Origin of the sequence: Candidatus Competibacter phosphatis (assembly GCF_012939995.1) — a bacterium.
In the GTDB taxonomy this organism is placed as follows: domain Bacteria; phylum Pseudomonadota; class Gammaproteobacteria; order Competibacterales; family Competibacteraceae; genus Competibacter; species Competibacter phosphatis.
Genome location: NZ_SPMZ01000076.1, coordinates 1 through 45,226 on the forward strand (window position 1 = coordinate 1; position 45,226 = coordinate 45,226).

Annotated in this window: 42 protein-coding genes and 4 pseudogenes; 23 read left to right on the plus strand and 23 right to left on the minus strand. The window is 63.1% G+C overall.

Annotated features, from left to right (window positions below; all coding sequences use genetic code 11):
- Positions 1 to 89: 89 nt before the first annotated feature.
- The 4 genes and pseudogenes from E4P82_RS19075 to E4P82_RS22490 form a co-directional block, all read right to left on the minus strand.
- Positions 90 to 968, minus strand: a complete 879-nt coding sequence (locus E4P82_RS19075; protein ID WP_169250364.1) for a transposase — start codon at positions 966 to 968, stop codon at positions 90 to 92.
- Between the two features lie 75 nt (positions 969 to 1,043).
- Positions 1,044 to 1,248: pseudogene (locus E4P82_RS19080) on the minus strand (DDE-type integrase/transposase/recombinase); the annotation flags it as partial.
- A 3-nt stretch (positions 1,249 to 1,251) separates the two neighbouring features.
- Positions 1,252 to 1,770, minus strand: coding sequence for an IS630 family transposase (locus E4P82_RS19085; protein WP_246327727.1), 519 nt, complete (start codon positions 1,768 to 1,770; stop codon positions 1,252 to 1,254).
- A gap of 35 nt (positions 1,771 to 1,805) precedes the next feature.
- A complete protein-coding gene (locus tag E4P82_RS22490; protein WP_169250365.1) occupies positions 1,806 to 2,489 on the minus strand; it encodes a winged helix-turn-helix domain-containing protein in 684 nt (227 codons plus the stop codon).
- Between the two features lie 802 nt (positions 2,490 to 3,291).
- Here E4P82_RS22490 and E4P82_RS19095 point away from each other — a divergent pair.
- From E4P82_RS19095 to E4P82_RS19120, 6 genes are all read left to right on the plus strand, one after another.
- The gene (locus tag E4P82_RS19095; RefSeq protein ID WP_169250366.1) at positions 3,292 to 3,705 is read left to right on the plus strand and encodes a hypothetical protein; all 414 of its coding nucleotides are present in this window, start codon (positions 3,292 to 3,294) and stop codon (positions 3,703 to 3,705) included.
- Positions 3,692 to 4,090 (plus strand): hypothetical protein, encoded by a 399-nt coding sequence (locus tag E4P82_RS19100; RefSeq protein WP_169250367.1) that lies wholly within the window; start codon positions 3,692 to 3,694, stop codon positions 4,088 to 4,090. Before E4P82_RS19095 ends, E4P82_RS19100 begins: the two co-directional genes overlap by 14 nt.
- Entirely contained in the window at positions 4,087 to 5,382 is a 1,296-nt protein-coding gene (locus E4P82_RS19105) for a hypothetical protein (RefSeq protein WP_169250368.1), read from the plus strand. Before E4P82_RS19100 ends, E4P82_RS19105 begins: the two co-directional genes overlap by 4 nt.
- Positions 5,382 to 6,173 (plus strand): ATP-binding protein, encoded by a 792-nt coding sequence (locus E4P82_RS19110; RefSeq protein WP_169250369.1) that lies wholly within the window; start codon positions 5,382 to 5,384, stop codon positions 6,171 to 6,173. Before E4P82_RS19105 ends, E4P82_RS19110 begins: the two co-directional genes overlap by 1 nt.
- A 64-nt stretch (positions 6,174 to 6,237) precedes the next feature.
- Positions 6,238 to 6,507: a ribbon-helix-helix protein, CopG family gene (locus E4P82_RS19115; RefSeq protein WP_169250370.1), complete on the plus strand. Its 270-nt coding sequence runs from the start codon at positions 6,238 to 6,240 to the stop codon at positions 6,505 to 6,507.
- Positions 6,504 to 6,899: a type II toxin-antitoxin system VapC family toxin gene (locus tag E4P82_RS19120; protein ID WP_246327728.1), complete on the plus strand. Its 396-nt coding sequence runs from the start codon at positions 6,504 to 6,506 to the stop codon at positions 6,897 to 6,899. The genes E4P82_RS19115 and E4P82_RS19120 overlap by 4 nt, the downstream gene beginning before the upstream one ends.
- Here E4P82_RS19120 and E4P82_RS19125 read toward each other — a convergent pair.
- Positions 6,896 to 7,318: a hypothetical protein gene (locus E4P82_RS19125; protein ID WP_169250371.1), complete on the minus strand. Its 423-nt coding sequence runs from the start codon at positions 7,316 to 7,318 to the stop codon at positions 6,896 to 6,898. The two genes, E4P82_RS19120 and E4P82_RS19125, sit on opposite strands and share 4 nt — an antisense overlap.
- Before the next feature lie 82 nt (positions 7,319 to 7,400).
- Between E4P82_RS19125 and E4P82_RS19130 the strand changes: the two genes are divergently transcribed.
- Complete coding sequence (locus E4P82_RS19130) at positions 7,401 to 7,670, plus strand: hypothetical protein (protein ID WP_169250372.1); 270 nt, start codon at positions 7,401 to 7,403, stop codon at positions 7,668 to 7,670.
- Positions 7,671 to 7,675: 5 nt separating this feature from the next.
- Here E4P82_RS19130 and E4P82_RS19135 read toward each other — a convergent pair whose 3' ends face one another.
- A complete protein-coding gene (locus tag E4P82_RS19135; RefSeq protein ID WP_169250373.1) occupies positions 7,676 to 9,994 on the minus strand; it encodes a DotA/TraY family protein in 2,319 nt (772 codons plus the stop codon).
- Positions 9,995 to 10,012: 18 nt separating this feature from the next.
- Positions 10,013 to 10,558, minus strand: a complete 546-nt coding sequence (locus tag E4P82_RS19140; RefSeq protein ID WP_169250374.1) for a hypothetical protein — start codon at positions 10,556 to 10,558, stop codon at positions 10,013 to 10,015.
- A 68-nt stretch (positions 10,559 to 10,626) separates the two neighbouring features.
- Here E4P82_RS19140 and E4P82_RS19145 point away from each other — a divergent pair, with 68 nt between their 5' ends.
- The 6 genes from E4P82_RS19145 to E4P82_RS19170 all read left to right on the plus strand — a co-directional run bounded on the left by E4P82_RS19145 (position 10,627) and on the right by E4P82_RS19170 (position 16,279).
- A complete protein-coding gene (locus E4P82_RS19145; RefSeq protein WP_169250375.1) occupies positions 10,627 to 11,856 on the plus strand; it encodes a hypothetical protein in 1,230 nt (409 codons plus the stop codon).
- A gap of 81 nt (positions 11,857 to 11,937) precedes the next feature.
- The gene (locus E4P82_RS19150; RefSeq protein ID WP_169250376.1) at positions 11,938 to 12,528 is read left to right on the plus strand and encodes a hypothetical protein; all 591 of its coding nucleotides are present in this window, start codon (positions 11,938 to 11,940) and stop codon (positions 12,526 to 12,528) included.
- Complete coding sequence (locus tag E4P82_RS19155; protein WP_211203224.1) at positions 12,489 to 12,995, plus strand: hypothetical protein; 507 nt, start codon at positions 12,489 to 12,491, stop codon at positions 12,993 to 12,995. The genes E4P82_RS19150 and E4P82_RS19155 overlap by 40 nt, the downstream gene beginning before the upstream one ends.
- A gap of 36 nt (positions 12,996 to 13,031) precedes the next feature.
- Positions 13,032 to 13,388, plus strand: a complete 357-nt coding sequence (locus E4P82_RS19160; RefSeq protein WP_169250378.1) for a hypothetical protein — start codon at positions 13,032 to 13,034, stop codon at positions 13,386 to 13,388.
- A complete protein-coding gene (locus E4P82_RS19165; RefSeq protein ID WP_169250379.1) occupies positions 13,381 to 15,690 on the plus strand; it encodes a zincin-like metallopeptidase domain-containing protein in 2,310 nt (769 codons plus the stop codon). The genes E4P82_RS19160 and E4P82_RS19165 overlap by 8 nt, the downstream gene beginning before the upstream one ends.
- Before the next feature lie 13 nt (positions 15,691 to 15,703).
- On the plus strand, positions 15,704 to 16,279 hold the full coding sequence (locus E4P82_RS19170; protein WP_169250380.1) for a YcbK family protein: 576 nt from the start codon (positions 15,704 to 15,706) through the stop codon (positions 16,277 to 16,279).
- Positions 16,280 to 16,417: 138 nt separating this feature from the next.
- Here E4P82_RS19170 and E4P82_RS19175 read toward each other — a convergent pair whose 3' ends face one another.
- Entirely contained in the window at positions 16,418 to 17,356 is a 939-nt protein-coding gene (locus tag E4P82_RS19175; protein WP_169250381.1) for a LysR family transcriptional regulator, read from the minus strand.
- A 117-nt stretch (positions 17,357 to 17,473) separates the two neighbouring features.
- Between E4P82_RS19175 and E4P82_RS19180 the strand changes: the two genes are divergently transcribed.
- The 7 genes and pseudogenes from E4P82_RS19180 to E4P82_RS19210 all read left to right on the plus strand — a co-directional run bounded on the left by E4P82_RS19180 (position 17,474) and on the right by E4P82_RS19210 (position 24,059).
- On the plus strand, positions 17,474 to 18,544 hold the full coding sequence (locus E4P82_RS19180; RefSeq protein ID WP_169250403.1) for a tartrate dehydrogenase: 1,071 nt from the start codon (positions 17,474 to 17,476) through the stop codon (positions 18,542 to 18,544).
- 159 nt (positions 18,545 to 18,703) lie between these two features.
- On the plus strand, positions 18,704 to 19,981 hold the full coding sequence (locus E4P82_RS19185; protein WP_169250382.1) for an SLC13 family permease: 1,278 nt from the start codon (positions 18,704 to 18,706) through the stop codon (positions 19,979 to 19,981).
- A gap of 123 nt (positions 19,982 to 20,104) precedes the next feature.
- Complete coding sequence (locus tag E4P82_RS19190) at positions 20,105 to 20,326, plus strand: hypothetical protein (RefSeq protein ID WP_169250383.1); 222 nt, start codon at positions 20,105 to 20,107, stop codon at positions 20,324 to 20,326.
- A 175-nt stretch (positions 20,327 to 20,501) separates the two neighbouring features.
- On the plus strand, positions 20,502 to 21,869 hold the full coding sequence (locus tag E4P82_RS19195) for a glycerate kinase type-2 family protein (RefSeq protein ID WP_169250404.1): 1,368 nt from the start codon (positions 20,502 to 20,504) through the stop codon (positions 21,867 to 21,869).
- A 447-nt stretch (positions 21,870 to 22,316) separates the two neighbouring features.
- Positions 22,317 to 22,568 (plus strand): YcbK family protein, encoded by a 252-nt coding sequence (locus E4P82_RS19200; protein ID WP_169250384.1) that lies wholly within the window; start codon positions 22,317 to 22,319, stop codon positions 22,566 to 22,568.
- 91 nt (positions 22,569 to 22,659) lie between these two features.
- Positions 22,660 to 22,824 carry a hypothetical protein gene (locus E4P82_RS19205; protein WP_169250385.1) on the plus strand — a complete coding sequence of 55 codons (165 nt, stop codon included), beginning with the start codon at positions 22,660 to 22,662 and terminating at the stop codon, positions 22,822 to 22,824.
- A gap of 220 nt (positions 22,825 to 23,044) precedes the next feature.
- Positions 23,045 to 24,059, plus strand: a pseudogene (locus E4P82_RS19210) (transposase).
- A 243-nt stretch (positions 24,060 to 24,302) separates the two neighbouring features.
- Here E4P82_RS19210 and E4P82_RS19215 read toward each other — a convergent pair.
- From E4P82_RS19215 to E4P82_RS19280, 14 genes and pseudogenes are all read right to left on the minus strand, one after another.
- Positions 24,303 to 25,127, minus strand: coding sequence for a ParB/RepB/Spo0J family partition protein (locus E4P82_RS19215; RefSeq protein ID WP_169250386.1), 825 nt, complete (start codon positions 25,125 to 25,127; stop codon positions 24,303 to 24,305).
- Positions 25,128 to 25,291: 164 nt separating this feature from the next.
- Positions 25,292 to 26,081, minus strand: a pseudogene (locus E4P82_RS19220) (ParA family protein).
- A 153-nt stretch (positions 26,082 to 26,234) separates the two neighbouring features.
- Entirely contained in the window at positions 26,235 to 26,396 is a 162-nt protein-coding gene (locus E4P82_RS19225) for a ribbon-helix-helix domain-containing protein (protein WP_246327734.1), read from the minus strand.
- Positions 26,397 to 27,182: 786 nt separating this feature from the next.
- Complete coding sequence (locus tag E4P82_RS19230; protein WP_169250388.1) at positions 27,183 to 27,986, minus strand: ParB/RepB/Spo0J family partition protein; 804 nt, start codon at positions 27,984 to 27,986, stop codon at positions 27,183 to 27,185.
- Positions 27,987 to 27,999: 13 nt separating this feature from the next.
- Positions 28,000 to 30,633 carry a TniB family NTP-binding protein gene (locus E4P82_RS19235; protein ID WP_169250389.1) on the minus strand — a complete coding sequence of 878 codons (2,634 nt, stop codon included), beginning with the start codon at positions 30,631 to 30,633 and terminating at the stop codon, positions 28,000 to 28,002.
- Complete coding sequence (locus tag E4P82_RS19240) at positions 30,620 to 31,357, minus strand: TnsA endonuclease N-terminal domain-containing protein (RefSeq protein WP_169250390.1); 738 nt, start codon at positions 31,355 to 31,357, stop codon at positions 30,620 to 30,622. Before E4P82_RS19240 ends, E4P82_RS19235 begins: the two co-directional genes overlap by 14 nt.
- 789 nt (positions 31,358 to 32,146) lie before the next feature.
- The gene (locus E4P82_RS19245) at positions 32,147 to 32,980 is read right to left on the minus strand and encodes a hypothetical protein (protein WP_169250391.1); all 834 of its coding nucleotides are present in this window, start codon (positions 32,978 to 32,980) and stop codon (positions 32,147 to 32,149) included.
- Positions 32,981 to 33,364: 384 nt separating this feature from the next.
- Positions 33,365 to 33,886 carry a hypothetical protein gene (locus tag E4P82_RS19250; protein WP_169250392.1) on the minus strand — a complete coding sequence of 174 codons (522 nt, stop codon included), beginning with the start codon at positions 33,884 to 33,886 and terminating at the stop codon, positions 33,365 to 33,367.
- Positions 33,887 to 34,806: 920 nt separating this feature from the next.
- Positions 34,807 to 35,319: a response regulator gene (locus E4P82_RS19255; RefSeq protein WP_169250393.1), complete on the minus strand. Its 513-nt coding sequence runs from the start codon at positions 35,317 to 35,319 to the stop codon at positions 34,807 to 34,809.
- 169 nt (positions 35,320 to 35,488) lie between these two features.
- On the minus strand, positions 35,489 to 37,924 hold the full coding sequence (locus tag E4P82_RS19260; protein WP_169250394.1) for an ATP-binding protein: 2,436 nt from the start codon (positions 37,922 to 37,924) through the stop codon (positions 35,489 to 35,491).
- A gap of 22 nt (positions 37,925 to 37,946) precedes the next feature.
- Entirely contained in the window at positions 37,947 to 38,924 is a 978-nt protein-coding gene (locus tag E4P82_RS19265; RefSeq protein WP_169250395.1) for a type 1 periplasmic-binding domain-containing protein, read from the minus strand.
- 9 nt (positions 38,925 to 38,933) lie between these two features.
- The gene (locus E4P82_RS22510; protein ID WP_312915781.1) at positions 38,934 to 40,271 is read right to left on the minus strand and encodes a TonB-dependent receptor plug domain-containing protein; all 1,338 of its coding nucleotides are present in this window, start codon (positions 40,269 to 40,271) and stop codon (positions 38,934 to 38,936) included.
- 160 nt (positions 40,272 to 40,431) lie between these two features.
- Positions 40,432 to 40,860, minus strand: a pseudogene (locus E4P82_RS22515) (TonB-dependent receptor plug domain-containing protein); the annotation flags it as partial.
- A 218-nt stretch (positions 40,861 to 41,078) separates the two neighbouring features.
- A complete protein-coding gene (locus tag E4P82_RS19280; RefSeq protein ID WP_169250397.1) occupies positions 41,079 to 41,480 on the minus strand; it encodes an Hpt domain-containing protein in 402 nt (133 codons plus the stop codon).
- A gap of 770 nt (positions 41,481 to 42,250) precedes the next feature.
- Here E4P82_RS19280 and E4P82_RS23865 point away from each other — a divergent pair.
- Together E4P82_RS23865 and E4P82_RS23870 are read left to right on the plus strand one after the other, a co-directional pair.
- Positions 42,251 to 42,496, plus strand: coding sequence for a CPBP family intramembrane glutamic endopeptidase (locus E4P82_RS23865; RefSeq protein ID WP_420887144.1), 246 nt, complete (start codon positions 42,251 to 42,253; stop codon positions 42,494 to 42,496).
- A gap of 77 nt (positions 42,497 to 42,573) precedes the next feature.
- Positions 42,574 to 43,125: a ProQ/FINO family protein gene (locus E4P82_RS23870; protein WP_478219236.1), complete on the plus strand. Its 552-nt coding sequence runs from the start codon at positions 42,574 to 42,576 to the stop codon at positions 43,123 to 43,125.
- A 264-nt stretch (positions 43,126 to 43,389) separates the two neighbouring features.
- Here the strand turns inward: E4P82_RS23870 and E4P82_RS19295 are convergent, their stop codons facing one another.
- Positions 43,390 to 44,238, minus strand: a complete 849-nt coding sequence (locus E4P82_RS19295) for a hypothetical protein (protein ID WP_169250400.1) — start codon at positions 44,236 to 44,238, stop codon at positions 43,390 to 43,392.
- Between the two features lie 302 nt (positions 44,239 to 44,540).
- Here E4P82_RS19295 and E4P82_RS19300 point away from each other — a divergent pair, with 302 nt between their 5' ends.
- Positions 44,541 to 45,029 carry a hypothetical protein gene (locus E4P82_RS19300; protein ID WP_169250401.1) on the plus strand — a complete coding sequence of 163 codons (489 nt, stop codon included), beginning with the start codon at positions 44,541 to 44,543 and terminating at the stop codon, positions 45,027 to 45,029.
- Positions 45,030 to 45,226 lie beyond the last annotated feature (197 nt).

Genomic DNA, 45,226 nt, shown 5'->3' on the forward strand with positions numbered 1-45,226 from the left:
CGGCTGGCGTGCAGACTTTGCATCGGTAATCCAAGAACCAAAAGGATTAGCCAGCGAAAGGACATGACGATTCCATCCTTCAATGCGAATTAAGCGCTTTGNGGCAAGACANTCCGCACAAACATNGCGGCNGCCAGGCGCCCGAAGACATGGACGAGAAGACCCTGGGAAGAACGTACCTTGCTGGCCATCTCGATGCCGGTTTTCTCCTCGATCCAATTGAAGAGGGACTCGATGGGTTGACGCACCCGCGAGACGGCGCGNGACAGCCANGCNTCGGCGGCNTCGAGATGAGTCTGGCCCTTCGGCTTCTTGACCGGCGTCATCACGGTGAACGGCAGCCCGTGCATCCGCTTGAGGTATTCATACGCCTTGTCGGCGTAGAGTTCCTGATAGGGCAGCAGGTGGGCGACTTGCTTCAGCGCCGGGCCATCGTTCAGCCCCGCCGGCGCGAGGCCGATGAAGCGCGGACTCGGCAGCGTGCCGGACTGAACGTCGCCGACCACATGGACCTTCACGCCGTGGTCATACAGGCGCTTGGTCGGGCAGTACCCGCTGCTGGCCAGTTCGGGGGCGACCTTGGCGTTGAAGCGGCGCCCCTGCCGGGCGAGGATCACCGGCATGGAGTCGACCAGCCCGGCGAACGACACCGTCTCCCCTGTCTCGCAGAACCGCTCCAACAGGGCCGGAAAACAATCCGCAAGCCGGTTCAAGCGCTGCACATAGGCTCCGTAGCCGGGCAGCCGGGGAAACCAGTCCCGCCCATAGCGCCCAGCATGCCGGTGAATATCCTTGATCTGACGCTTTTGTTCCAGGGCGACGGCGAACAGGTCAATCGTGACAACCTCCTCGTCGGTGAAGTCCAGGTCAGCATAAGGCGCGTGGCGCTGGGCCTGCGCCCAACCTCCCTCTTGCCAATGGTGACAAACCGCAAGGTAAAGTGTGATCAACGGTGCATGCCAGTCCATCGTCGTACTCAGTCAGATTGTTGTGGATCAGTTCTCCATGATACGACTTCGAGTGAACCCTCAAATTGCTCTGAATTCGCATTTGAGTGATTCGATAGCCGCCGTATTGGCCCCGCTGTTATCGATCGTGACCGTATCGGGAAGACCATGCTGTCGTACCGCTTTCTTGAAAAAAGCGCAGTGCGGCCTTCTTATCACGCTGGGCGGTGAGCAAGAAGTCAATGGTCTGCCCCGCCTTATCGACGGCGCCATAAAGATATTTCCACTGGCCCTTGAGCTTATTCTAATTCGCGGTCAAAATGAGACTAACGATCCATGGCCAAGCCGTCAGGCTTCGCAACCTCTCGCGGTCAGCGCTCAAGCGCGGTAGGCCCTGTTGCAACTGCCTGATCACGGTGGCGAGATCGTTGAAGACCCGGTTCGGGAATTCCTTTTCTCGAAGCTCATCCCACAGATGCTCCTGGGGGTTGAGTTCAGGGGCATAGGGGGGCAAGGCGAGGAACCGGATGTTGTCAGGCCTCCGAAGATCCTTGGCTTTGTGTGAACTGGCGCCGTCCAGCACCATGACGATGAAGTCTTCCGGGTGAGCGGCGCTCACTTGCGACAGAAAGAGCGTCATTTGCTCGGCATTCATCTTCTGGCTGATCATCCAGTCCATGTCTCCCTCGATCGGGCTGACGGCGCCGTAGACATACACGAATTCGCGTTCGTAGCCGTTCGAGACCGAGGGGCGGTGAGGCGCTGGTGACCAGCAACGGCGCATGCGAACCATCCGACCAAACCGAGCTTCATCTTGAAACATCAACCGAACTCGACGCCCTCTGACCTCTTCTGGTGTCAGCAAGGCAGCCAGCGTCTCGGGGAGTTTTTTTTCCAGTCCTCTTGCGCCGCCGGGTTGCTTTTGGGGTGATGCGTGTCAGGGGCCACCTTCCTCCAACCATGGCGTTCGAGAAGCCGATAGACGACGGAGGGCTTCACAGGGCGGCCCAGCCGTTGCGCCAAGGCCACCCTGATCACGGAGACAACCCATATGCCGCCGGCCTTGGCTTGTTCCGCCCACGGCGCCAAGAACGCTTGCTCCTCGTCGAAGGTCATCAGTGACCGACGGCGTCCTCCCCAACGAGGTGGTGATGCTCCGGCTTGCACGCTCTCCCGAAATCGCGCCTGCAATCGGGGCACGGAAGCCCTGGAGACGCCAAGCAGCGCAGCGGTTTGCTCAAGGGTTGCCCCCATGACGGCAGGCAAGAGAACCGCTTGTGCCCTCCGAAGCGCCACCAGGCTCTCAGCGCACGCGATGGCGTCACCGGCTTTCCCAACCAACACTTCGTCGATTCGTCGTGGTCTGGCCATGGCACATGATGTACCATGGTTCGTCTCATCTTGAAAGCGAATTGGAATGAGTACCGCGCACAGCACAATCATCAAAATGTCATGCAGTTTATGGAGCTTGTTTTGGGTCTCGCGGCGCGGATCGGGCAGGTCGACCAAATACGGGCGCGGGTCCAGCAATTGAGGCAGCATCGGTTTTCTCCCTACAAGCGTTGCCTTCCCATATCCGGGCAACGTACCGCTTGTCAATCCCCTACATAGCGCGATTGCCCTGCTCGGCGCGTGAGGAAGGTTGACAGCCTTTCGATGAGGCGCTAGCTTGAAAATAGCGGCCTGGGGAGCAGGTGGGAGGCCGCCGCCCTTGAAACGTTCCGTTTCGATGACGCCCGCGACTACAGATGTCCCGCCACCGGCGCGAGCCGGACCGGCATTGCGTCACCCACGCTGTTTGAAGCAGAGGGGAAACAGCCCGCGCGACTGCCCAGCCCGAATCGGGTGGCCAGTTGCCTGCCCCAGAGGCCAATAGCCCGTTCGCCACCGTTTCCACGGACCAGCGGGTGAGGCCGGTCGTCCCGGAAAGCGGCACGGCTGATTTACCTGGAAAAAGACGTTTTTTTCGAGTCCGCGCCAAGTCTGGCCTCAACTTTCGAGGCCGCTTGGGGCAACGGGTAAGTTATCGCTGCTTTCGGGTGAAATCATGCTTTCGATTGCATTCCGTTTTTTCTTCGCGCCCGCCGAACGGCGACCCTTCGCGTTCCTTCCCTCATTCACGCGCGCCCTCGTGCTTCGCGCCGTGGCGCCGCCCCCCGCCGACTTCAGGGCCGTTCGCTTCCCCATTTTTCTTCTCAAGCCGGTTTCGGCGGCGCATCGCTCGTCTTTATCCGCCGCGCAAGTAGTGCTACAGTTGATTCATTCAACGCGAAAAAGCGGTTCTGGCGGAGAATTCAATCCCCCCCAGAACCTGACCAGACCAGACCTACAATGGAGGTCAGCCATGGCTAGCACGCCGGATTGCCGCGTTGCGTCGGCATCCCTCTCCGTTCCCGCCGGATTCACCGGCCATCCCCTCTCGTCCAACTCCTCGCTATTTCTTGCGGCGGACGAACTCCTTCAACGGCAACTCGACGAATTGGTGGCGATCCATCGCCAGCTACGCGGGCTCCTGGCGCCGTCGCGGAGCGTCGCCGACCCTGAACGGCCGCCTGGCCCGAGAAACGGGGATTTTCTGCTGATCCCCGAACTGTGGCGACTCCAGCGCGCCGTGGCGTCGCTGGAAGCCGAATGCGGCGCGCTCGTCGGGACGGCCCAAGCACGGCTGAACCGCGCGCGGATCGCCCTCGGCGCGTTGCAAAAAGGCGCGCATGACACCGGCCAACGACCGGGGGAGGTGGATCATGTGCGCCATTGAACCGCTGAGCTGGGCGCCCGCGCCCTATTTCGACGATCCCTCGACCGATCCCCGTCTGGACGCGATCCCGGATTCTATCAGAAACCAAATCGTGAACGTGGCGGAGGCCACGCTCACCACCGGCCACCGGCCTACCCCCCGGTTAGTCGCTCGTGTCCTGGAACGGCTGCACATTCAGGCGGAACCCGAATGGGTGACCGTTACGCTCATGGCGCACTGGCGCTATCGGCTCGACGAACTCGACCCGACCGACGGCGAGGCGCTGCGTGGCCATCTCGCACTCGCCCCGGTGAGCGATCATCCGTGGTGTTTTTATCTAGAAGGTCTGGCGACGGGTTTGGAACTGCCCGGCCGTCGCACCGAACCCAGGGGGGTAGTGGCATGAACGCGCAAGACATCCGCCTGTCCGTCGGCTTTCCCCACCACCCGAAGACCATCAAGCTGGAGCGTCGCCTGGGTTTTCAGGGGATCCGCTCCCTGCTGTCGCTCTGGACCTGGGCGGCGCAAAACCGCCCGGAGGGCAACCTCGGCGGCGCGAACGATCGTTCCACGACCGTTCAACGCCCCCTGGACGAGGAAGACATCGAGATCGTCGCCCAATGGCCCGGCGAACCGGGCGCGTTCGTCGCAACGCTCGTGGCGCTCGGTTGGCTGGATCAAACCGCCCACGGTTACTGCTTGCATGAGTGGCAACAGCACAACCCCTGGGTGGCCACCGCGACGAATCGCGGCGACAAGGCCCGCTTTTCACGGATGGCCAAGACCCACCCGGACCTCTATAAGTCTCTGTGTGAACAGGGTATTCGAGAAGTCAGCGCTGACGAGTTCGCGCGATTGAAAGCTGGTTGGCCTCTCAAGGGTCGTTCGACGGACGTTGGGGAATCGTTGAACCATCGTTCAACGTCCGTTGAACATCCGTTGAACGACCGTTCAACGAACGTTGAGGCGTCGTTAACTCCTTCTCCTTCTCCTTTTCCTTCTCCTTCTCCAATCGAACTCAAAGAGCAGGAGACGCGCGAACCAGCGCGCGTGGAGACCGGCTTGATTGCGTCCAGCGAGGAAGCGCCAGCCCTCGTGCCCGAGACCCCGCCCAGCGCGCCAACCACACCGACCAAGCCGGCCATAACGAACACACCGGCCATAACGAACACACCGGCCATAACGAACACACCGGCCATAACGAACACGCCGGCCACGCCGACCACGCCAATCACGTCCGAGTCGCCCGAAACGAATCGGCCGGAAGCCAACGGCGAACCCGACGCTGGAGCGGTTCATTCCGAAGGCGCGGCAGCGAAACGGAAACCGACGCGCGGTGGTGTCCCACCCACGATGCCCACCGCGCCCGACTGGTTGCCGGCGGAGCTATGGGAACGCTGGCGGGCGCACCGGCGCGCGCTCAAGAAACCGCTCTCCGCCGATGGTTCAACCCTCCTGTTCGCCCAACTGGCGAAAGCGAAAAGCTTCGGCCACGATCCGGTCGAGCTTCTGGAAACGGCTATCGTCAACGGCTGGCAAGGGTGCGTGTTTCCCGATAAGCACTACCAGCCGGCGGTCCGATCCGACCGGGACGGCGGCCCGCGCCATGGCGCCCGGCGGCCCTGGCCGACCCCGCCCACCGATCCGGCCGCGTACCGGCAAACCGCCGGGTTCGCCACCGAGCTGGAGGCCGCCTAATGGACGCGAAACGGCTCACCGACCTGTTGCATCCCACCGTCGAACCCTGCGTCCTGCATTGTCCAACCCACGGCGATTATCCGGGCGAGCTCCGCCGGTTTTTGAATCAGGAAATCAAGACCACCTGCCCACGCTGCGCCGCCGAACAAGCCGAGGCGGCGCAGCGGGACGCCGAGGCCCGCGCCGCCGAGGAGCACCGCCGCGCCCGGGCGCGACGCTATCGCGAGGCCGGCTTGCCGCTGCGGTTTTGGGAGCGGGATTTCGACAGTTACCGAACGCGAACGGCGGAGCAGCGCAAAGCGCTGGCGACCGTCCGCCGCTACGCCCAGCAGTTCGCCACCTTCGCCGAACGCGGCACCTGCCTGCTGCTGTGCGGGCGACCGGGCACGGGGAAAACCCACCTCGCGGTGACCCTGGCGAAAACCTTGCTGGACGAAGGCCATCAGGTCCGTTTCAGCGGTGTCCGGCCCCTGCTGCGGGAAATCCGCGAGACGTGGGGAAGCCGCGAGGAACGCGAAAGCGCAATGATCCACCGCCTGATCCACCTTGACCTGCTGATCCTGGACGAGGTCGGGATGCAGTTCGGGAGCGACGCCGAACGGTTGTTGTTGTTCGACGTGCTGAACGGTCGTTACGAGGAACTGAAACCGACCGTGCTGATCGGCAACCTCGCGGTGGACGCACTGCCGGACTATCTGGACATCCGCCTCCTGGATCGGTTGCGGGAGAATGGCGGGGTGGTGGTACCTTTCACCTGGTCCAGCGAACGGGGGTTGAAGGCGGTGGCTTGAAGGGTTCTGGTGAAGCCGTCGCCTTGCGTGTATTATTTGCTGTAATACACGCTGGAGATCATCGATGCGTACCGTCTCCATTCGACTGGACGAGGCCACCGATGCGCGGCTGCGCCAAATCCGTGCCCGGACCGGGCAATCGCAAACCGAGGTTATCAAAGCCGCCATCGCGGCTTTCGCCGAGCGCGAGGAACCCGCGCCCGCCCAAAGCGCCGCCGCGCTGGACTTGATCGGCTGTTTCGACAGCGGCGTGGGCGATCTCGGCCGGAACCACGCCCGGCATCTGCGCGCCCAGTTGGCGGCGAAACACCGTCGTGTCCAGGCTGCTGATTGATACCGGCCCCCTGGTGGCGTGGTTGGATCGCGGCGACCGGGATCACGCCCGCGTCGGCGCGTTTTTTGGCTGGATTTCGAGGTCGGTTACTGACGACGTGGCCGGTGCTGACCGAGGTGTGTCATCTGATTCCCGGCTACATCGTGCCCCGCTTCCTCCGCTGGGTGGAGGCAAGCGTGGAGTTGCACGAGCTGCCGACCGCCGCCGTCTCCGACCTCGCCGCGCGGATCGAGAAGTACCACGACTTGCCCATGGATTTGGCGGATGCCTCGTTGGTCTGGCTGGCCGACCAGATCGGGGTATTGGAGATACTGACGCTGGACGAACGTGATTTCGGCGTGTACCGGCTGGCGGGTGGCCAGCGGTTTCGCAACGTGTTGGCGGACGGTTAGGCATTCCGACCTGTTTCGGCGCGATCCCGGTGATGCGTGGGCGATTCAGGGGAGGCCATCCGGCGGTCGGCCAGCAACCGCCACCCACCACCGAGCGGGGTCCGACCCAACAGGTCCATCCGTAATCGTTCGACCCGGCGGCGGTCGGCGGCCGGCAAGGTGGAGGGCCAGACCGGTAACCAGCCCGGATCGACGTCCCGAAACCGTTGACCGCGCAGCCAGCGGGCTTTCTGGGCTTCCATGCCGTCACCTTCCTCGGTGATGGCCGCCCGCAACACCTGGCGGAACCGCTCCGGCCAGTCCGACCAGGGCGTGGCGGTCTTCAGTAAGTCGGCGACCCGCGCCGCGTCGCGGCTCTCGGCGGCCAGGGCGGCCTCGACAGTGGCGCGTTGGGCCGCTAAGGCGCTGGGTTCGAGCATGGGCGATCTTTCCTAAAAGCCTTGACAATCTGGAAACGGCGTGATCTGAATCATTCAACGCTCTCTTGGAGGAGTAATCGCGATGCCACTGGACGCCCTCGACCATTTGATTCTCGACCGTCGGCTGAACGCCGCCCTGGGCGCGGCGGCCAATACGCGGGAATTGCAACAAACCCTGGCTGAGCAGGCTGGAGCTCATCAAGGATACCGGGCAATTGTCCGCACTCTTTTGAATGCTTATGGGACCGGTGATTGGGTAACCATTGAAGCTATCCTTGGCAACCATAACACTCGAAATGGCATTTATCATTCGGCTTTCGACCCAACCTATAACAGCCTGAAACCGTTCTAATTGATCTAATCGGAATCTTTGACATCCCCCATCGGCTTCACCTTGGCCAGGGGTTTTTGGGACTTAATCTCCTTGCTGGCTTCCAAGGCGGTTCTCACCCCCGTGCGGTTGGCGGCGTCGATGGTGTGTTGCAAGGGCATGGTTTCCACCCCCTCCTCCGCGTGACCGCCCACCCAGCGCAAGGCGGCGTCCGGCAGCCGGTGAATCAGCGAGAACGACCGCAGGGTCAGATCGGTCGCCCACCCAAAGAAGACGATCAACAGGCCGGCCAGGATAATGGGGCCGGTCACGTTGCCACTCATCGCATTGACCGCGACGGTCAGGAAGGTGCCGGTCATGACGCTGAGCAGGGCGTAGCTGATCACGGTGGCCGCCAGCAGGCCGATCACCATCAGCGACGGCATCAGCAGCAGCGAGAACAGCATCATCCAGCCGGTCATCGCCTCGCCGGTGAGTCCACGGCCATTCTTGATGAACCACAGCGCCCACACCGGCGCGGCGATCAGGGCCTCGAACACACGAATGAGCCATTTCAAGCCCGTGATCGTCCAGATGATGAAAGGCACCAGGGGGATATAAATCGCCGCCATGAGGGCAAAACCCAGCAGGGCTAGCAACATCATCCCCAGGACCAGGCTCAGCATGGTGAAACCGCCACCGGTTTGACCACCGCCGGTCAGGGTGTCGGCCAAACCGCCCAGGGCGCTCGCCACGCGGCCCGCGCCGGATTTGGTCGCGATGTACTTGGCCGCGCCGATGGCGCCGGCGGCCGCGAGCGCGCCGAGGATCGTCGCCAGCAGGGCATGACCCAGCCAGGCGATGGCGAACAGCGGATGGGTTTTCCCCACCAGCGTCTGGAGGATCCACTCCAGGGTGGACCGCAACAGATGGTGCGAGACATCGTCGAGCACGCTGTTTTCGGGATCGCCGCTGGAGCGGAGCACCCCCGCGCCGGTCTCGGTTTCGGCCTCCAGCACCACCGCCTCCAGCCGCTTGAACAAGTGGGCATAGGTTTCCACGTCCTCCTTGGGCAACTTCTCCCACACCCGGATCGGATACGGCTGGGGGACGTTGAGCGCGAGCTTGTTCATGTAATCGGTCAAGGCCATGAACCGGTAGAACCAACTCCCGGCGGTCATCCAGCCCTCGGCCTTGGCCTTCGCGGTGAACTCGGTAAACGCCCGCTGGCCGGTCAGGTCGATCACGCCCTTGATCAGGCTTTTCAGCCGCGTGGCGTAGTGTTCGGCGGCGACGTCCAACAGACTGAGGCAGCGCCCGCCGGCGAGCGGACCGGTGGCGACGGTCACGCACTCGCCCAGGTCGGCCTGACTGTCGAAGATGGCCTTCGCCAAGGGCTGCAGTTCCTTGCGCATCGCCAGCGCGGCGATCTCATGGGCGGCCAGCAGCTCCTGACCAAAGGCTTCCCGCGTGGCCTGGCCGTAGCCGACCAGTTCTTGTATCCACAGGGTGAAACGATCCAGCCAGTCGATGCCGGCCACGCTCTGGCGAAAGTCGATCCCCTCGGCCGGTTCGCGCACCGCGAACCCCCCGCAGACCGCCTCGCCCAAATCATCGCTCGACCAGCGCGCGGCGCGTTCGGTGACCGTTCCCACCGAGGTAGTCTCGGCCTGGAAGGTGACCCGGTACCGCGTCGGTCCCCGCGCGGGGATATCGTTCACGATCAGCTCGCACACGTTGGACGCCAGCATCGCCACGGCCAGTTGACGGGCCTGGGCCGGCGGCGGCTCGGTGTAGAGCGCGGCCTTGGAAAACTGATCGACCGCCTGGTCCCACACCGCATTGGCCAGGCTCACGCCGCCGAGGGTGATCCACAGCACCAACACCTGCGCCAGGGCCATGCCGTTGATCATCGGCACCAGCAGAACCACGCCACTCACGATCCGCAACGGCGTCCACACCGTCGAGCGCTCCGCGCCGAGGGCTTCCCCCTCGTGCGCGGTGTCCAGCACCGCCAGGACGGCCTTGACGAAGAGCAAGAGGCCCAGCACCAGCAACAGAAAGCCGTTGAGCAACTGGAACAAGTCGCCGAACGGGCCGTTGTCGGCGCCCGTCAGCGCATCGGCCAAGCGGATCTTGTCGATGGCGCTACCGAGCAGGCCGTTCAGCAGACGGACGCTGATGTCCGTCTCGGCCGGTCGCAGTTGCTCCGGCGCGAACGGTTGATCCTGGGCCAGCGCGAGATAGGGCAGACCGAGTGCCACGAAGCCGAGTAGCCGCCCCTTGCGGCGCCCCATCGATACCGTGGAGCAGCGATTCAGGAAACGATTCAGGAAACGATTCAGGAAGCTCAGGAAGCGATTCATAAGGCACCTGCTTGACGGTTACGGTGGCTCATCGGGTGGCAGCGGATTGGGCCACCACGCGGCGGGATGCCGCAGGAACGCGCGGGCGGGACCGGGAGCGCGGGTGCGAAGGCGCCAGCAGTGGTAGGCCGACCCCAGCGCGACACCGGCCAGGACGAACGCCAGGCCCAGACTGGTGAGCACGCTGGAAAAGTGCCCATGAACAAGGTGATCCCCCGCGATCAACCCACTACCGATCGCGCCGGCGAGAAAGACCCGTGCCGGGACGGCATGGGCTTGGTACTCCTGGCGGCATCGCGCGGCGGACCCCCAAGGGCGAGCCACCGCCGCGTCCCCCAGGGGCGACGAGGGATTCGAACCCGCGCGCGGCGCCATCCCGATCACCGCCTCCATCCCCAACCTCAGCCGCTTCCAGTCCCGCGGCGGGGCGTGGGATCGGCCCCACAAATCGCCCCATCGAGCGCGGACATAGCGCCCCACCCCACGGCGCAACGCCGCGCGGCGAGACGGGACGGGGGCCGGTGGTGGGACCTCGGGACGGGAGGGGGGCAAGACCGTCGGCATGGGGCGCTCCTCTATCGCATTCGTATATTGTGTTATATTATTTTATATTAAACTAGAGGAGGAAACACATGGCGGGGCGAAATGCGTATTCCGGGCGTCGGGTGGGGATGCTGATGGCGAGTCTCGCGCTCGGTCTCGCCTCGCCGGCGGTTCACGCCCTCTGCGACGCGTGCGTGGTCGCGGCCATCCGCGAGCACAAATTCGAAATGATGTCGCAATTCAAACAATTAAAGGAAGAGATTGCGTCGGGGCTCAAGACCGTGCGGCAGTCCATCGCCCAAGTGGAAAAGGATTCCTTGCGGGCGCAAGCGGATATCGGCCACCGCCTGCCGGCACGAGGCTGCGAGACGGCGACCGCCGGAGCGGCGGCCGGGCCGGCTCGGGATCGCGCCGAGTCCTATCACCGGGCGTTCAACCACCTCCGGCGCGCGGAACGGACCGGCGCGGCGGCCAGCGCCGCGATGGTCAAGGCCCAGGTGGCGTCCTACTGCAATGCGGAAGATGTCGGCTCGCACGGCTGCACGCAAGCCAGCTCGCGACCCGACGCCCCGTTTCAAACCGAGACCCTGCTGTCCGGATCGGGCTTGGGCGATCACGCCGAGGCCACCCAACCCGGCACCTTTCTGCCGGAAGTGCTCTCCTTCGACGACGAGCGGATCACCGATGCCCGGCGGTTCATCGACAACGCGGTCGATCCCTATCCCCTCGACGATTTGCCCCAGGCCCTGCGGGAAACCCCGCAGGGCCAGACCTACTGGATCCGCCGCAAATTGTACGAGGGGCGGCTGGCGGCGGCCCGCTACAGCCTGAATCACGCCCTGGCCTGGCGGATGCCGGCGGCGGCGCTGAAAGGTTGGCTGCTCCAAATCTGGCCAGAGTCCAAGGCCACGGACCACCGCGACGCACTGATCGCGGCGCTGCCGGAGCACATCTCGTACCTGGAGATGCTGAAAACGCTGGTGGACAGCCGCTTTGCCCAGCCGACCTGGTATGCGGGCATCGCCGGCAACAACGAAGCGGCCAATTTGCGCGAACTGGCCACCATGCAAGCCCTGGCGTTGCATTTTCAATACCTGCAACTGCGCCAGGGCGAGCGCATCGAGTACCTGCTGGCGCGGGCCACCCTCAGCGACGTCCAGCCGGCACGGCACGCCCTGCAAGAGGAACGCGCCGCCGCCATCAATCTGGTGAAAGCCCACACGACGAGCACCACCGGCACGGTCGACCCCGGCACGACCGCCGGCGGTACCACCGACCCCGGCACGGCCGACCCTACTCCAGAAGGAACGCCCCCGTGAACGCCACCGTCCTCATCCCCGAACAATTCGGTCCCTATCTTCAGCAACAGCCCGCCCCCCCCGAATCCGCGCCTGGCGGACTTGCGCCAGTCATCCCACGGGTCCGAGGGGATACGACCCGCCGACGCGCTGAGCGCCGACGCGCTCGGCGTCACCGAACACGACCCGCGCCAGGCGGTTCGTCAATCCCTGAAGATCCTCCTGGCGGGTCACAAACTGCACGCGGGCCTGGTCGTGGCGGCCCTGAACCGGCCGGTCGGCGAGGCGGAGCCCTCCCCACCGCCACCGGCCGCCGTGGCGGCGTGGGTCGAGCGGACCGCCGCCTGGATCGCCGCGACGACCGAGGCCCTGGCCCAGCGCTGGGGGTCGCCCGCCTCCGGTGGCGCGGTGGCGGAACCGCTGGTGTTGTCGGACTATCACCGCTACGACCTCGCTCGCACCTTGGTCGAGGTCCTGGAGCGCCATCCCGGCACCGCCGAGCAGGTGACGGCGGCACAAATGGCTGCGTATCTCGCCGCCGCCGAATCGGGTTTGCCCCAAGAACCGCCCGCGCCCGCCTGGATCTCGGCGGCGCGGAAATGGATCGATCGCTGGCCTGGTCGCGCGCTTTGGCGCGGATTCTGGAAACGGCGGTGGACACCCCGTTCAATCGGCCGCTGGAGACGGTATTGACCGACGCGCGCGCGGCGCTGACCGAGGCGGTGCCGCGCGCGCTCCACTCCGTCCGGGACGCGCTGGCCTTGCCGGAGGACGCCCAGCGGGTGGTGGAACAGCACCTGCTTCAAACCACCAGCCGCCTCTACGCGGCGACCCTGCGCCATGTTCATCAGGAGTCCACGCGGATGATCGAACGCTATCAGGCGCTCCAGGAAGCCGGCGACCTCGCGGGGGCGGACGAACTGGCCCACGCCTATCAAGACCAGCGGCTCGGCTACGCGGGGGTTGCGCATCATTTCCAAACCCTGTGGGCGGTCCACGCCGCCCAACAGGACGCCGCGCTCGTCGCGCTGACCGTCGAGCCGTCGCCCAATTCCCCGTCACCGCTGCAACCGCCCACCGATCCATCCGCCGAGGCTCCCGCCGATCCTGTGGGTCGGCGACCCGACGTGGCCGTTCGCGCCACGGTGCCGGCCGGTTGATCCGTTTTTCAAATTAACTTTGCAATGTATTTATATATGAATAGCACAACTAATCCCGATAACCTGCAACACCTCACAGCGGCCCTGCTCGCGCCCCTGCTCAGCTTGATCACCGCTCTTGACGAGGCCGATCTTCATCACGAGGACCTCCCGCTGGCGATGCCGGGACTGCTGAAGTCCTTCCTCGACCCCGAGGTGCAAGCCGCGCTGCCGGCGGGGCTCCGCGCGGTGGCGGATGTTTATCTGGAGGGCCTGCCCGGTTATCGGGACGGCGATCTCCGCCGAGCCGCTCTCCAGCATGAACTGCGCTTGGCGCTGTGGGATGGAGAGGCATGCCCCATCGAGGACACGGATATCGAGGCGATGGGGTGGGAGGAACAAGACGATGGCTAACACCCGCTTCGATCTTCACCACGCGGTCCTGGACGCGATGGCGGCGGCGGGCTGTGCGCCCATGAAGCCCGAGGCGATTGTCTTCGATGGGCGCTTGCACCGCTACGACGTGGCGGGGGACCGGCGAGGCCGCCAGAACGGCTGGTTCGTGCTGCATGACACAATCATTCCTTTCGGTGCGTTCGGTTCCTGGAAAACCGGGGTCACCCAAGGATGGAGCGGCGGTGATGTCGAGGCGCTACCCCCCGAGCAGCGCGAGCGGCAACGGCGGCAAATGGCCGAGATCGCGGCCCAACGCGCGGCGGAAGAACGAAGGCGCCAAGCCCAGGCACGGGAACGGGCGGAACGCCTGTGGGCGCGAGCCAACCCCACCGTTTCGGATCGGCATCCTTATCTGCGCAACAAGCAGGTTCCCGCCCTGGGCCTGCGTCAACTGCGCGAGCTATTGCTGGTCCCGGTGCATGATGGCGACGGCACGCTGCGGTCGCTGGAGTTCCTGAATCCCGAGGGGGGCAAGAAGTTTTTGAAGGGGGGCGCCGTTACGGAGGGTCGCCATTGGCTGGGTGACCCGCGTGGCGCCCGGACCCTGCTGATTTGCGAGGGCTACGCCACCGGCGCCAGCCTTCACCAGGCGTGTGGATTGCCGGTGGCGGTGGCGTTCAGTCGCGGCAATGTGTTTCCGGTCGCGAAGGACCTCCATCACCGGTTCCCCGGCGTGGCGTTGGTGATCGCCGGCGACGACGACCGTTATACGCCGGGCAATCCCGGCCGACGCGACGCCGAGGAAGCCGCGCGGTGGGTGGCGGGCACGGCGATCTTCCCGGATTTCACCGGCCTGGAAACCGCCCGCCAGCCGACCGATTTCAACGATGTCCACCTCCTGGGTGGGCTGGACCACTTGAAGCGCCAGCTCGAAACCCTGCTCGCGGCCGTCCCGCTGGCCGAGGTCCCACGCGCGGAACCGTCCACCCGACCCGCCGACCTTGGACGGCGGGCCGAGGCGCGCGCCGTCCCTGTTCTGGAGATGGCCGCGCCCCGGCGGCGCCAGAAACCGCGCGGCGACGGCGGACGGCCGAATCCGTACCAGGAAGTGACCGACCGGATCATCGAGATGATCGAGACCGGTACCGCGCCCTGGCAACGGCCCTGGGACCGGCCGCGCCATCTTGGCGTTCCGGCGTTTCCAGTCAACGCCGCGACCGGGAACGCCTATCGCGGCATCAACGTCCTGCTGCTGGGTGGCGATCCGCGCCTGGCCGACGATCCGCGCTGGTGCGGCTACCAACAGGCCCAGGCGCGCGGCTGGCACGTCCAAGCCGGCGCTCGGGGCACCCCGATCTATTTTTTCAAGCGGATTGAAGTGGCTGATGGGTCCGAGGCGGACGAGGAATTGCGGGTCGATGCGGACGACTCGTCCTTACGGCGGACGATTCCGTTGTTGTGCCGACACACGGTATTCCATGCCTCTCAAATCGAGGGCATCCCGTCCCTGGAGGCCGTGTACGGGTCGATGGCGGGGTTGCTCGATCACGTCTGGGACACGGAGGAGCGGCTGGAGCGCCTGTTGCGGGGCAGCGGCGCGCGCTTCGTCCATGCCGGCACCCGCGCCTATTATGATCCCCTGGAGGACACCATCACGTTGCCGCCGCGCGCGCGGTTTCGGGACGCCGCCGCCTTCTTCGGCGTGGCTTTCCACGAGCTGGGTCATTGGACCGGCCATGCAACCCGCCTGAACCGGCCGCTCACCGGGCAGCGGGATTCGCCGGCGTATGCCCGCGAGGAGCTGCGGGCGGAATTGGCGAGCGCCTTCCTCGGCGCGGAACTCGGCATCGCCCACGATCTGGAACCCCACGCGGCTTACCTCGATGGCTATTTGGAGTTGTTGCGGAACGACAACCGGGAAATCTTCCGCGCGGCGCGGGACGCCCAGGGCATCGCCGAGTTGATCCTGGATCGGCATCCCACCTGGCGGCTCCAGGATGGGGTTTGCGTGGCCCGGACCGAGCCGGTGCCCGACGACGAAGCGGACGCCCACCGCCACCCGGTCATCGCGGCGCCGACCGCGACCGACACCCCGACGGCACCCTCCCTTGCGGCGCCTTACCGGTGGGCCTTCGCCGCCGTCCGCGACAGTGATGCGATCCCAGCGGACAGTCCGCTCGGTCGGCTCTCCCGTCGCGTCGATGACGCGCTGCCGCTGTCCGCCCCACTCCGCGCCGCCGCTGTCCCGGTCCTCGCCCCCACATCCGCACCCTCGCGCCGGCCCGACGAGCCGTCGATGGGCGCGGGTCCTCGACCTTGATGAGGTGTGCGTCATGCTCTCCCGCCGCCATCTTCTGCAAACCGCCGCTGGTCTGTTGTTCGGAAGCGGTCTTCCGCTGGGCATGGATCGCGCTGGCGTGGCCGCTGGCGCCACCCTTCCACCCGGTGACCCGGCGTCGGCCTCGTTCCCCGACCGGACCCTGTGGCTGCATCGGGTGCAAACCCAGGAAGAGGGTCAAATCCTCTACTTCCAGGACCAGACCCTGATCCCGGATGGCTATTCCCTGCTGTGCTACCTGCTGCGGGACGTCCGCGCCGAACAGGTCGCCCGCATGGATGTGAAGCTCATCCACCTGCTGTTTGGGATGCAAGCCTGGATGCGGTCTTGCGGTATCCGCCAGCCGCTGCGGATCAACAGCGGCTATCGGACGCTGGACACGAACGCGAATACCGAAGGGGCGGCGGTCCATTCCCGGCATCTCAACGGTCAGGCGGTGGACTTCACCGTGGCGGGGATTCCGAGTCCGGTCTTGGCGAAGCTGGCCTTGAAATTCAACGGTGGCGGCGTGGGTGTGTATCCGACCTTCGTCCACGTCGATACTGGACCGGTGCGGATGTGGCGGGGGTGACCCATCCGATGTTTTTCAAATGGGTATCGGAGCGGGATCGTTTATCCACCGGAACGGCGGATGACTCGCCGGCCGACGTGGACGGATTTCAACGTCGTGTAACAAGCTTACCGTAAGCGAACGGTTTAAGTTGTTCGCCTACGTTCTTTCCGACGCCGACTCTGTCCTGAAACGCACCAGGAAATCCGCCAAAAAATCGATGAAGGTGCGGATGCGCGTTGACATTCGGCGCTGTTGCGGATAGACCGCGTACACATCGGCGTCGGGCGTCTGATAGTCAGGCAATACTTGCACCAATTGACCGCTGCGCAGATAGCGCTCAATGTCCCACTCGGCCCGCATCAAGATGCCGTGACCGTCGAGCGTCCACCGCACCGCGATCTCGCCGTCGTTGGTGGTCAGGTTGCCTCTGACCTTGACGGTTTCCGACCGCTCCTTGCCCCCTTCGCCCCCGATGAGCCGCCACACGCCGTAAGGATCGTCGCCTTGCCGGATGCTGATGCAATTGTGGCGCGTCAAGTCCCGCGGTGCTATCGGTGCGCCGCGCGCCACTAGGTAGTCGGGCGCGGCGCACAGCAGCCGCCGGTTCGACAGCAACCGCCGAGCGATCACCCGCGCGTCCGGCGGTTCGCCGAAATGGATGCACACGTCGTACTGGTCGTCGGCCAGCGGCGGTGGGCTGACCGACAGCGTCAACTGCGCGTCCACTTCCGGGTAGCGCCGCACGTAGCGCGAGAGGGCGGGCGCGACGTGCAGTCGGCCAAAGCCCAGCGTGGCATTCACCCGTAGCAAGCCCTTAGGGGCGCTCTTCGACTTCGCCAATAGCTGATCGAGGTCGTCGATCTCGCGCAGGATGCGCCGTGCGTGCTCCAACACCACTTCCCCTTCCGGCGTCAGGCTCAGGCGGCGGGTGGTGCGGTTGATCAAGGCGACTTCGGCCCGTGCCTCCATCTGCGCCAGCCGTTTGCTGGCGGCGGCCGTGGTGATGCCTAACTCGCGGGCCGCCGCGCTCAAACTGCCGCGACCGATCAGGGCGACAAAAAAAGCTAATTCTCCGGGTTGGATGGCAGCACTCACGACATGGCCATTGTTAACTTCAAGTTAAGGATAGATTGAGTTTAGGCGCGATTTTGCCGTTTATCCGGGACCTACACTACCCCTGCCTTATCCCCCAACCTCCAAAGGAGAGAGATGATGAAAACGTATCGCATCGCCACGATCCCCGGTGACGGCATTGGCAAGGAAGTGGTGCCGGCAGGCCGCAAGGTACTGGAAACCCTGGCTGCTTCCAGTTCTACCTTCCGTTTCGAATTCGAGGATTTTGACTGGGGCGGCGACTATTATCGCCAGCACGGGGTGATGATGCCCGACAATGGCCTCGACGCTCTACGCGACAAGGACGCGATCCTGTTCGGGTCAGCCGGCGATCCCGACATCCCCGACCATATCACGCTGTGGGGCCTGCGGCTGAAAATTTGTCAGGGCCTCGATCAATACGCCAACGTTCGCCCGACCCGCATCTTGCCCGGCATTGACGCCCCGCTGAAGCGCTGCAAGCCGGAAGATTTGAACTGGGTGATCGTCCGCGAAAATTCCGAAGGCGAATACTCGGGCGTCGGCGGACGCGTCCATCAGGGCCATCCCATCGAAGCAGCCACCGACGTGTCGATGATGACCCGCGCTGGCGTCGAGCGCATCCTGCGCTTCGCCTTTAAGCTGGCGCAATCCCGCCCCCGCAAGCAGTTGACCGTCGTCACCAAGAGCAACGCCCAGCGCCACGCGATGGTGATGTGGGACCAGATCACCGGCGAGGTGGCCCCCGAGTTTCCCGACGTGAAGTGGGATAAGGAGCTGGTCGATGCGATGACCGCGCGCATGGTCAACAAGCCGGCCTCGCTAGACACTATCGTCGCCACCAACCTGCACGCCGATATCCTGTCCGACCTGGCCGCCGCGCTGGCCGGCAGCCTCGGCATCGCGCCCACCGGCAACATCGACCCGGAACGCCGTTACCCGTCAATGTTCGAGCCGATTCACGGCTCAGCCTTCGACATCATGGGCAAGGGGCTGGCCAACCCGGTCGGCACCTTCTGGTCGGTGGTGATGCTGCTGGAGCATCTGGGCGAAGCCGAAGCCGCCAAGCGGGTGATGGTCGCTATCGAAAGCGTCACCGCCAATCCGGCGCTGCACACCGGCGACCTCGGCGGCAAGGCCACCACGGCCCAGGTCACCCAGGCAGTGTGTCAGTTCCTCATCGGGGCATAAACCCTGACCGCTACCACAGGCACATTTCACGCCGGGCTGGGCCAAAACACATCGATAAGAAGAAGACCTACAGCGCTACTTCGACCGTGGCGTTGCGGTCTTCCCTGACCGCCGACAACCGTTGTCGGCGGTCAATACGCACGTTAGGAGGAGATTGCAATGAGTCCGATGGCCATTACGTTGCTGTTGCTGCTGTTTGCAACCGTCATGTTTGTTTGGGAAAAGATTCCGCTCGCGCTCACGTCGGTAATCGTGTGCCTAGCACTTGTATTGACCGGCGTACTGGATGCAAAGGTCGCATTCAATGGCTTTATCAACACCAATGTCATTCTGTTCGTGGCGATGTTCGTTGTCGGTGGCGCGCTGTTCGAAACGGGGATGGCCAACAAGATCGGTGGTCTTGTGACCCGCTTTGCCAAGACGGAACGCCAGCTCATCGTGGCCATCATGGTGATCGTAGGGCTACTTTCCGGGGTGCTTTCCAATACGGGGACCGCCGCCGTTCTCATCCCGGTTGTGATCGGCATCGCGGCGAAATCAGGCTTTGCACGGTCCAGGCTTCTGATGCCGCTGGTCTTTGCGGCGGCAATGGGCGGCAATCTGAGCCTGATTGGGGCACCCGGCAATTTGATTGCGCAAAGCGCGCTGCAGAAGATCGGAGAGGGGTTCAACTTCTTCGAGTACGGGAAGATCGGACTGCCCATGCTCCTGTGTGGCATCGCGTACTTCGCGTTCTTCGGGCACCGCCTCCTTCCGAGTGGCGACAAGACGGCAGATCCCTACGACTCATCCCATGGAACGAATGTGGACTACGCCGCCGTCCCGAAATGGAAGCAATACCTGTCGCTTGGAATTCTTCTCTTGACCATAGTGGGAATGATTTTCGAGCGCGGCATCGGTATCCCGCTGCACATCATTGGTTCGGTCGGCGCGGTTCTTATTGTCCTGACCGGGGTGCTGACCGAAAAGCAGGCGTATAAGGCGATCGACTCCCAGACCATTTTCATCTTCGGAGGGACGCTGTCACTCGCCACGGCTCTCGAAACCACAGGAGCAGGCGCCGCCGTCGCCACAACCATCATGGGCCTGCTCGGCGATACCCCATCACCTGCTCTGCTCCTGATCGTGATCTTCGCGATTGCTTGCGCGCTCACGAACTTCATGTCCAACACGGCAACCACCGCGCTACTCGTACCCATCGGCATCTCGATCGCCACCAGCATCGGCGCCGATCCAAGGGCGGTCATGATGGCCATCGTCATCGGGGGCTCCTGCGCGTACGCAACGCCTATCGGCATGCCGGCCAATACGATGGTGCTCGCGGCGGGTGGTTACCGATTCATGGACTATGTCCGAGCCGGTCTCCCCCTGATCATGGTGTCAGGCGCCGTCAGTATTTCCCTGCTTCTCTTGTTCTACCCGTTCTTCCCGAGCTGATCGACAGGCAGATTCACTTGACCACCCCAGCCCCAGAAATGGGGCTCCTTCACCGCATCGCCCATTCACCCCCAGGAGAACGGTATGTTTGAAGAGCGAAAACTCACGGGGTTTACACCACCCATGTCTAAATCTTTCCCCGCTTCTTCCGAAGTTCATATCCTGCGCGACCCGGTCAGAGCGATCTTCATGGCGGGAGTCGAGGCGGCCGATCCCCGCAAGACGGCGGCGCGCGTGCCGCGGGTACAGGACCGGCGCCTGGAGATTCCGCTGGAGCCCGGCTCTGAAACCTTGCCGGTGCACTCCGAGTCCTGGCGACGTATCCCCTCGGGTGGCCATCGGTAAGGCAGCTTGCGCCGCCCACGATGGTGCGGATTGGGATCATTCGGCGCTGGTATTGGCGCTGAAAATCATGGCCAACCACGAGATCGGTAATAAATCAGGCATCGGGCGCTGGCTTTCGCCCTGCCATCACCAGTTCACCTTAGAGAAATTGCGGCCCCCGCTGGAGGATGATTTCATGAACGTACCGAGTAACCTCGATCCCAAGGTGTTGTTGCGAGCGATGTTCGAAGCCGCCATCGCGGCGGCGCAACCGGCACGCTGCGTCCCGCCCTACCTGCCGCAACCGCCCCAGGGTCGCCTGGTGGTGATTGGCGCCGGCAAAGCGTCGGCGGCGATGGCCCGGGCGGTGGAACAGCACTGGCCGGGCGAGCTGTCCGGACTGGTCGTCACCCGTTACGGCTACGCCGTGCCCTGCCAGCGCATCGAGATCGTGGAGGCCGCGCATCCGGTGCCGGACGCCGCCGGGGAGACCGCCGCCCGGCGGATGCTGGAACGGGTGAGCGGCTTGAGTCCAGACGATGTGGTGCTGTGCCTGATCTCCGGCGGCGGTTCGGCCCTATTGCCGCTGCCGGGGGAAGGGCTGACCTTGGCGGATAAGCAGGCGGTGAATCGAGCGCTGCTCCACAGCGGCGCGACGATCTCGGAAATGAACTGCGTGCGCCGCCATCTATCGGCGATCAAGGGCGGCCGGCTGGCGACGGCCTGTCATCCCGCCCGCGTCATCAGCCTGCTGATCTCCGACGTGCCGGGCGACAACCCGATGGATATCGCTTCCGGACCGACGGTCGCTGATCCGACCACTTGCGCCGACGCGCTGGCCATCGCCGGCCGCCATGGCATCAAGCTGCCGGCGGCGGCGCGGCACTTACTCGAAAGCGGTGCGGGTGAAACCATCAAGCCGAGCGATCCCCGGCTGGCCCATAGCGAAATCCATCTGGTCGCCACCCCGCAACTGGCACTGGAAGCCGCCGCCGCCGTGGCGAAACCGACGGGCATCCCCGTTCATATTCTGGGTGACAGCCTGGAAGGCGAAGCCCGTGACGTGGGTACGGTGATGGCGGGCATCGCTCGGCAAGTGGCGTTGCGTGGCCAGCCGTTCGCGGCGCCCTGCGTGCTGCTCTCCGGAGGTGAGACCACCGTGACGGTGCGCGGCCAAGGGCGCGGCGGACGCAATGTCGAGTTCTTGCTGGCGCTCGGCATCGCCTTGGACGGCCATCCCGGCATTCACGCCCTGGCCGGCGACACCGACGGCGTGGACGGCCAAGAGGACATCGCCGGGGCTTACCTCGCGCCGGACACCCTGGCGCGCGCCTGGAGTCTGGGCATCAAACCCCGCGACAGCTTGGCCGACAACGACGGTCACGGTTTCTTCCAAGCCTTGGGTGATTCGGTGATCACCGGCCCGACCCTGACCAACGTCAACGACTTTCGGGCGATCCTGGTGGCCGAAGCCGCTAGGCCCGGTGCATCCGCGCCACCCTCGACCGGCGATTCGGCCCCACCAGTTCCGATTGCGGCCGATCCCCATTGCGGTGCGGAGTGAGCGATGAACGACGCCACAAAATTTCCATCGACCCCCATCGAACGGTGCCCCCACTGCGCGCGAGGCGTGACCCGATACGGGTTCACCACCGGTGACGGTGTGGTCATCGTCACCCACCACTGCGCGGAGCACGGCGACGTGATTCCCGCGCGCCATCGGGTCACGCGGTGTGATCCACCGGACCCGGCGCGAGAAACAGATGTCCGGCCAACCGCTTGCCACTTATTCGATCAGGAGAGCCAACCCTCATGTCCGCCCATCAGCACGCCCCCACAGCCGAACCCTTCTACATCAAAATTCATCCCGAGGACAACGTGGCGATCATCGCCAATACCAACGGTCTGCCCGCCGGCACCCGTTTTCCCTGCGGCTTGGTCCTGACCGAGCCCGTGCCGCAGGGCCACAAGGTGGCACTGGTCGATATCGCCGCCGGTCAACCAAGCCTGGATGCGATCCTGCGGTATCCGCCAGCCGCTGCGGATCAACAGCGGCTATCGGACGCTGGACACGAACGCGAACACCGAAGGGGCGGCGGTCCATTCCCGGCATCTCAGCGGTCAGGCGGTGGACTTCACCGTGGCGGGGATTCCGAGTCCGGTCTTGGCGAAGCTGGCCTTGAAATTCAACGGTGGCGGCGTGGGTGTGTATCCGACCTTCGTCCACGTCGATACTGGACCGGTGCGGATGTGGCGGGGATAAACCCACCTGTTTTCACCCTGATAACCGATTGTTCCGCCACCGCCGCGTTTGCTAGTAACACTTCGGCTTCGGAACCCCGCCCACTCCATCGATGAAGGAACTCGACCTCGCCCGATTGAAAACCGGACTGGCGGAACAACTTGGAATGCCGGTGACAGTCAATTGCGACGGGGACGACCGGGGCCGCTTGGTGGTCGAGTTCACCAACCTGGAAATCCTGGAGGGGGTGCTGGAGCGGATAGGGGTTCGGCCCTGATCAGTCGAATAAATCACGCACCACCCACCGGCTGTATCCAACATGTTGCCGCAGGGATGGCGTCATTCCACTCGATAAAACCGAGGCTATCGCTAGGATGATTGTAGCGCGCTTGTAGCGTTCAACTACCAAGTCGTGGAAGGTCTTGTCTTAAGGGCACTGGGCTTAAACCACTGGATTGACCCTAGTGTCGAGTCGTTGGGTGAGTTCTACTGGGGTGATGAAAACGCTGACGATGCTGGTTTGCCCGGTCTGTGGTTCCCGTGACACCACCGGCCACGGTCGCTATGAGACGGTTCACAACGGAACCCGAAGCCTCCACGCCTGTACGAGCTGTGGAGAGGTCTTTTCGGAGACGACGGGCACCCCGATGCAGGGCATCAAGACGCCGATCAGCAAGGTGGCGGCGGCACTGCGGTTGCGCGGAGAAGGGCTGGGACTGCGCGCGACGGCCCGGATTCTGGGTACCCACAAGAATACCCTCGCCGAGTGGGAACGCCGTTTTGCTGGGATGAAACCCACCTTGATGCTCTACGGGTTGTGCCATGTCTTCATCCAATTGACGTTTGAAGGGGATGAGATTTACACAGTGGTCGGCCAACGGGTTCACCCATCGGACTCGACCGGCTGGACGGCCATCATCCTGGAACGGGCCAGCCGGTTTTTGGTGGAGCAGCAGTGCGGTCGCAAAGACGCCATCTTGTTTAAAAAGGTCATGCGCTCGGTGGCCATGTACATGAAGCGGACCCAGGACACCACCTTTCTCTCCGATGGGGAGCGCCGCTATGGCAACGCCTTGTTCGAACTCTGTGCCCAGACGGTGCGGACCGGGAAGCGGGGCCGTCCCCGCAAGACGTTGCCAAAAGGCTGTCGGGTACGCCTCAAAAACAAAGGCAGTCAACGGCATCGGCGCGGTCCCAAGCGCCCGAAATATCAAGCCCCCCAACCCGAACATCCCCGACACCCCGCGCGATATTCCCAAGGCGCTCATCCACGCCAATCATCTGGAAGGCCACAACGCGGCCTTACGGCGGCGCAACAGTGCCTTTCGGCGCAGAACCAACACCTATGCCAAGAACGCCGACGCGCTGCAACGCACTCTGGACGTGCATCTGTTGCAACACAACTTCATCCGTCCACACTGGACCACCGGCGAGGTACCGGCCGTGCGATTGGGCATCATGGCGACCCCTTTGCGCCTTGAAGCGATCCTAATGATGCCAAAGGCTGCATGATACCCAAGCGACAGTAGGTCAGTCCTTCTCTTCCCTTCCCACCTTATCCAGAGATGCGGCTTACAACAGTGGTTTGAGCCCAGTGCCGTCTTAAGCAGCCACAGGGATTATAGAGCACAATCGTCAGTGAAAAAATCGGCAGGCTCTCCAAACACTTTAGCGATCAAAATCGGTGGGTTCAGATTGACGGAGTGGATTGATGTCAAAACGAGTATCGGACGTCCGATACTCGTTTTACATTTGCTAGGAGGCGCCGTGTTCCTCCGGGGGACGCAAACGGGAAAGATGCTCTCGGAGTGCCTCGCTGAGTTCGACGAGAGCCTGGTAATGCTCGTCGTCGATCACCTCAATGCGCTGTATCTTCCGTAAAAATGCCCGACCGGACCCCACAGCTTTTTCCTGGACAGGCGCACTCGGGTTCGCGGTCGTCTTCGCCCGGCGGGTCTCGCGAACCGTCCATTGGCCACGCTTCATAGATTCCCAGAATATTCGTTGTTGGTCGGCATCCTTAATACGAGTAAGTTCGATGAGAGCGGATTTGGACACCACACGACTATCGGACGTCCGATAGTCTTCCTTGATAAGAAGAGGCAGGCTATTGAGTTGCAAGGTCTCGCTCACGGTGTTCTGCGCTTTCCCAATCACCTTCCCCAATTCCTCTTGGGTGTAGTGGTAGCGCGCCATCATTCGTTCAAGGGCTTCGGCTTCCTCCAGTGGGTTCAGGTCTTCGCGCTGGATGTTTTCGATGAGGGAAATTTCATCGGGGTTGCCCTGGGTAATGATGGCGGGGATGGTAGTCTTTTCTAGAAGTTGATGCGCCCGAAACCGCCGCTCTCCGGCAACAAGGAGGTATCCCCCTTCGCTCGCGTCGCGCTTCTTCAAGGTGATCGGCTGGATCAAGCCTTGGCGTTCGATAGAATGAGCGAGTTCACGCAATTTCTCCTCGTCGAACGTTTTCCGAGGCTGGTCCGGATTGGGGTGAATCTCGCTCAAATTCACTTCCACGATTTTCGGCAAATCGGGCGAGGTACCAAAGAAGAAATCTTTTTTCGATTTGGGCGGATTCATGGAAGTGTGTTTTATGACTAATAAAGTTTGGAAGGACTATAGCTCTCCTCAATGAGTTGTGGTCGACTCAGGAGCGGAAATCCCCCCCTGACCCCCCTTTTTCAAAGAGAGGCACCGCGCCAGCGGCAAGGGGGATTTAGCTCGGCGATCCACGCTTCCACGACTCAAGGAGGGTTGCTATAAAAGGTTTCGATTAAGGCATCAGCGACGGTGTAATACACCTGCACGCCGGGGGTTGTAGGCGCGATTTCGAGGGTGGGTTTACCTTCCATGCTCGCCTTGTCGTAGGCGGTACTTCGGTTAATTGGTTCGAATATGCGAACCCGGCGTGATTTGAGTCCCGCCCGGACCCGTTCCAAGGTTTCGTTGTCGTGCAAGTTACGCGGGTTGTACTGTGTCGGCAGTACGCCGAAAATCTGCAAGGTCGGGTTCAGGCGCTGCTGGAGCTTCTCGATGGTCTGGAACAGCCGTTCCACGCCCCGAAACGAGAGGTGGTCAGTCTTAACCGGCACCAAAACCGCATCGGCCGCCGTCATGGCATTAACGGTCAACAGTCCCAAGGATGGCGTGCAGTCAATGAGCACAAAATCGTAGCAGTCTCGGATTTCCCGTAATTTGTCCCGTAATACCGTCGGGGCAGATAGAAGCACGTTGGTGATGAGTTCTGGCTCGGCGTCAGCCAGCGCGATGCTGGATGGTACGAGAGCTGGGTTTTTACCCAACACTAGCGCTTCGAGTGGCGTCTCGCCCAAAAGAGAGAAATACAGAGTTTTCTCCTGTTCTTCCAGGACGTTCGGGTCATAATCGAAGTACATGGTGAGACTGGCTTGCGGGTCGGCGTCCACCGCCAGCACACGCTTCCCCCCGGTTCGCCAGCGCGTAGGCCAAATTGATGGTGGAAGTAGTTTTGCCCACGCCCCCTTTCTGGTTAGCAATCGCAATTACGGTGCTCATAGGTGTTTTGCTATTGGATCAGATAGTCCACTGCTCCGGGCTCCTTACCACAAAAAAGATAGTTCCCGGCTGCATATAGGTACGGTTTTCCTTCACGGTCAGGTGACCGGGTAGGATACCTGGGTCTCCTCGACCACTTGGTTTATTGGGTGGTCAAAGCTTGTCCCCTCCTTTTTGCTTTTGGAGTCGGTAGTTCCGGTATACCCGGAACATCTCGCGGAACAGCTCACTCTTAGTACGCTGCTCTTCTTCAGCCATGCGCTCGAACTCATCGGCCATCGTCGGTGGGATGGAAAAACCTACCATCCGTGTCATGCGTGTCACGGATATACCTCGTTTGAGTTTAAAAATGTTTCAAGAAAGATAATCTTTATTATTGTAAGAGGTGGATAAGCTTTTTTGACATCCTCCTCGGCCTGAATGGCGGAGATTCTTACGGCGCTCAGGCGTGCCTCAATGCCGCGCCTGAGTCGCTTCGGTGGGTTCCTACTGCTAGCGGCATTACCGCATCGCTCACTTTACAGGTTAACCGGGCGTGTCTTGCCCTTAACACAGCTAAGGTGTTGTGAAACGCTTGGAATTTTACCAGAAGCGAGTATGACTGGGTTCGCGTTTGACCACTTTAATCGGACAGGAGGTACAACGGCCTGGATAGACTGTCTACAAGCCATGTGGTTTACAACCACTTTTGGAAGTAGCTGCAACGAGTTTCTGGAAATGGCTGCGTGTTTCACACCCGTCGTAACCAGATCTGTGGAAAGTTGCAACGGCTGTTGGAGGTAACCACATAAATTTCACGCCTCCCCCCGAAGACCGTGTCATGTGACACGATCTTCGGGTCATGTGAATCATTTCTCGTGTCATCTCCAGAAGTGGCTGCGACTTTTCACAGAAGGCGTTGCGACTGGCGTAAGATGGATAACTATCTCCAGAAGGCGTTGCGACTTTTCACAGAAGGCGTTGCGACTGGCGGGGAACGCGACCCCCTCATTGCGCCCTGCCCAGCTCGATGAACCCGAATCCAGCCACGTTGCCAGACCCGAAGGGTCGCGAGGTCGCCGAAGACAGGCGATGGGCGATCCCACCGAGTCCACCACGGCCTCAACCCCCCTCGTCGCGATAGCCGAGCCGTTCGAGTAAACCATCGAGTATTTCCAGATCGTCGAACGCGAGGATCAAGCGCCCGGACCCTGCCCGAGCATACTCCAGGGTGACCGGGACGCCGAGCTGCTCGGATAACCGGCCTTCGAACCGCGCGTGATCGGGATCGCGAGGGTCGGCGTCAAACGGGATCGTGGCCGGGTCGCGGGGATCGCGGCGGATCTGGCGCATCAGGGCTTCGACTTGCCGCACGGTCAGCCGCTCGCGGCGAATGCGGCGGGCCAGATCGAGCTGGCGCTTGGGTTCCAGCCCGACCAGGACTTTGGCCTGACCGACGGAAAGCGTCCCCTCGGCGATCCATCGCCGGACGGTCGGTTCCAGGCGCAGCAGGCGGAGCAGATGGGAGGCGACGGATCGGGAATACCCTCGGCTGGCGCCAGCGCGGGTGATGCTGATGCCTTGCCGCACCTGTTGTTCCAGTGCGCGCGCTTCTTGGATCGGGTTCGGCGGGACGCCTTCGGCAGACAAGCGCCGCACGCGCCGGACCTCCTCATCTTCCAGACCGTCGCGGACGAGCGCCGCGATTTTCGACAATCCGGCTTTCTGCGCGGCGAGCCACTGTTTTTCGCCGGACACGATTTCGTAGTGGGTCGGGCGCGTCTCCGGGATGGGGCGGACGGTGACCGGGTCGACGAACCCCAGCGCCCGAACGATTTCGACCTCTGCGGCGCTCGGCCAAGGCAGCGGCCGCCGCGGGCGCTGGGCGCTCAGGCGCAGGCGATCCAGGTCCAATTCGAGCCACACGAGACCATTCCCGTCAATCCGCCAACTCGCTGGCCCGTCGGCGCTGAAGGGAAGGAGGGTCCCAATCCAGCTCGCGCAGCAGCGCGCGGTCGATCCGTTCCCGGCCCGAGCGGATCGCTGCCTCGGTGGCCAGGTTCAACACCGTCGCCAAGTCCCCGATGGTACCTTCGCTGAGGGCCAGCAATTCGGCGGCCACTTCCGGCGCGTGCAGGCGCGAAGGTTGGCGCAACGGCAGCAGGCGTTCGAAGCTGGCCAGCAGCTTGCGGTACTCGTCGTTCAAGGTCCATTTGGGTAGCGCCAACGGCCGGAACCGATTGGCCAGTTGCGGATCGGTTTGAATGGCGCGCAGCGCGTCGGCGGTGCCCACGCCCACCAGGGGAATTTGCAGGTCGTTGCCGAGGAATTTCAGCGTGTTGAGCACGATCCGCTGCGGTTCGAGGCGGCTGGCCAGCAGATGGTGTAACTCATCGATGATCAGCATTTTCACCTTGAGATGACGCAGCAGCAAACGGGTCTGTACCAGTTTGTACCCGGCCGGGAGCCGCGACCGGTAGGGCGCTTGGACCTGTTCCAGCACTTCTTCGTAAAACCGGCCTTCATCGGGAACCGGCGGCATTTGCAGCGTGACGACCGGGCACAGGCGACGCTCGCCATCCTCGGCGAGAAAAGCGGGATAACGGTCGGCAAACTGCTGGACGATGCAGGTCTTGCCGTTGTTCGTGGGCCCGACCAGCAGCACGTTCGGCATGCGATGGGTGGGCGGATGGCGCATCAACGCCTCCAACCGGCTCAGTGCCGTCTGCGCTTGGGTATAGCCGATCCAGCGGGGCTGCAACAGCCACGTCAAGCGTTCGTCCGGGCTGCGGTCGAGCTGAGCGCGGGCGCTCGGGTCCAGATGCGAGCTGTCGGCGGCGGCGTTCATTCGCGCCGGCGACCGACATAACGGTCGGCAAAGGGGGGTGATGGCCTCGGGAAGATCGGCCCCGTCAACGTCGAGTCTCGCGGCGCAGCCGACCGATGGATCGAGGGGTTCGCGGTGTTGGTGGTGGTCCCGCCGCTGGGCGCGGCGGCGGTTTTGGGTGGCGTCGAGGGCCTGCGCTTCGATCTGGCGGAGACGCTCGTAACCGGCAAACAACGCCGCTTCGTCGATGCTGTGTCGGCCTTCGGCTTTGAGCCGACGCCGCACCTCGCGCAGTTCCCAGAGGCTCATGCTCGGCGCCGCCAGCCGGCGGTAAGGGATGGGAAAATACTGCTTCAGTTCGGGGTCGAAGAAAAAAACCGTGCTGATATCGCGCGGGTCCCGCCGCACGACGAAGGTGCGTGGCCGCTTCGCAGGCCCCGGCTGCGCGGCGCGTATCCACGGCTTGAGGACGTCGTGGTAATAGTAGATTTCGTCGATCCGCAGCCCGTAGGGTTGCACCGTCCGCTCCACGTAGGGAAGAAAATCGAGCCGTAGCCGTTCGGGATCGGCGGGTAGCGGCCGCAGGCCACAACCGGGCCGTTCGCCGTTCCCCAAGATGCCCTGTTGGTATTTTTTGAGTGGCGACATCCCGAGGCCCTGGTGGAGCTTCTGGTGATAGACCTGGGCGATGTAGACGGCCAACCAGCGTTCGAGCTCGTCGAGCGTCATCGCGGCCTTTTGTGCCGACGGGTAATCCCCGCGCTCGGCGAGATTGGAAAAGGTGGTGCCCGGCAAGGCATGGATGGCCTGGTTGAGCGTGCCGCACAGCCGTTCGATATGACCGCCGAAATGCGGTCGCCCGACCGGTCGCCAGTGCAGGTCGATGCCGTATTCGGCGCAGGCCCGCCGCACCATCGCACCCCGAAACTCCGGCGCGTTATCGGCGTGGACGCAATCCATCAGCCCGCCGATCGGCCAAGGGGCATCGATCCCCTGCCGGGCCAGCCAAGTCTCCTTGGGCAGGATGGCCCGCGCCAGGCAGAGTCCCACCGACAGGGCGCAGGGCGGGTCCAGGGCGAGATAAAAACCGGCGATCCCCCGGCTGAACACATCGATGGCCACGGTCAGGGTGGGCCGACCGATCGGCAACCGTTGGCGGTCGTCGACCACCAGCACGTCCGCCGGGGTGTGGTCGATTTGGATCACCGCCAGCGGCCAGTCCGCGTTCGGAAACGCGCCCACGACCGGGTCGTGGCGATCCCGGGCCGCGCGGGTCCCTTCGCGGCGGCGCAGCCGGACCGGGCCGGCGATCCGGGCGATGCGCGCGCGCAGCGTGTTGATGTGCGGGGCCGCGACTCCAGCTTGATAGCAGCGCCGCCGCAGTTCCTGGTACGTGGCTGCCGCGCTCGGCTTCTGGGCCGTCAAGTAATGGTCGTCGATCACCGCGGCGATGAGCGCTTCCACAGGGTCGCTCAACCGGCTATCCCCGCGCCCCCCCTTGGAATTGCCCGGCAACAAAGCCGAGCACTGCCCCGTCGCTTGGTAGCGGTCCAGCCAGCGATAGAGCGTGGCCCGATCCACCCCGGACTGGCGGGCACATCGCTCCACGTCCACCGCCGAGCGCCGTTCGCTTTCCAGCAGCGGGCGGATCGCGGCGTAGCGCGCCTCCGCGATCCGCCAGCTCGCCTCGGAAACCGTGCCGAGATCGGGAGGAGAGGGTGCGAGGCCGTCTTTAGCGCGGGTCATCTTCGTCCTCGCCAGCATCCACGAGACCGGGGTTCGCCGGGTGTCGGGCACCGCCGTCGCCACCGTCGGTGCGTGCTCGGAGCACGCTGTAGGGGGTCAGCAACCGATCGAGATCGACTCCAATCTGTCCGGTCGCCACCAGGTGCCACAAGGTGGCCAACGCCTCGGCGTGCCGGAGAGGGTTGAGACAGGCCAGCGCCAGCAGGGCGTCCGGTGTGGCCGTGCCGTGCGCCCGGAGCGCGGTCAACAAGGCATCGCGGTCCGTGTCGTCAACCCGCATTGGGCGGTAACGCAAAAGAAAACGGATGTTCCCGAGCCGCGGCGTGCGGATTTCCCGCTCCGTGACCACGCGGAATCGCCATCCCCGGTCGCGGGCATAGTGCCGGGCCGCCGTGAATTTAGGCCGGTACTCCGCACCGTGCTCGCGCAGATCGCCGCGATATTTGACCTCGCACAAGGCGGGCGGTCCACCGGGTTGGCCAGTCGGCTCCGGCCGATAGCGGACCAGCACGTCGGGTGTGTAGCGGCAGAGTCGACCTTCAGGGTTATGGTACGGGATCGTGACCGGCTGTTCCTCGAACGACTCGACCCGCCGGTCGAACTCCAAGAGCAGGAAAAAATCCTTTTCCAGCGTCGACTCGAACCCGATCGGGTTCCGATTCTTGACGCTGGCAAACCGGCCGGTGACGTTCCGGTAGCTCTTGGGGATCGAACGGGCCACCATAATAAAATCGCTTGAAATCAAATCCAGTCGCACCCACTCCTGTGAATTTTAATCCAGTCGCAGCCACTTCTGTGAAAAGTCGCAACGACTTTTGGAGAAAAATCACTTAACCCCTTGATCGGTGGTCATCGGAGTCGCACCCACTTCTGGAGATGACATCTCGTCCAGTGGTGCGTACTAGCGTTTCTTCTTAAACACCACTTGCAACATGGGCCAGGCGCAGATTGTGGCCTGTGGGGTCTTCGTGTTGTCTTGGCCTCGCGACTATAGAACTTGGTCTCGTGTTGTCGTCAGTGTGTTTCTTCCTATTCTGGGTGTGCCTGTACCTACGTGTCCTTGGTCTATTGACCGTGCTTCGTGGACGCCTCTAGCTGCTATCCATGAGATGGTATAAGAAATCATCAAGTGATGGAAGTCTAGTCTTTTGATCTTTTCGGTTTGTTTGTTGATGTTCTGAGAAAGCTATTGAGTAATAGCGCCACCACCTAACGGTGGGGATGTCCGACACTAATGGAGGGCTTGGGGATGGTTCCGCGTGGTGTTCGACAGTTATTTTAAAAATATTCGACACTTAATGAACGGCAATTTGATTGCGGCGAGCCGTGATGAGTCGTCAGGGGTCCGATTCGGCGCTGGAAACCGCTCGCTTGATCCGCTCGGCAGGGAATCGGCCGGCGGGAGGAGGAGGGGGAACGGTGGACGGCCGACGCGAGGCCGCGTGGGCTTGGCCCCGAGGGGATTGAAGGGGTGACGGAGGGTGAGGCGGTGGCGAGGGGGGGACGCCCCGCTTCAGTCGGGCGGTCGCCCTCGCAGCCGGCCCAATAGCGCGCCCAGCGCGGCGTGGGCGGTGTCGCGCCGCGCGGTGTCCATGACCGCCTCGGCGGGTGCCACCGGGGCGGCGGTTTCGGCACGTTGGCGAGCGGCGTCTCCATTCAGGGCGCGCCGGCCTTGCTCGGCCGCCGTGGCGGTGGCGTCTTGTCGGCGCCGATGGCGCCGATGGCGCTTGACCGCTTTGTCCCGCTCATGCTGAAGCCATTTGCTGAGACCAAAGACTTGGAAGAGGGCTTCGGGCACGCCGCGAATGGCTGGTAGACCCCGGTAGTGGTCGTCGCCGGTCGATTGGGTGCGCGGGTGGACGGTGACCAGCCCGGCGCGGCGCAGGTCGCGGCAGGCCCGCTCGGCCCGGCGTCGGCCGAGGCCGGCTCTTTCGGCCAGAAACGCCAGCGATAGCCCTTGGGTCGAGCCGTCGGCTTGAGGAATCCCCACCCGCAGGGTGGCTAGGTCGAGGTAGTGCACCAGCGCGCCCAAGAGATCCAGGCAGGCTTCCCGCCGCTCGCTGCGCTGTTGCCGGGGTGAGCCGTTGGCGGCGTTGAGGCTGGGTAGGACCGTCGGGTCGTCGAAGTAGGCGCGGACCCGTTCCTGGAGTTGCAGGAGGATCTTGGGTCGGGCGGCGTGCTGGGGGGGCGGTGCGAACCAGCGCGGGGCAGCCGGATCGTGCCCGCAGCGGTTGCCAGCGACGGTGACCACCTTGGCGATGGCGGTCGCCAGCCGGTCCGGGGGGGCGCTCGGAAAGGGCGGGCCGCACATGGCCGCCGGCGCCGCGAGAGCGCCGGGAACGGGCACGGGGGGCAAGCCAGGCGGACATGGCCGGGACAGGCTCGGGTCGGACCGGGGCCGCCCACAGGGTTCGGAGGCGGTCCGGCGTCGAAGCCGGTGGAGGTCGGTCAGGTCGTTACTGCGGCACGCGGCCGGGCGGTTCGCTGAGCCGTCGAGGACGGCGCATTGCCGTCCCGCGGAGGGATGCACGCGGATCGCGAATCTGGGTGTTGTTCATAAGACTCCCCTGGTTAACAAAGACAAATAACCCTCGGAGGAGGTCTTGCAAGTCCCAACCGGTCCGCTATAATCAGATTCAGTTGAGTTGAATGCTGATTGTCGTCCTTAGCGGATCTTTGGCCGGTGATCTTTGCAAGACGTCCCCTGGAACCCTCGCCTTGGCGGGGGTTTTCAGTTTTGGGGGCGCTGCTTTTGCTTTTCTGGTGCCGACAAACCTCTTGTTGCGTTCGAATCACCCGGGTCGGGGGTTCGGTCATTCTTGCCATTATAGCGGGCAAATCCCCTGACGGTGCAATCGTTGGACACCGGCGATGAATCGGTCGCCGGGCACGGCGCACGCGCCACCACCGTTTGCGGACGCAATCGGGGAACTTCAAAAACATACCGATGGCGCGCCGCGCAAGACCGGGTGACTTCCGTCAGCGTCCAAGCCAGGAACAATGCGGTCCCCCGCTCGATGTCCGAGACCTCCAGCCATGGGTTCCGTGCCCGCAACGTGTGGATCAGCCCGTCCAGCGATGCCAGCGGCTGACGCGCGATTCGGCGGTTTTCCTGAAGACACCAGAGGTCGTAGGCGATGCGTTGGGGTTCGCGATCAAGCCGGTGCGGGTTTCTGCTACACTCCGGGGCCGTCGCGGGAGTGTCGGCGGGGTCGACCGTGCAGCTATCGGCGGGGGCAGGCTTAACGCGCATCAGGACAACCCCGGTCCGCGCGCGGGTATCCGCCGGGGCAAGCCGTCTCGCGGTGGTCGAGCACGTCGTTCTTGGATCGGGCGCCTGATGAACACCCGATGTTTCGGGATGAGCGCCAGCTCCTCGACAGCGCGCTGCGTCGTCCAGGGTTCGTGGATCACGGGATACGTCCCGGTCACCGGGCGATGAGAACGGGTAGGTTGCCGTTCCGCCGCGAGGGAAACCGGAGCGTCGGACGACAGAGGGAGAACGGAATACCCGGTGGGCGCGGGGCAGTATACCGGCGGGCAATCCGGTGAACTAGCCATGGCTGACCTCCAATGTAGGTCGGTACTGGTCAGGTTCTGGGGGAGATTAAAGTCTCCGCCAGAACCGCTTCTGACGCCGCTCGTTATACGGAGCGAACAAACCGCGACGCCTATCCTGCTTCCCGCGAGCGGGAAGGGGATTGCAACCACTAAAGATGCGCCGGCGACCGCCGACGACCGAGCAAAAAATGCAGAGACCATGTCTCACCTCGCGCAAGGCACACCCACGATACGATCAGCTCCCCATCTTAGGGAAACGGAATACGATCGCTGCTTTGTGGCCGGCTCACCGCGTTATGATGAGACAACTGTGATTGAATCGAATGAAGGGCGAAACAGAAAACTGACCCTCGTTTACGAGTCAGCGCTGTAGGCGCTTGCCCGCGCGCCTCGGACCCCGAGGACGCTTGCCCGATATCTGCAAAAAATACTATAGAAAAAAAATCTTGACCATGCAAGCTTTTTAGTGATGCCCCGATCGAAAGCGGTGGAGGAAAGCGCGTGCTGCTTCGCGCTCGGTGCCTCGGATGTTGGTCCTAAATGGATTATCCATGGCTGTCTGGGCCAGCGTCTCACTCGCCGCAAGAATGTCCCCCGCTAGCGCCACCGCTTTCACGTTGCGCGCCGAGGCCCGCGTGACCAGCATTTTGAACGCGCGTTGTTCCGAGATCCGTAGAAACCCCCATCAATACCCCCCAACGCCTTGTTGACGGCGGGATTGTCTCGCAGGGCGCGGCGCAGGTTGCGTTGCTCCCGGCCGCGCTCCAACGCGACCTGGACATGGCGCAGGAAGGTTTCGGCGTCAAGCGGCTTGACCAAGTAGCCCAACGCCCCTTGATCGATGCAAGCCTGGACCGCCTCGGGCGACCGGTCGATGGTGAGGGCCAAAAAAGGGACATCGGGTTGGAGACGGCCCGCCAGCTCGATCCCGGATAGATCGGGCAGGTGCAAGTCGACAATGGCGAGATCAGGGCTGTGGTTCCGTGCGGCGGCCAAGCCGCTCGCTCCGTCGCGGGCGGCAGTAACGCGATAGCCTTCGGTCGTCAGCAAGGCGGTCAGCAGTTGGCAGGTGATCGTGCAATCATCGACGACTAAAATACAGGGCGTTGTTTTTTCGGTGGACATGACGCAATCCTTCCATTCGATCGTGATGTGATTGAAGCGGATACCCTCAAGCGCGGCGCTCACGATAGGTCTGGCCGGCCCGAAGGCTGCTCGCCCGGCGCCGCACTGGGCCGTTCGAGAACGGAATGGCCCAGCGGACGCGGAAGCCATTCAATCGCCGGATCCTGGTTCATCCTTCCTTAGTTGCGGGAGCCGGCCGATGTCGCTGTATCGCCCGCCGCACGGCCCGTATGAGATCGACTTCGCCGAGCGGTTTGGTCAACACGCCGTTCGCGCCCGCCGCCAGAATGCGTTGATGGGTCGGTTTATCGGCGCTGGCGGTAAATCCCAAGATCGGCAGATGATCGAGTGCGGGTAACGCTCGGATCTCCCGGATCGCCGCGATACCATCCTTGCCCGGCATCTGGATGTCCATCAGGATCAGGTCGAGACCGGGTTCCGCCGCCTGCGCCACCGCCGCGTCGCCGTCGCCGGCTTCGAGTACTCGCGCGCCGTTCCCTCGCAACTGATTCGCCATGATCGCCCGATTGATCGCGTAGTCCTCGACCACCAGCACGGTTCGGCCAGCCAAAGGCCGGTGCGGCGGCGAGAACGGCGTGACCGGATCGATTTTCGAAATCGTGCTCGGCGTGTTCTCCTGAAAGACCCGTGCCAGCGCCACGCGCAACGGATCACGGGTCACGCCCGACCACAAAATCAGGTCCAGTCCCCCCTGCCGCAGCCGTTGCTCCACCCCCGCATCGCAGCGCGTTTCCAGCACGATCAACCGATTCGCTTGGCGACGAAGCCCCGCCACCACCGTTGGCAACATCCCGGCGGACAATCCAGAGAGGTCCCGCGTGACCGGCAGGTCGTGAACTGAGTCGGACACTGGCGCGATCGCCAAGGCGGTTGGTGAAAGCGCACATTCCACGACGGCGATGCCCAGATCGGCCAAGCGAGTCGAGACCGAGGCCCGAAACGAAGCCCGTTCGTCCGCCACCAGCGCCCGCAATCCGGCCGGGATGACGGCTGCGGGCGGGCGGGCGCTCATCGGCTCGACCGGCAAACGGAGCGGTAGCTCGATCGTGAAGATCGAGCCGTCATCCAAGGCGCTGGCGACGGTGATGCGACCGCCCAGCAGCTCGCAATAGCCTTTGACGATGGACAGGCCCAAGCCGGTGCCGGCATGGCGGCGATTCAGTGCTTCGTCGACTTGCTCGAACGGCGCGAAGATCGTCTTCAGTCGGTCAGGCGGAATGCCGCAGCCGGTGTCGGATACTCGCACGCGAAGGACGGGTGTTGGGTTCGGGGTGACGTCGGACATGGAGGCGCTCACCTCTATTTGCACCACGATTCCGCCCGATTCGGTGTATTTGACGGCATTACCGAGCAAGTTGGCTAGGATCGCGTGAAACGCTTTACGATCGCTTTCCACGGCCGGCGGCACGTCCCGCGCGACGATCACATCCAGGTAGAGCCCACGTGGAACCAGTAGCGGTTCCAGCGGCGCGGCGACAGCATCCAATTCGTCCCGCACCTCCAGCGGCACATGCGTTGGCGCGTACTTGCCTTTTTCCAGTTGGGTAAAATCGAGAATGTCGCTGATATGACGATACAGGGTCTCGGCGGCGGCCGAGATCGTACGTAGGGTCCGGGTCTCGGCTTCGGCTCGCTCGGCTTTCAGCAGATGCTCGATCAAACCTTGAATCGAGTACAGGGGGGTGCGCATTTCGTGCGAGACCTTGGCCAGAAACAAGCTTTTCGCTTGATTCGCCCGTTCGGCGGCGCGCGATTGGACCTGGAGGGCCTCCAGGGTCTGCTGGTACTCCGATCGGATCTCGGCGAGTTCTCCGTCCAGACGCGCCTTGCCGCGCTCGATGGCATCGGCCAACAGGTTCACGCCTTCTTGGAGCGTGCCCAACTCGCAGGCGTCGGTTTGGCGGACCCGCGCGGCGAGATCGCCGTTTTTGATGCGCTGGATCGCCCCGGCGATTTGGCGGATGGCGCCTGATAGTCGCTGACCGGTCCAATGCGCGAGACCGACGGCACCGGCGAACGCCAGCAGAACGCCTCCCAAATCCCAGAGCAGGCGTCGCTGCCAATGGGCTTGCGCGGCGGCCACCGATAATTCGACATCCACTCGACCCAAGAGCCGTGGAGCCGGCGCGGAGGTGGAAAACGAGAGGGGTTGCAGCAGCACCGGCGCGGCAAACCGCAGGGGTTGTTCCTCCACCGAAGCCACGATCGGATCGGTCAAGGGCTCCGGTACCGGTAGCGCCGGATTGGCGGTGGGCCACCGGTACAACAGCTGACCGTTCCGGTCGGTAACGGTCACACCGCGCACGGGCGTTCCCAGAATGGCGGTTGCTGGCTGGACGGCGGCCTCCACGATGGCCGGTAGTTGCGCCAGTGCCCCGGTCGCCAGGCCATATTCCAGGGCGGCGGCCAGTTGCGCGGCCAGTAACTGGCCCTGCTGGTTCAGCAACCGCTGGTTGAATTGGACGTTGCCTTGGTAAATCACGAACACCAACAAGCCCGTCACCACCAACGCTGGAGCCAGCGCGATGGTCATGATCTGGCGGTGGATACTGAGGCGGCACGGACCACGGATGAAAAACAGCATTGATCTTCTCGATTCGTAAAGTTCAAGGTGTCGAAAACAGTGACCAAGCACGGTGAATCGCTTCGGCGGAAACGCTCAGGGTTTCGGCCACGGTCCGGTTAATCGCGACGCGAACCGACGCCGGATAGGTCGGATGAGGCGTTCGGCCATGGGCCAGTTCGGCGATCAGGGCGCGCATCTGTTCCGGCATTCGCCGCTCATCGGCGACCACGGCCGCCAGAACCCCCGCTTCGACGTATCGCGCGGTCGATCCGCCAAGGACGGGCACGCCTTGACGCACGGTCATCAACAGCAGCGGCTTCAACGACCATTCGTTGACGATGTTCGCGTCGGGTGGCAACAGCACGGCATCCAGGCCGGTCAAACGCGGACGTAGCATCCGCACGGCGTCCAGATCATCGGTGACGGCGATTTCGTCCAGCGCGAATGCCAAGCGTCGCCCCTCGACCCGGAGCGACATCAACCATGCCGGTTCGGGAGTGGGGACCAGTACCCCCACGGTTCGAGCATTTGGCAACAGCGCGCGCGCCAACCGCAAATCCAGCGACGGATCGGCTTCGCGATAGATCGCCGAGACGGGTTCGCGCCGCGCGTCGGCGAGCAACGGCGCGAGTTGCTGACGGGTCATCCCGACCAGCAAGGTGGGCAACTGACAAGCCCGAAGGATCATGCGGGCTGCTTCGTCACCCAGGGCGACCACCACCTGGGCTCGTTCGCGATGGCACAGATCAGCGAGGGAGTCGAGCGTCTGGGTCTTTCGAGCGGGAATTGGCGGCCCTTCGGGACGATCCAGGCTTAGAAAGCCTTGCAAGGTGACGTCCGCGCTCGGTCGAGCCAGCGTGAAGCACAAAGTCGGTGAACGGTGAGGATCGCGCGACCACGCCTGATAGAGCGGCGTTTCCTCTGCCGTCAGAAATAACAGCGTACTGGCCGCCACCAAGTTGGCATTGAGGATTAAACAAACACTCAGCACCCATCGACCGAGTCGTCGTCGCCACATGAACTGAAATCAGTAATCGACCGATACACGGAAGAAGAGGGTGCGATCCCAGGATTGATCCGGCAAATAATCCTCGATGGGTCCCAACAAGTTGGCGCCGATGACCTCGGCAGCAACAGGGGTGGAACCGAGCTTGAAGCGCTTAGCGATCCGCGCGCCCAATTGGTGATAGCGGTCGATCGGCTCGTCTCGATACCACTGCATCCCCGACTGATAGTCGTAGTTCAAACTCGCCTGCCAACCGTTGCCGAATTCCTGACTGACCAGTAGCCCCAACCCATGGCGTGGCGCGGTGTCTTGGTAGCCGGCATCGAAGCGCGTCCCCGAGGCGTCGATGGTCGTCAGCGCGTAACTGGCAAAGAGTCGGGTACCCGATCCATTGCGCCAATCCCATTGCGCTTCCAGCCCGCGAACCGTGATCGGGTCGTCGTTGGCGAAGTCCAGAACCACGCCCGGCAGCATGGTCGGCACGTCGGGCGCGGGTCGGTAGTAGGTGCCAATGTAGTCGGAATAGCGCTCGCGAAATAGGCGCGCGTCGAATTGATTGCGCCCGGACTGCCAATGATAGCCCACCTCCAGGGAACGGCTGATTTCCGGGTCGAGATCACCGCTGGCGATGACGCCATAGATCGTCAGCGGCGCGTTCGTCGCGCGCACGATGGCCCGACCGTCGTTTTCGTACAGGGTGGGTTGGCGCGAGCCCGTCGCGTAGGCGATCCGCAGGGTTTGCCGACCGTCCAGATGATGGTGGACCGAGATCCGGGGCAGAAACAGCCACGATCGCGTGAGCGACGAATGCTCCAGCATGGCGCCGACATTCACCACCCAGGCGGGATCGATTCGGTACTCGGTGTGACCCGCCAACCAGGACACCGCGTTGTCCAAAGTCTCGTCGGTATCGAAGTAGCGGGGGGGAATGCACCGCCTCGTGGTAATAACCGAGGCCGGCCGTGGCGCGCCAGCGGTCGGAAAAGCGTCGGAGATATTGGGCGTCGGCTTCGTAACGCGTTTCTTGGATGTCGTAATCGAAACGCAAGACGATGCCGGGGAGCAGGCGGTCGTTGGTAAAGCCCTGGTCGCCGTAGTGAAAGGCGTTGTGCGACAACGTGACGACCCACTCGTCATTCGCCGCGCCAGGCCACCGCCAGCGCAGGCTCTGAAAATGATCGGTGACTGGAAAGTCGCGCGGATTCGTTGGCAGGGCGGGGTTAGGGTCCTGAATTTGGTAATCGCCCCGCGCGAATCCGGCTTGCAGTTGTAGTTCGCCACCCGCCGCGAACGGGATGTCGCCGAGGAACGATAGATTGGTGTTGCGGCGGTTATCGTGGATGCCTGGATAGCCGTCATCGCCCACGCTCGCCAGGGAAAAGGCGTAATTCAACCTTCCCCATCGTCCGCCGTATCGCAGGAAACCGTCGGCGATGCCGTCATCGCCGCTCGTGATTCGACTGGAAAAACCGGCGTATTCAGCGGCGCCGCCGGTCTGGATGTTGATCACCGCTTGTAGGGCATTGGAACCATACGCGGCGGCGGCCGGGCCTCGGATCACCTCGATCCGTTCGATGTTTTCCAGGGGAACAGGCAGGTTGTTCCATTCGATCACGCCTCGCGCATATTGAAAAATCCGCTGCCCGTTCAGCAGCAGCAGAGTGCGACGTGCGTACTCGTCGTTCAGGCCGTGGTAGGCGGCGGTCGGCAGACTGTTGATCTTGTAACCGACCTGAAAACCGGGCACTAAGCGGAGGACATCCACCAAACGACGCGCGCCCGAGGCTTCGATCAGTGCGCGGTCGATCACCGTCACTGTGCTGGGCGATTCATCCAAACGTTGGGGCAATCGTGAGGGCGTCAGCACCAACGGCGGGCTACCCGGCTCCAGGTCGTCACGATCGCCACTCGTGCCAGCGGCGATCCCTAGATGAGAATTTGATCCCATGCTGGCCAGCACGAGAACATACCAAACAGTGCGCGAGGAAGACCACCCGAAGAGCGGGCGTCCTTGGCGCGCTGGCGACGGCACAGACAGGTATCGACACAATTTCACCGAAATGACCCTCACCAAAAACACCCGGCACCGACCGATCAGCAGGGTGGTCGGCCGAGGGGGGTTGAAGGGTCACCGCGTTATGATGATACCCGCTATGTGTTTAGCGATTACGCTCCTGCGCTATCCGCAAGCCTGTTTACAACCCGCGGATGTTTTTCCCAGTCCTCGATGGGCACCGCTGAAAACGCTTCGAACGCGCGTTCCAGCGTCCGCCACGCCACCGCCAGGGCATCTGGGGAGCGGCGCGCGAGAACGCCCGCTTCCAAATCCCGCGCGGCGGCGGCAATCCGTTCCGCGCCGAGATAGGCGCTGCCGGAGCGCAAGCGGTGCGCCCGCTCGCGGATCGCCTCCCAATCCGGGGGGTCGAGCGCGCGCGCCTTGGCCAGCTCGGCTCGTTCGGCGGGCAGATCGAGGCAGTATTGTTCGATCAACGCACGAGCCAACGTCGAGTCGCCACGACAAGCGGCCAATGCCGTTTCGACATTGAGTAGGACCGGCACGGTTTCCATGACTGGACGTTCGATGACTGGATAACAATGGCAGCTTATCGCGATGGGAGCGCGGCTTCAACCCAGCCCCCACGCCGCACCTCAACGTGAGCGCGCGGTCTGGGGTAACATAATCCGAGGTTAAACCCAGCAGACCTCGACGGCGCTCATGCTTCCCGCAACGTTGTTATTCGGTGGCGGACTCTTGTTTTGGTTAGGATTGTTGTCCGGCCGACGTGCCTTGCTGTACGGCGGTGGGATTCTGCTCGGGACGCTGTTTGCGTGGATGGTGGAACTGGGGAACGTCCAGCCCACGATCCTACCGGTGCTGGCCGGGATCGTCGTTTTGGCGCGGGCGCTCGCAACGAATCACCTCCCGACCGTCGTCGGCCGAACGATGGGTTGGCTGACCTACGTGTCGAGCGTCTTGCTCTTGGGGTTTCACCGACTTCCGGGGTTCACGCCCGTTTCGCTTCTGGAAACCGATAGCCTCGTTGCTGGGTTCCCGCCCGAAAAAATGATTTTGCTCGGGATCGTGCCACCGCTGGTACTGGCTCGCATCGAACCGGATCGTTGGCGTTGGGGAATCGAGCGACCTCGAAAAACGTTTGCGTTGCTGCTATCGGCCACGCTGCTGGCGCTCATCCCGCTCACGCTGTTGCTGGGCCACGCGCGGCCGGGCTGGACGACGGCGCCGATCCCGGCTCTGGCTTACGGGCTTGCCTACAACCTTGTGTTTGTTTGCGTCCTGGAGGAGAGTTTTTTTTCGAGGGATCGTGCAAACCGCGCTCATGCGTTGGGCGCATCACCGCCGCTGGCCCCGTGCCGATACCCTGGGCCTGATCGGTACGAGCGCGTTTTTCGGAGCGGTTCATCTGGGCGGCGGATTTTCGTTCGCGCTTCTGGCGAGCTTGGCTGGGCTCGGTTACGGCGCGGTGTATTATTGGACTGGGCGCATTCATTACGCCGTGATGCTCCACTTCACGGTCAACGCTGTGCACCAACTCGCTTTCGCGGCACCTCCAACCACATCCTAAAGTCCCGATCATTCAAAACCTCATCCATCCGCATGTCCACCGCCCGCAAACAAGCCACTACCCTCCACCGCCACCTGATGGCACGCTTCCCCAAGGCCTTTCCCCAGGACTACGACGCGATCCTTCCCCTCAAGCTCGACATCGATGTGGACATCCGCGAACGGTTGATCCACCAGGGCGAGCCAGTCGATCCCGACCTGCTGCGGCGGGTGTTGGCCAACCATACCGGGCGAGCCGGCTATCTCTTGGCGGTGTTGCACCGACCGGGTGGACTACGCTACGACCTGGACGGGCAGCCGGCTGGCGAGGTGGACGCCCTGGCTCGTAGCGAGGCGGTGCGCCTGCTGGGCGAGCACCAGCGGCGGCAGAAAGAAACCGCCACCCGCCACCGCCAGCACCGTGCCCTGGAGAAACAACAGCAGGCGGCCAAGGCCGCGCGGATCGCCGAGCGGGAGCGACGAGCCGCCGAAAAGCAGCGCCGGCGCGAGGAAAACGAGCGCAACCGCTTGCGAAACCTGGAACGGAAAGCCGCCGAGGACCGTGCCCGAGAAGCCGCGAAACGAGGCGAACAGCCACCGCTGCCGACGGTGACCTATCGGAAGCGGCGTCGGCCCGCGCCGAAAAGCTAACCCCGGCGTTTGCCGGGTTTTTTTCCCGGCGCGCGCTGGGGCTTTACGTCTGGGGGGTTGGCGTCATCGGCGGCATCCGGTGTTGGGGCCGGGGTTTGGGTCCGAAAAGGCCGGCCGCGAGGCGTTCGGGCCGACGTCGTGCCCGATGCGTCGGCGCTCAGCTGAGCACCGGTTGACCAAGAGTGGGTGCGCTGGAGATCCACACCTTCCAGGGATGCCTGCCGATCGAGCAGGCGTTGATACTGCTCCCAATCCTGCCGGGACTTATTGAGGACCAGATACAGCAAGGACGCGGTCAAGGCCTGCACGGGCTCGCTGGCCGCATAGCCCCGCGACCACCCATACCCCGCCGCGCCGCTCCACGCCCAACAGCAGCGCCAATTCCGTAAACGTCAAATCGACCCCACGCTGGGTACGCAGGGCCTCCTGCAAATCCAAGGGTTGCGCGCCCAATCGAGCCAGTTCGGGGAACACATCCAGTAACCGCATATGCAGCGCGATCGTGCGGCTGGGCAGGGGAGCGTCCAAATGCCGCCGCCAGGCATACCAGGTCACGGGCGTCATCCCTAACAACTCGCAGAATCGGCTCACGCCCAGACCCAGTTTCTGGCGTAAGGGGTCCAGATCGTGCGCCTGGACGGGCCGGTCGCCCGGGATGAGGGTATCGACCGGTGGCTCGTCATCCACGCGTTGCGTCGGGTCCGCCGGTCCGGGCGTGGGTTCGGCCCAGACGATGAGTCGAGGGCGTTCGCTGGCCAGCGAGCGCGGGATCGCAAAGCCGGTGAGCTGACAGGGGATCATCTGTTGTTCACACCGCCAGGCGTCGGACCAAGACTGCGCCTGTGGGTGTTGGCTCAGCGCTTCCAACCGCCGCTGGGTCATCAATCCATCATTGACATACGTGACCAAGCGGGTGCCCACCGCCAGTTGGGGGTCCAGCCCAATGGCCACGCACGCCGCGCGATTCAGGTACCAGATTACCCCATCGGGCGACAGCTCGAACGCGGGATGATCACTTTGTTGCATCGCCGTATCCACTATGGCGGCAAGACGCGTGACATCGTCGAGGGTGGCCAGCAGCAATCGAGTGAGGTGTTCCAGGGACAGGGCCATACGGTGTGTGGTGCGTTGGGAAAGTCATGATGGATATCACCCTATTATCACAGACCACGCTCGCCTTACCTAGAACGTGTGGTTGATCCTATTTTTCGTGCGCCGAATTTTTTATCGTTTGTTGAACATTGCATCCGATTTCCTGAGTGACAACCCATTCCATGCGTTTGTAGGCCATTAATTTATTTATACTTTAAATTACTTTATAAAATAAAGCCCAAACAACAATAAATATTGTTGACTTATGAGTGTTCATGAGGCTAAATAAAGTACGATTTCTTGTCATCAACGAGGCCATGACCATGGCATCGAAAGCACGCCCTTTGAGCTTGGGCTTTGCCACCGCGCTGATTCTTTCGGTCAGCCATGCCGCCGACACCCCCACTCCGGCGCTGTACCGGGGTTACACGATCATCACGGAACCGGTCATCGACCCGGACCTCCGGCAGATCGTCTACCGGCCGGTGCAAGGACGCACCGTGTTGGAGGGTCTACTGCAAATCCTGGAGGGGACGGGGTACCGCTTGGCCAGCGAGGACGCCGCCGATCCCGATATCGGGCGGCTGTACCAGCAGCCCTATCCCGAAAATCAACGAAATCTCGGTCCACGCGACTTGGGCACGATTCTGGAACGCCTGGCGGGACCGGCGTGGCAACTGATCGAAGACCCGGTTAACCGCCTGGTCAGCTTCGAGGTGCGGCCGGCCTATCGGGTCGGCGCGGTCTCTCGGGTCCCGACCGGGTTTGAGTCGCCCGCAGAGGCGTGGGATCGGCGGGGAGGTCAGCGATGAAACGCCACCGGATCGTCCTGCCGTGCGTACTGGGGGTGGGTTTGCTCGGCTGCCAGACCGTACCCCCGACGTCGCTCCCTTAGAAGCTGTGAAAAAACTCAATTACCTAAGCTACCTCTAAAGCAGTCCCTTGTAATAATACTCGTTCTTTACAAATTCTTCGCAGCATGAGTCGAATTGAGGCCATATAAACATGG

What these genes read in the sequence shown, in the direction of transcription:
- E4P82_RS19205 (WP_169250385.1), top strand. Translation starts at nt 22,660, where the DNA reads ATGAAGGAACTCGACCTCGCCCGATTGAAAACCGGACTGGCGGAACAA.
- E4P82_RS19115 (WP_169250370.1), top strand. Translation starts at nt 6,238, where the DNA reads ATGCGTACCGTCTCCATTCGACTGGACGAGGCCACCGATGCGCGGCTG.
- E4P82_RS19130 (WP_169250372.1), top strand. Translation starts at nt 7,401, where the DNA reads ATGCCACTGGACGCCCTCGACCATTTGATTCTCGACCGTCGGCTGAAC.
- E4P82_RS22490 (WP_169250365.1), bottom strand. Translation starts at nt 2,489, where the DNA reads ATGCTGCCTCAATTGCTGGACCCGCGCCCGTATTTGGTCGACCTGCCC.
- E4P82_RS19145 (WP_169250375.1), top strand. Translation starts at nt 10,627, where the DNA reads ATGGCGGGGCGAAATGCGTATTCCGGGCGTCGGGTGGGGATGCTGATG.
- E4P82_RS19160 (WP_169250378.1), top strand. Translation starts at nt 13,032, where the DNA reads ATGAATAGCACAACTAATCCCGATAACCTGCAACACCTCACAGCGGCC.
- E4P82_RS19195 (WP_169250404.1), top strand. Translation starts at nt 20,502, where the DNA reads ATGAACGTACCGAGTAACCTCGATCCCAAGGTGTTGTTGCGAGCGATG.
- E4P82_RS19200 (WP_169250384.1), top strand. Translation starts at nt 22,317, where the DNA reads ATGCGATCCTGCGGTATCCGCCAGCCGCTGCGGATCAACAGCGGCTAT.
- E4P82_RS19135 (WP_169250373.1), bottom strand. Translation starts at nt 9,994, where the DNA reads ATGAATCGCTTCCTGAGCTTCCTGAATCGTTTCCTGAATCGTTTCCTG.
- E4P82_RS19110 (WP_169250369.1), top strand. Translation starts at nt 5,382, where the DNA reads ATGGACGCGAAACGGCTCACCGACCTGTTGCATCCCACCGTCGAACCC.
- E4P82_RS19250 (WP_169250392.1), bottom strand. Translation starts at nt 33,886, where the DNA reads ATGCGCGTTAAGCCTGCCCCCGCCGATAGCTGCACGGTCGACCCCGCC.
- E4P82_RS19235 (WP_169250389.1), bottom strand. Translation starts at nt 30,633, where the DNA reads ATGACCCGCGCTAAAGACGGCCTCGCACCCTCTCCTCCCGATCTCGGC.
- E4P82_RS19085 (WP_246327727.1), bottom strand. Translation starts at nt 1,770, where the DNA reads ATGTTTCAAGATGAAGCTCGGTTTGGTCGGATGGTTCGCATGCGCCGT.
- E4P82_RS19165 (WP_169250379.1), top strand. Translation starts at nt 13,381, where the DNA reads ATGGCTAACACCCGCTTCGATCTTCACCACGCGGTCCTGGACGCGATG.
- E4P82_RS19300 (WP_169250401.1), top strand. Translation starts at nt 44,541, where the DNA reads ATGGCATCGAAAGCACGCCCTTTGAGCTTGGGCTTTGCCACCGCGCTG.
- E4P82_RS19215 (WP_169250386.1), bottom strand. Translation starts at nt 25,127, where the DNA reads ATGAATCCGCCCAAATCGAAAAAAGATTTCTTCTTTGGTACCTCGCCC.
- E4P82_RS19255 (WP_169250393.1), bottom strand. Translation starts at nt 35,319, where the DNA reads ATGTCCACCGAAAAAACAACGCCCTGTATTTTAGTCGTCGATGATTGC.
- E4P82_RS19170 (WP_169250380.1), top strand. Translation starts at nt 15,704, where the DNA reads ATGCTCTCCCGCCGCCATCTTCTGCAAACCGCCGCTGGTCTGTTGTTC.
- E4P82_RS19100 (WP_169250367.1), top strand. Translation starts at nt 3,692, where the DNA reads ATGTGCGCCATTGAACCGCTGAGCTGGGCGCCCGCGCCCTATTTCGAC.
- E4P82_RS19265 (WP_169250395.1), bottom strand. Translation starts at nt 38,924, where the DNA reads ATGTGGCGACGACGACTCGGTCGATGGGTGCTGAGTGTTTGTTTAATC.
- E4P82_RS19140 (WP_169250374.1), bottom strand. Translation starts at nt 10,558, where the DNA reads ATGCCGACGGTCTTGCCCCCCTCCCGTCCCGAGGTCCCACCACCGGCC.
- E4P82_RS19190 (WP_169250383.1), top strand. Translation starts at nt 20,105, where the DNA reads ATGTCTAAATCTTTCCCCGCTTCTTCCGAAGTTCATATCCTGCGCGAC.
- E4P82_RS19295 (WP_169250400.1), bottom strand. Translation starts at nt 44,238, where the DNA reads ATGGCCCTGTCCCTGGAACACCTCACTCGATTGCTGCTGGCCACCCTC.
- E4P82_RS19185 (WP_169250382.1), top strand. Translation starts at nt 18,704, where the DNA reads ATGAGTCCGATGGCCATTACGTTGCTGTTGCTGCTGTTTGCAACCGTC.
- E4P82_RS22510 (WP_312915781.1), bottom strand. Translation starts at nt 40,271, where the DNA reads ATGACGGCTATCCAGGCATCCACGATAACCGCCGCAACACCAATCTAT.
- E4P82_RS19095 (WP_169250366.1), top strand. Translation starts at nt 3,292, where the DNA reads ATGGCTAGCACGCCGGATTGCCGCGTTGCGTCGGCATCCCTCTCCGTT.
- E4P82_RS23865 (WP_420887144.1), top strand. Translation starts at nt 42,251, where the DNA reads ATGCGTTGGGCGCATCACCGCCGCTGGCCCCGTGCCGATACCCTGGGC.
- E4P82_RS23870 (WP_478219236.1), top strand. Translation starts at nt 42,574, where the DNA reads ATGGCACGCTTCCCCAAGGCCTTTCCCCAGGACTACGACGCGATCCTT.
- E4P82_RS19260 (WP_169250394.1), bottom strand. Translation starts at nt 37,924, where the DNA reads ATGCTGTTTTTCATCCGTGGTCCGTGCCGCCTCAGTATCCACCGCCAG.
- E4P82_RS19225 (WP_246327734.1), bottom strand. Translation starts at nt 26,396, where the DNA reads ATGACACGGATGGTAGGTTTTTCCATCCCACCGACGATGGCCGATGAG.
- E4P82_RS19240 (WP_169250390.1), bottom strand. Translation starts at nt 31,357, where the DNA reads ATGGTGGCCCGTTCGATCCCCAAGAGCTACCGGAACGTCACCGGCCGG.
- E4P82_RS19125 (WP_169250371.1), bottom strand. Translation starts at nt 7,318, where the DNA reads ATGCTCGAACCCAGCGCCTTAGCGGCCCAACGCGCCACTGTCGAGGCC.
- E4P82_RS19105 (WP_169250368.1), top strand. Translation starts at nt 4,087, where the DNA reads ATGAACGCGCAAGACATCCGCCTGTCCGTCGGCTTTCCCCACCACCCG.
- E4P82_RS19180 (WP_169250403.1), top strand. Translation starts at nt 17,474, where the DNA reads ATGAAAACGTATCGCATCGCCACGATCCCCGGTGACGGCATTGGCAAG.
- E4P82_RS19280 (WP_169250397.1), bottom strand. Translation starts at nt 41,480, where the DNA reads ATGGAAACCGTGCCGGTCCTACTCAATGTCGAAACGGCATTGGCCGCT.